This is a genomic window from Sneathiella sp., assembly GCF_041689005.1.
Classification (GTDB): domain Bacteria; phylum Pseudomonadota; class Alphaproteobacteria; order Sneathiellales; family Sneathiellaceae; genus Sneathiella.
This window is the reverse complement of sequence record NZ_JBDNHC010000078.1, coordinates 1-57460: the sequence shown is the minus strand read 5'-3', so window position 1 is coordinate 57460 and position 57460 is coordinate 1. Positions and strand designations below refer to the sequence as shown.

General features: G+C 56.1%; 53 protein-coding genes and 2 tRNA genes (1 of these 55 cut by a window edge). 31 read left to right on the top strand and 24 right to left on the bottom strand.

Translation table 11 applies throughout. From position 1 onward, the window contains the following. The 4 genes from cimA to rpsD all read left to right on the top strand — a co-directional run. A protein-coding gene (cimA, locus tag ACESNI_RS09960) for a citramalate synthase (protein ID WP_373086448.1) crosses the window boundary here: on the top strand, positions 1 to 106 show its 3' portion. 1502 nt of this gene lie to the left of the window's left edge; only the last 106 of its 1608 coding nucleotides appear in the window; its start codon lies off the left edge, out of view; the stop codon is at positions 104 to 106. A gap of 8 nt (positions 107 to 114) precedes the next feature. After that, positions 115 to 882 (top strand): RNA methyltransferase, encoded by a 768-nt coding sequence (locus ACESNI_RS09955; protein ID WP_373086446.1) that lies wholly within the window; start codon positions 115 to 117, stop codon positions 880 to 882. After that, positions 863 to 1780: an alpha/beta fold hydrolase gene (locus tag ACESNI_RS09950; protein ID WP_373086445.1), complete on the top strand. Its 918-nt coding sequence runs from the start codon at positions 863 to 865 to the stop codon at positions 1778 to 1780. The genes ACESNI_RS09955 and ACESNI_RS09950 overlap by 20 nt, the downstream gene beginning before the upstream one ends. Before the next feature lie 88 nt (positions 1781 to 1868). Continuing rightward, entirely contained in the window at positions 1869 to 2486 is a 618-nt protein-coding gene (gene rpsD, locus ACESNI_RS09945) for a 30S ribosomal protein S4 (RefSeq protein ID WP_373086444.1), read from the top strand. 70 nt (positions 2487 to 2556) lie between these two features. Here the strand turns inward: rpsD and ACESNI_RS09940 are convergent, their stop codons facing one another. The 3 genes from ACESNI_RS09940 to purM all read right to left on the bottom strand — a co-directional run bounded on the left by ACESNI_RS09940 (position 2557) and on the right by purM (position 4617). Then, positions 2557 to 2751, bottom strand: coding sequence for a DUF202 domain-containing protein (locus ACESNI_RS09940; protein WP_373086442.1), 195 nt, complete (start codon positions 2749 to 2751; stop codon positions 2557 to 2559). A gap of 136 nt (positions 2752 to 2887) precedes the next feature. After that, entirely contained in the window at positions 2888 to 3547 is a 660-nt protein-coding gene (purN, locus tag ACESNI_RS09935) for a phosphoribosylglycinamide formyltransferase (RefSeq protein WP_373086440.1), read from the bottom strand. Then, on the bottom strand, positions 3535 to 4617 hold the full coding sequence (gene purM, locus ACESNI_RS09930) for a phosphoribosylformylglycinamidine cyclo-ligase (protein WP_373086439.1): 1083 nt from the start codon (positions 4615 to 4617) through the stop codon (positions 3535 to 3537). Before purM ends, purN begins: the two co-directional genes overlap by 13 nt. Positions 4618 to 4695: 78 nt before the next feature. Here purM and ACESNI_RS09925 point away from each other — a divergent pair, with 78 nt between their 5' ends. From ACESNI_RS09925 to ACESNI_RS09890, 8 genes are all read left to right on the top strand, one after another. Further along, positions 4696 to 5853, top strand: coding sequence for a DUF2066 domain-containing protein (locus ACESNI_RS09925; RefSeq protein WP_373086438.1), 1158 nt, complete (start codon positions 4696 to 4698; stop codon positions 5851 to 5853). Between the two features lie 41 nt (positions 5854 to 5894). Then, complete coding sequence (locus ACESNI_RS09920) at positions 5895 to 6425, top strand: CDP-alcohol phosphatidyltransferase family protein (protein ID WP_373086436.1); 531 nt, start codon at positions 5895 to 5897, stop codon at positions 6423 to 6425. 42 nt (positions 6426 to 6467) lie between these two features. Further along, positions 6468 to 7565, top strand: coding sequence for an AI-2E family transporter (locus ACESNI_RS09915; protein WP_373086434.1), 1098 nt, complete (start codon positions 6468 to 6470; stop codon positions 7563 to 7565). An 8-nt stretch (positions 7566 to 7573) separates the two neighbouring features. Then, complete coding sequence (locus ACESNI_RS09910) at positions 7574 to 8248, top strand: AAA family ATPase (protein WP_373086433.1); 675 nt, start codon at positions 7574 to 7576, stop codon at positions 8246 to 8248. 3 nt (positions 8249 to 8251) lie between these two features. After that, a complete protein-coding gene (locus ACESNI_RS09905; protein ID WP_373086432.1) occupies positions 8252 to 9031 on the top strand; it encodes an SDR family oxidoreductase in 780 nt (259 codons plus the stop codon). Positions 9032 to 9066: 35 nt separating this feature from the next. Then, complete coding sequence (locus tag ACESNI_RS09900; protein ID WP_373086431.1) at positions 9067 to 9501, top strand: DUF2147 domain-containing protein; 435 nt, start codon at positions 9067 to 9069, stop codon at positions 9499 to 9501. A gap of 171 nt (positions 9502 to 9672) precedes the next feature. Then, positions 9673 to 11775, top strand: a complete 2103-nt coding sequence (locus ACESNI_RS09895) for an RNA degradosome polyphosphate kinase (protein WP_373086482.1) — start codon at positions 9673 to 9675, stop codon at positions 11773 to 11775. A gap of 35 nt (positions 11776 to 11810) precedes the next feature. Continuing rightward, positions 11811 to 13325: a hypothetical protein gene (locus ACESNI_RS09890; protein ID WP_373086430.1), complete on the top strand. Its 1515-nt coding sequence runs from the start codon at positions 11811 to 11813 to the stop codon at positions 13323 to 13325. Here ACESNI_RS09890 and rnd read toward each other — a convergent pair. Continuing rightward, positions 13312 to 14460: a ribonuclease D gene (gene rnd / locus ACESNI_RS09885; protein ID WP_373086429.1), complete on the bottom strand. Its 1149-nt coding sequence runs from the start codon at positions 14458 to 14460 to the stop codon at positions 13312 to 13314. The two genes, ACESNI_RS09890 and rnd, sit on opposite strands and share 14 nt — an antisense overlap. Before the next feature lie 204 nt (positions 14461 to 14664). Here rnd and aspS point away from each other — a divergent pair, with 204 nt between their 5' ends. After that, entirely contained in the window at positions 14665 to 16449 is a 1785-nt protein-coding gene (aspS, locus tag ACESNI_RS09880; RefSeq protein WP_373086428.1) for an aspartate--tRNA ligase, read from the top strand. Positions 16450 to 16582: 133 nt separating this feature from the next. Next, positions 16583 to 18265 (top strand): EAL domain-containing protein, encoded by a 1683-nt coding sequence (locus ACESNI_RS09875; protein ID WP_373086427.1) that lies wholly within the window; start codon positions 16583 to 16585, stop codon positions 18263 to 18265. A gap of 278 nt (positions 18266 to 18543) precedes the next feature. Here the strand turns inward: ACESNI_RS09875 and ACESNI_RS09870 are convergent, their stop codons facing one another. Continuing rightward, complete coding sequence (locus ACESNI_RS09870; protein WP_373086426.1) at positions 18544 to 22206, bottom strand: vitamin B12-dependent ribonucleotide reductase; 3663 nt, start codon at positions 22204 to 22206, stop codon at positions 18544 to 18546. A 468-nt stretch (positions 22207 to 22674) separates the two neighbouring features. Here ACESNI_RS09870 and ACESNI_RS09865 point away from each other — a divergent pair, with 468 nt between their 5' ends. The 3 genes from ACESNI_RS09865 to ACESNI_RS09855 are packed head-to-tail and all read left to right on the top strand — an operon-like array spanning position 22675 to position 24024. After that, positions 22675 to 23037: an NADH:ubiquinone oxidoreductase subunit NDUFA12 gene (locus ACESNI_RS09865; RefSeq protein WP_373086425.1), complete on the top strand. Its 363-nt coding sequence runs from the start codon at positions 22675 to 22677 to the stop codon at positions 23035 to 23037. A 49-nt stretch (positions 23038 to 23086) separates the two neighbouring features. Continuing rightward, positions 23087 to 23542: an outer membrane lipid asymmetry maintenance protein MlaD gene (gene mlaD / locus ACESNI_RS09860; protein WP_373086424.1), complete on the top strand. Its 456-nt coding sequence runs from the start codon at positions 23087 to 23089 to the stop codon at positions 23540 to 23542. Positions 23543 to 23559: 17 nt separating this feature from the next. Beyond that, positions 23560 to 24024, top strand: coding sequence for a DUF2155 domain-containing protein (locus ACESNI_RS09855; protein WP_373086423.1), 465 nt, complete (start codon positions 23560 to 23562; stop codon positions 24022 to 24024). Here ACESNI_RS09855 and aat read toward each other — a convergent pair. From aat to aroQ, 4 genes are read right to left on the bottom strand one after another with little or no spacing between them, the layout of a single operon-like run. After that, positions 23961 to 24611, bottom strand: coding sequence for a leucyl/phenylalanyl-tRNA--protein transferase (gene aat, locus ACESNI_RS09850; RefSeq protein ID WP_373086422.1), 651 nt, complete (start codon positions 24609 to 24611; stop codon positions 23961 to 23963). The two genes, ACESNI_RS09855 and aat, sit on opposite strands and share 64 nt — an antisense overlap. A gap of 12 nt (positions 24612 to 24623) precedes the next feature. Next, positions 24624 to 25964, bottom strand: a complete 1341-nt coding sequence (gene accC, locus ACESNI_RS09845; RefSeq protein ID WP_373086421.1) for an acetyl-CoA carboxylase biotin carboxylase subunit — start codon at positions 25962 to 25964, stop codon at positions 24624 to 24626. A gap of 15 nt (positions 25965 to 25979) precedes the next feature. Next, positions 25980 to 26441: an acetyl-CoA carboxylase biotin carboxyl carrier protein gene (gene accB / locus ACESNI_RS09840; RefSeq protein ID WP_373086419.1), complete on the bottom strand. Its 462-nt coding sequence runs from the start codon at positions 26439 to 26441 to the stop codon at positions 25980 to 25982. Between the two features lie 19 nt (positions 26442 to 26460). Then, positions 26461 to 26901 (bottom strand): type II 3-dehydroquinate dehydratase, encoded by a 441-nt coding sequence (gene aroQ / locus ACESNI_RS09835; protein WP_373086418.1) that lies wholly within the window; start codon positions 26899 to 26901, stop codon positions 26461 to 26463. Positions 26902 to 27122: 221 nt separating this feature from the next. Between aroQ and ACESNI_RS09830 the strand changes: the two genes are divergently transcribed. Next, the gene (locus ACESNI_RS09830; protein ID WP_373086417.1) at positions 27123 to 27881 is read left to right on the top strand and encodes a DUF3750 domain-containing protein; all 759 of its coding nucleotides are present in this window, start codon (positions 27123 to 27125) and stop codon (positions 27879 to 27881) included. 137 nt (positions 27882 to 28018) lie between these two features. Beyond that, a complete protein-coding gene (hppD, locus tag ACESNI_RS09825) occupies positions 28019 to 29077 on the top strand; it encodes a 4-hydroxyphenylpyruvate dioxygenase (protein ID WP_373086416.1) in 1059 nt (352 codons plus the stop codon). 35 nt (positions 29078 to 29112) lie between these two features. Here the strand turns inward: hppD and ACESNI_RS09820 are convergent, their stop codons facing one another. Continuing rightward, complete coding sequence (locus ACESNI_RS09820; protein WP_373086415.1) at positions 29113 to 29913, bottom strand: DsbA family protein; 801 nt, start codon at positions 29911 to 29913, stop codon at positions 29113 to 29115. A 228-nt stretch (positions 29914 to 30141) separates the two neighbouring features. Between ACESNI_RS09820 and mscL the strand changes: the two genes are divergently transcribed. Beyond that, entirely contained in the window at positions 30142 to 30564 is a 423-nt protein-coding gene (mscL, locus tag ACESNI_RS09815; protein WP_373086414.1) for a large-conductance mechanosensitive channel protein MscL, read from the top strand. An 8-nt stretch (positions 30565 to 30572) separates the two neighbouring features. Here mscL and ACESNI_RS09810 read toward each other — a convergent pair whose 3' ends face one another. After that, positions 30573 to 31922, bottom strand: coding sequence for a M48 family metalloprotease (locus tag ACESNI_RS09810; RefSeq protein ID WP_373086413.1), 1350 nt, complete (start codon positions 31920 to 31922; stop codon positions 30573 to 30575). Between the two features lie 61 nt (positions 31923 to 31983). Here ACESNI_RS09810 and ACESNI_RS09805 point away from each other — a divergent pair, with 61 nt between their 5' ends. Further along, the gene (locus ACESNI_RS09805) at positions 31984 to 33429 is read left to right on the top strand and encodes a gamma-glutamyltransferase (protein ID WP_373086412.1); all 1446 of its coding nucleotides are present in this window, start codon (positions 31984 to 31986) and stop codon (positions 33427 to 33429) included. 25 nt (positions 33430 to 33454) lie between these two features. After that, on the top strand, positions 33455 to 34615 hold the full coding sequence (locus ACESNI_RS09800) for a pyridoxal phosphate-dependent aminotransferase (protein ID WP_373086410.1): 1161 nt from the start codon (positions 33455 to 33457) through the stop codon (positions 34613 to 34615). A gap of 33 nt (positions 34616 to 34648) precedes the next feature. On the opposite strand, the gene ACESNI_RS09795 is transcribed toward ACESNI_RS09800, so the two are convergent. After that, complete coding sequence (locus ACESNI_RS09795; protein ID WP_373086409.1) at positions 34649 to 37318, bottom strand: Rne/Rng family ribonuclease; 2670 nt, start codon at positions 37316 to 37318, stop codon at positions 34649 to 34651. Between the two features lie 511 nt (positions 37319 to 37829). Between ACESNI_RS09795 and ACESNI_RS09790 the strand changes: the two genes are divergently transcribed. The 3 genes from ACESNI_RS09790 (at position 37830) to prfB (ending at position 42748) form a co-directional block, all read left to right on the top strand. Beyond that, entirely contained in the window at positions 37830 to 39032 is a 1203-nt protein-coding gene (locus tag ACESNI_RS09790) for an N-acetylmuramoyl-L-alanine amidase (protein WP_373086407.1), read from the top strand. Between the two features lie 112 nt (positions 39033 to 39144). After that, positions 39145 to 41580 carry a penicillin-binding protein 1A gene (locus tag ACESNI_RS09785; RefSeq protein WP_373086406.1) on the top strand — a complete coding sequence of 812 codons (2436 nt, stop codon included), beginning with the start codon at positions 39145 to 39147 and terminating at the stop codon, positions 41578 to 41580. 54 nt (positions 41581 to 41634) lie between these two features. Beyond that, a protein-coding gene (gene prfB / locus ACESNI_RS09780) for a peptide chain release factor 2 (protein WP_373086405.1) occupies positions 41635 to 42748 on the top strand; the annotation gives its coding sequence in 2 pieces (ribosomal slippage) (positions 41635 to 41703 and positions 41705 to 42748; 1113 coding nt in all). Between the two features lie 36 nt (positions 42749 to 42784). Here the strand turns inward: prfB and grxD are convergent. The 6 genes from grxD to purC are packed head-to-tail and all read right to left on the bottom strand — an operon-like array spanning position 42785 to position 47369. Continuing rightward, on the bottom strand, positions 42785 to 43123 hold the full coding sequence (gene grxD / locus ACESNI_RS09775) for a Grx4 family monothiol glutaredoxin (protein WP_373086404.1): 339 nt from the start codon (positions 43121 to 43123) through the stop codon (positions 42785 to 42787). A gap of 31 nt (positions 43124 to 43154) precedes the next feature. Further along, a complete protein-coding gene (locus ACESNI_RS09770; RefSeq protein WP_373086403.1) occupies positions 43155 to 43391 on the bottom strand; it encodes a BolA/IbaG family iron-sulfur metabolism protein in 237 nt (78 codons plus the stop codon). Between the two features lie 11 nt (positions 43392 to 43402). Then, positions 43403 to 45604: a phosphoribosylformylglycinamidine synthase subunit PurL gene (gene purL / locus ACESNI_RS09765; protein ID WP_373086402.1), complete on the bottom strand. Its 2202-nt coding sequence runs from the start codon at positions 45602 to 45604 to the stop codon at positions 43403 to 43405. A gap of 8 nt (positions 45605 to 45612) precedes the next feature. Further along, the gene (purQ, locus tag ACESNI_RS09760) at positions 45613 to 46302 is read right to left on the bottom strand and encodes a phosphoribosylformylglycinamidine synthase subunit PurQ (RefSeq protein WP_373086401.1); all 690 of its coding nucleotides are present in this window, start codon (positions 46300 to 46302) and stop codon (positions 45613 to 45615) included. A 17-nt stretch (positions 46303 to 46319) separates the two neighbouring features. Continuing rightward, positions 46320 to 46562, bottom strand: a complete 243-nt coding sequence (gene purS, locus ACESNI_RS09755) for a phosphoribosylformylglycinamidine synthase subunit PurS (protein WP_373086399.1) — start codon at positions 46560 to 46562, stop codon at positions 46320 to 46322. Positions 46563 to 46604: 42 nt separating this feature from the next. Further along, the gene (gene purC / locus ACESNI_RS09750) at positions 46605 to 47369 is read right to left on the bottom strand and encodes a phosphoribosylaminoimidazolesuccinocarboxamide synthase (protein WP_373086398.1); all 765 of its coding nucleotides are present in this window, start codon (positions 47367 to 47369) and stop codon (positions 46605 to 46607) included. Between the two features lie 300 nt (positions 47370 to 47669). On the opposite strand from purC, the gene ACESNI_RS09745 reads away from it, so the two are divergent. After that, positions 47670 to 47993 carry a DUF1476 domain-containing protein gene (locus tag ACESNI_RS09745; protein ID WP_373086397.1) on the top strand — a complete coding sequence of 108 codons (324 nt, stop codon included), beginning with the start codon at positions 47670 to 47672 and terminating at the stop codon, positions 47991 to 47993. Positions 47994 to 48038: 45 nt separating this feature from the next. Then, positions 48039 to 49574, top strand: a complete 1536-nt coding sequence (asnB, locus tag ACESNI_RS09740; RefSeq protein WP_373086396.1) for an asparagine synthase (glutamine-hydrolyzing) — start codon at positions 48039 to 48041, stop codon at positions 49572 to 49574. Between the two features lie 21 nt (positions 49575 to 49595). Here asnB and purB read toward each other — a convergent pair whose 3' ends face one another. From purB to sfsA, 4 genes are all read right to left on the bottom strand, one after another. Then, a complete protein-coding gene (gene purB / locus ACESNI_RS09735) occupies positions 49596 to 50891 on the bottom strand; it encodes an adenylosuccinate lyase (protein WP_373086395.1) in 1296 nt (431 codons plus the stop codon). Positions 50892 to 51018: 127 nt separating this feature from the next. Continuing rightward, positions 51019 to 51600 (bottom strand): DNA repair protein RadC, encoded by a 582-nt coding sequence (radC, locus tag ACESNI_RS09730; protein WP_373086394.1) that lies wholly within the window; start codon positions 51598 to 51600, stop codon positions 51019 to 51021. 183 nt (positions 51601 to 51783) lie between these two features. Then, positions 51784 to 52608 carry a type I methionyl aminopeptidase gene (gene map / locus ACESNI_RS09725; protein WP_373086393.1) on the bottom strand — a complete coding sequence of 275 codons (825 nt, stop codon included), beginning with the start codon at positions 52606 to 52608 and terminating at the stop codon, positions 51784 to 51786. Positions 52609 to 52658: 50 nt separating this feature from the next. Beyond that, on the bottom strand, positions 52659 to 53360 hold the full coding sequence (gene sfsA / locus ACESNI_RS09720; protein ID WP_373086391.1) for a DNA/RNA nuclease SfsA: 702 nt from the start codon (positions 53358 to 53360) through the stop codon (positions 52659 to 52661). 119 nt (positions 53361 to 53479) lie between these two features. Here sfsA and ACESNI_RS09715 point away from each other — a divergent pair, with 119 nt between their 5' ends. Together ACESNI_RS09715 and ACESNI_RS09710 are read left to right on the top strand one after the other, a co-directional pair. Next, positions 53480 to 54253 (top strand): competence/damage-inducible protein A, encoded by a 774-nt coding sequence (locus tag ACESNI_RS09715; protein ID WP_373086390.1) that lies wholly within the window; start codon positions 53480 to 53482, stop codon positions 54251 to 54253. Positions 54254 to 54382: 129 nt separating this feature from the next. After that, positions 54383 to 54469: transfer RNA gene (locus ACESNI_RS09710), tRNA-Leu, on the top strand. Positions 54470 to 54509: 40 nt separating this feature from the next. Here the strand turns inward: ACESNI_RS09710 and ACESNI_RS09705 are convergent. Then, a complete protein-coding gene (locus ACESNI_RS09705; protein WP_373086388.1) occupies positions 54510 to 54782 on the bottom strand; it encodes a YrhK family protein in 273 nt (90 codons plus the stop codon). 559 nt (positions 54783 to 55341) lie between these two features. Here ACESNI_RS09705 and ACESNI_RS09700 point away from each other — a divergent pair. Continuing rightward, positions 55342 to 56673: an ABC transporter substrate-binding protein gene (locus ACESNI_RS09700; protein WP_373086386.1), complete on the top strand. Its 1332-nt coding sequence runs from the start codon at positions 55342 to 55344 to the stop codon at positions 56671 to 56673. 127 nt (positions 56674 to 56800) lie between these two features. Here the strand turns inward: ACESNI_RS09700 and ACESNI_RS09695 are convergent. Next, positions 56801 to 56876: transfer RNA gene (locus ACESNI_RS09695), tRNA-Lys, on the bottom strand. Between the two features lie 95 nt (positions 56877 to 56971). On the opposite strand from ACESNI_RS09695, the gene dapF reads away from it, so the two are divergent. Beyond that, positions 56972 to 57460 (top strand): diaminopimelate epimerase (gene dapF / locus ACESNI_RS09690; RefSeq protein WP_373086384.1); only part of this gene is annotated, 489 nt, incomplete at its 3' end.

Below are 57460 nucleotides of genomic sequence, written 5' to 3'. Positions count from 1 at the left end.
CACTGTCGGGGTGTCGCCAAATATCGTCGATGCCTCTTTTGCTGCGCTGATCGACAGCATTACCTACAAGCTCCTCCGCGAAAACGCGCCGGCCAGCGGAAAATAGGCGGCGCTATGAGCAAGTCCAGCGACGTGATGCCCGCGATTATTCTGGTCGAGCCGCAGATGGGCGAGAATATCGGCGCCGCGGCGCGGGCGATGCTGAATTTCGGCCTCACCGACCTCCGTCTTGTCAAGCCGCGCGACGGCTGGCCCAATGATCGCGCCGTTGCCATGGCCTCGCGCGCCGATGTGGTGCTGGAAAATACCCGCGTTTACCCTACAACGGCGGCGGCGATTGCCGATCTGCACCATGTCTTCGCCACCACGGCACGGACCCGCGATGTCATCAAGAAAATCGCGACGCCCCGCGCCGCGGCGGGCGAACTCCGCGCGTTTGCCGGAGAGGGGGCCGCCACCGGCATCCTGTTTGGCAAGGAAAGCGTTGGCCTGTCGCGTGATGACGTGACGCTCGCCGATGCCATTATCTCGGTGCCGCTCAACCCGGATTTTTCTTCCATTAATCTCGCGCAGGCCGTCTTGCTGGTCGGCTATGAGTGGTTCCAGTCGGGCGATAATACACCCGGAACCCAGGTCCTGAACGAGGAACGCCCGGCCAACAAGGACGAGCTTTCCCACCTGTTTGCCCGGATCGAGACAGAGCTGGACGCGCGCGGCTATTTTGACCCGATTATGTCCCGAAAACATGTTATTCTTCGCAATATGCGCAACATGTTCCAGCGGCTCGGGCTGATGGAATCGGATGTACGGGCCTTTCAGGGGATCGTCAAGGGCCTTTCCATGAAGCTGAAGGAAAAGAACAATGACGGAGATCGTTCATAATACCGCCAAAGTCGGCGACCTTACCCTTCACTACGCCGAGACCGGCGCTAAAAATGAGACGCTGGTGCTGATGCTGCACGGCTTTCCGGAATTCTGGTATTGCTGGAAGGACCAGCTTCCGGTTATCGGCGAAAGCTACCATGCGGTGGCGCCGGACATGCGTGGCTATAACCTCTCCGACAAGCCGGAGGGGGTGAAGGCCTACACGATCGGGAAACTGATCGGCGATGTCATCGGCCTTGCCGATCATTTCGGGCAGGAACAATTCTATCTCGTCGCCCATGACTGGGGTGCGGCCATTGCCTGGGCGGTGGCCATCGGCTATCCCGACCGGGTCAAGGGGCTGGTCATCCTCAACGGTCCACATCCCTATATCTTTTCCGAACTGCTGGCCAAGAACGAGACGCAGATTGCCCATAGCCAGTATATCGCCAAGTTTCAGGAGATCGGCGTTGAGGAGGAGATGCTGAAAAATGATGCCGCCTGGCTCTGGAACTGGACCTTTCGGCGCTTGCGGAAAAGCGGCCAGATGTCAATGGCGGATGAGGCCGCCTATCGCGAGGCCTGGTGCCGTCCGGGCGCGCTCACGGCCATGCTCAACTACTACCGCGCCTCGCCGTTGCAACCGGCGACCGAGGAGACGAAGGGGCAGGGGTTTGGCCTGGATCCGGAGAAGTTCCGGGTGCGGGTGCCGACACTGGTGATCTGGGGCGAGGCGGACCATGCGCTGATCGCCGAAAACCTCGTGGGACTTGATGCGTTGGTCGAGGATTTGACAATCATCCGCCTGCCGGGTGTCAGCCATTGGGTAACCCATGAAGCCCCGGAAACGGCCTCGACAGAGATTACCCTATTCCTGAACGCGCTCGATCGCAGAAACAGGCCGGAAAAGCATTGACAAGCGGAACTTACTTCCTATGATGCGCTGCTTGTGCAGGCCTCGTCGGTGTGCCTTTTTCCTGACTTTGAAAAACTGGAACTAGTGAATGACCAAGCGTATTCAAGCAAAATATAAAATTGACCGCCGGATGGGTGAAAACATCTGGGGTCGCCCGAAAAGCCCCGTAAACCGCCGTGAATATGGACCGGGCCAGCATGGCCAGGGTCGCCGCAGCAAGATCTCCGACTTCGGGATCCATCTGCGCGCCAAGCAGAAGCTGAAAGGCTATTACGGCAGCATCACGGAAAAAAGCTTCCGCCGTTTGTATGCAGAAGCAGTCCGGCTTAAAGGCGATACATCCGAAAATCTTATCGGCCTGCTGGAACGGCGTCTTGATGCGGTTGTCTACCGCATGAAGTTCGTGCCGACCGTTTTCGCCGCCCGCCAGTTCGTCAACCATGGCCATGTCACCGTCAATGGTAACAAGGTCAATATCGCCTCTTATCAGGTGAAGCCGGGTGACGTTATCGAAGTGCGCCAGAAATCTAAGCAGATGGCCCTTGTTCTGGAGGCCGCTGATAGCCCCGAACGCGAAGTTCCGGAATATCTCGACGTGGACCATAAGGCCATGAAGGGTACCTTCAACACGATCCCCGGTTTGTCCGACGTGCCTTATCCGGTCGTCATGGAACCTAACCTGATCGTCGAATTCTACTCCCGCTAAACAGCGCGTAGACACAAAACAGCCGGAGTGCGTTACTGCCTCCGGCTTTTTTTATGCGTAAATAGGGCCGTTACAGGCCGCCGTCGCGCTTTTCCCCATCGATGGATTTCTTCACGCGCTGATAGTCGTATATCCCGATAAGCAGGCAAATCACCGCAAACGGCAGAAGAACCCAGCCGGCATGGCTAAGCCACGGATCGTCAACGAATTTTATCAGTCCAATAGCGGCCGCAATAAGGGTGATCGTTACTTTGATATAGGCCATCAGGGTGCGCCGATTAGCAAGTTCCGTACGATGCACCGCAAGCTTGAAGGTATCTATATTTCGCCGCTCTTCCGGTATTATCTTCTTGTCCTCCGAAAACCGTCCTTAACATTCCAGAAAAAGGATAGGTTTTCTGTCAAAAACCTTCAACCTTTGGATTGAGCAGGGCATGGTGCTGCTCGTCTGCCGCCTCGATCAGGACAACGGCGCCATGTATCTTCACGCGGTTTTCCGCTACCAGTTTCAGCGCCAGCGGATAGATCAGATGTTCCTGCTCAAGGATGCGGGCGGCGAGAGCTTCCGGTGTATCCGTCTGATGGATCGGCACCACCGCCTGAGTGATGATTGGTCCTTCGTCCATTTCCGGACGGACGAAATGCACGGTACAGCCAGTAAAGCGGGCGCCGGACTCAATTGCCCGCTCATGGACATGCAGTCCCTTGAAGGCGGGCAGGAGGGACGGGTGAATATTGAGAATCTTGTCCTGCCAGCGATTAACAAACTCAGGCGTTAGCAGACGCATAAATCCGGCAAGACAGATAAGATCGACATCAATGCTGGCGAGAAATTCGGTGAGTTTAGCGTCAAACGCCTCGCGGTTTTCAAAGTCGCGATGATCGATCACCCGTGTCGGGATGGCATTCTCGGCAGCGAACTTAAGGCCGGCCGCCTCAAGGTTATTCGACAGAACGCAGACGATCTCCGCCGGAAAGCCCGGGGCCGAACAGGCATGGACGAGCGATTGCATATTGCTTCCACGCGCCGAGATCAGTACGGCGACTTTCAGTTTTGCCACGTCGTTTCCAGTTCCCTGATAATGACCTGCGGTGCATCCATCTCGCGCGGGACAAGGCGGCCGACCGTGAACACTGTTTCCCCTGCCTTTTCAAGCAGGGTGATCGCCGCCTCGACATTTTCCGGCGCTACCGCAACCACCATGCCAAGGCCGCAGTTAAAGGTGGTCGCAAGCTCGCGCGGGGCGATATTACCAAGCTCGGCGAGCCAGCGGAACAGCGGCGGTAACGGCCAGCCGTTGGCGTCAAGATCCGCCGCCAGCGTCGATGGCAGGATGCGCGGAATATTCTCAAACAGGCCGCCGCCGGTGATATGCGAGAGCGCCTTGATATGCCCCGCGCGAATGCCTTGCAGGCAACTGTTCACGTAGATTCGCGTGGGCTCGATCAGAACATCGCCCAGCATTTTTTGCGAATCGAACGGGGCCGGGGCATTATAATCGCACTTGAAATCCGCCATCAACCGGCGCACCAGCGAGAAACCGTTGGAATGCAGCCCGGAAGACGCGAGGCCGAGCAGGATATCCCCCGCGCCAAGGTTGTCCGCTTTCAGCAGCTGGTCGCGCTCGACCGCGCCGACGGTGAAGCCCGCCAGATCATAGTCTCCGCTCGCGTACATTCCCGGCATTTCCGCCGTTTCACCGCCGATTAGCGCGCAGCCCGCCTGCCGGCAGCCCTCGGCAATCCCGGCGATAATGTCACGGGCGGCGGCGATATCAAGGCCGCCAGTGGCGAAATAATCGAGGAAAAAGAGCGGTTCCGCCCCCTGAACCACGAGGTCATTGACGCACATGGCAACGAGATCGATGCCAACAGTATCGTGGCGGTTCATGTCGATGGCAATTTTCAGCTTGGTGCCAACGCCGTCGGTTGCCGAGACCAGCAGCGGATCTTTAAAACCGGCCGCTTTCGGGTCGAAAATTGCGCCAAAACCGCCAAGATCCGCGTCTGCGCCTGCCCGCCGGGTAGAGGCGGCCAGCGGCTTGATTGCCTCAACCAGCGAGTTTCCCGCCGCGATATCAACACCCGCGTCCTTATAGCGGTAACTTTTTTTGGAGCTATCGGTCTTCATGAGTTATGCTGCACTCGATTTTAGGACTATGATCGGGCCAACATACTTTTTTTCCACTGGTTTGCAATGACGGAAACGATGCAACATTCAATCTTCTCGCAGTTTTCTGGCTTCTCGCGCTTTTTTGGCCCGGCGGTCATGATCCTGGTTTTGGCCAGTGTCCTTAATACGGCCTCGGCGGCGACGGCGAATCTTTATGTCATTCGCGGAATTTCCGTTGATGAAACCGCCTCGACGGCGGCGACGGCGCGTGCGAAGGCCATACAGGCGGGGCAGCGGCGGGCGTTCGATACGCTGTTGCGGCGCCTCGTCCTCGCGCCCTATCATCAGGAACTGCCGAAACTTGACAGTGATACGATTACCCCGCTGGTCGCCTCCTTTCAGGTCGCCAATGAACGCTCTTCGGCGCAGCGGTATCTCGCAGACTTCACATTTGAATTCAAGCGCGACGATGTCCGGCGGATCTTGCGGGCGCAATCGCTGCCGTTTTCCGAATCTGTCGCCAAGCCGCTGCTGGTGCTGCCGGTCTTCAGCGCCGATGGCAGCCAGAACCTGTGGGATGAACCCAATCCGTGGCTGAGCGCCTGGACCGATATCATCGGCTACGGCGTCCGCCCGCAAGCGCCGCCCGCGTTGCGGGACGACTGGGCGCAGAACCTGTTGCAGCCGGTCATTGTTCCCTCCGGCGATCTTGCCGATATCAAGGCGATCACGGCGGAACAGGCTGTCAGCCTCGATAAGGCCGCACTTGACGCCATCCGCGATATCTACGGAACCTCCGGTGTTCTGGTTATCACTGCCCGGCTTCGCATTGCGGATGACGGCACATCGCGGCTGGAGGTAACCCGTCAGAGGAGCGGCCAATTGTCCCAGCCAGTTGTTGAGACCTATCGGGGCGACAGCGACGGCGAACAGCTGATGCACAGCGCCATATTCGATCTGCTGGGAAATATTCAGGAAAACTGGAAGCGGCAGAATGTGCTTGATTTCAGCTCCGAGAGCACGCTCGCTGTAACAACGAAAGTGACCAGCCTCCCGGACTGGTTAACCATCGAGGAGCGTGTAAAAACCCTCGCCGCCGTCAGTGCCACGAAAGTTAAGGAACTTTCTGTCGGCCAAGCCTTTTGGTATATAACCTTTCTGGGAACAATCGACCAGCTTACCTCATCGCTCGCACAGAACGACCTCGTTCTTGCCGAGCAGGATGGCTATTGGACACTCGATCCGGCACGATAGCCGACAACCCCCGGATTTTATGGAAAGCAGGTTTGGTTTAGGTGTTGAATATTCCAAATAGCATTACGTTGGTGCGGATGATCCTGGTTCCGGTCATTGTCTGGCTGATTCTTGCGGAGCAGATGTATGCCGCCTTTATTGTATTTGCTATTGCCGGGGTATCCGATGCACTGGATGGCATGATCGCCAAGCAGTTTAATCTTGTCACTCCGCTCGGGACTTATCTTGACCCGCTCGCCGACAAGCTGTTGCTGGTATCGATCTATGTCACGCTCGGCATTCAGACGGATCTGCCAAGCTGGCTGGTTATTCTTGTCGTCAGCCGGGATATCCTGATTGTCGGCGGTATCCTGCTGACTTTTCTGATGGAATTGACGGTTAATATCGCGCCATCGAAAGTCAGTAAACTGAATACATTCTGTCAGATCAGCCTCGCGGCTATCGTGCTCGGCGACAAGGGTTTTGGTTACGGCAATACGGGGTTTATCACCCTTTGCGTCCTTATCGTCGCGTTGACGACGGTATTATCGGGGCTAAGCTATATTCTGCAATGGTCACAGCAGAATAGCTAATGGGGGACCGGCATTTATTTATGCCCTTTAGGAAATGAGAACATGACGCTAAAGCAACATATGAAATTCTGGACGTGGGTGTTGGTGATCTTCGTCATCGGTCTTTTGCTGCTGAGCAACATCCTGCTGCCGTTTGTCCTCGGCATGGGGGTTGCCTATTTTCTCGATCCGGTCGCCGACAGACTGGAGGAGGCGGGGCTGAACCGGACCGCCGCCACCTCGTTGATCATCGGTCTGTTTCTACTGATTTCGATTATCGGACTGATCGTACTGGTTCCGATCATCATTGAACAGACGATGAACCTGTTGAACGGACTGCCCGATTACCTGTCCAACCTCCATGACCTCTTCATGCCGTTCATCGACCGCTTCATTGATGTTCCGGCGTTGCAAGATAGCGAGGAATTCAAGAAAACGGTCGGTGATTTTGCAACCAAGGCGATGACAAACCTTGGAACCGTGTCGGGAAATATCATCGGCGGCGGCCTCGCGGTGGTGAATATGGTCACGCTTCTGGTGATCACACCGATCGTCGCCTTTTACCTGCTGCGCGACTGGGACGACATGGTTGAAAAGATCGATGCCTGGCTACCGCGCAAAAATGCGCACCGGATCCGGCATATCGCCCGCGAGATTGACGAGGTTTTGGCAGGGTTTGTGCGCGGTCAGGCAACGGTCTGCCTCATCCTTGCAACCTATTACGGTTTGACGTTGATGATCTCCGGGCTCGAATTCGGACTGGTGATCGGCATTGTTACAGGCCTGATCTCTTTTATTCCGTTCGTTGGTGCCATTATTGGCTTTATTGCCTCAGTCGGCGTCGCGCTCTTGCAGTTCTGGCCCGATTTTCCGATGATCGGTGTCGTCGCCGGTATTTTTGTTGTTGGCCAGATCCTCGAAGGCTATGTGCTTGTTCCCAACCTGGTTGGGGAGCGGGTCGGGCTTCATCCCGTCTGGGTAATGTTCGGCCTGTTAGCAGGTGGCAGTCTGTTCGGCTTTCTTGGGGTCCTGCTGGCGGTACCGCTGGCGGCGGTCGTGGGCGTCCTGAGTCGTTTCGCGATTATGCAATATCTACAAAGCCCGCTTTACGATTCGAATGTCGAGACTGAAGAAGAAGTTCCCGGCGAAGGTGAGATATGAGGCTTTAGATGCAAGCTATTCAAATACCAATGACTTTATCCTTCCGGCCCGCATCGAACCGGGAGGATTTCCTGGTGACGGAGGCCAATGAGGAGGCTGTTGCCTGGATCGACAAATGGCCGGACTGGCGCGGCAGATCCCTGCTTGTTGTCGGCCCGCCCGGCTCTGGCAAAACTCATCTCGCCAATGTCTGGCAGGCGCAGACGAACGCACAGTTGGTATCCTCGGACGAGATTGCGGCACTGGCGATTGATAAGCTCGAACAGCTTTCAGAGGGGCCACTGATCCTTGAAAATGCCGGGCACGGCATGGACGAAACGGCACTATTCCATTTGTTTAACCTGATGGCAGAAAAGCAGTCGGGCCTGTTGATAACTGCACGGAAAACACCCCGGCACTGGAACTTGCAGCTGGCGGATCTTATTTCCCGCCTTGGCACCATCCCGGTCGCCACCATACATGAGCCGGACGATGCCCTGTTTGCGGCGTTGGTTATCAAGCTTTTTTCCGACAGGCAGCTTGCTGTGACGCCGGATGTCGTTCAGTATATTGTCGATCGGCTTGAGCGTTCCTTCGAGGCCGCGCGGCGGTTCGTTGCGCATCTTGATCACAGGGCGCTTGCTGGCAAACGAAAAATAACCCTTCCCCTTATACGGGATGTTTTCAAGGAAGAGCAGGGATAGAAAATGGATCTCGGGATTTCAGGTAAACGGGCAATTGTCTGCGCCTCCAGCAAGGGGCTCGGTCGCGGCTGTGCCGAGGCGCTTGCCGCCGAGGGCGTCAATCTGGTGATTACGGCGAGAACCGCTGCCACCCTGAACGAGACCGCCGCGTATATCCGCGATAAATGGCCGGTCGAGGTGACGGCGATTGCCGGGGACATCACGACGGTTGGAGGGCGGAAAGAGGTTTTGGCAGCTTGTCCCGATCCGGATATCCTGATCAATAATGCCGGCGGACCGCCGACGGGCGATTTTCATGACTGGTCAATCGAGGACTGGATGAAGGCCCTTAACGCCAATATGCTGACCCCGATCGAGCTGATCAAGGCGACAGTGGATGGGATGCGGGCGCGTAAATTCGGGCGCATCATCAATATTACATCGAGCGCCGTCAAGGCGCCCATCGATATCCTCGGCCTGTCCAACGGCGCCCGGGCGGGGCTGACCGGTTTTGTTGCCGGTATTGCCCGCAAAACCGTCATTGATAATGTCACCATCAACTCCCTGCTGCCGGGGCCGTTCGATACCGACCGCCTGCGCGGGAATTTCGAGGCGGTATCCAAGGCATCGGGCGCGTCAGTGGAAGACATTCGCAAACAACGCGCCGCCTCCAATCCGGCGGGCCGGTTTGGCACGCCCGAGGAATTTGGTGCGGCCTGCGCCTTCCTCTGCAGCGACAAGTCCGGCTTCATCACCGGGCAGAATATCCTGCTGGACGGCGGTGCCTTTCCGGGCACATTGTAAGGATGCTGCATAAAGACATCTGAAAAGGGGGTAAAATGCGAACCTGTTTTTTGGGCATAGTTGGTGTAACCACCGCCATGTTGCTGTCAGGCAGCCCGGCGAGGGCGAGCGATATCACCGGCACCTGGTCGACGGTGGACAATAAAAGCCACGTGAAAATAGAGCCTTGCGGTGAAAAGCTCTGTGGAAAGGTGATCTGGCTGAAAACGCCGACCGGTGCGGACGGCAAGCCGGTCATCGACAAGAACAACAGCGATGATGCGCTTAAAAGCCGCCCTATCCTGGGCATGGAACTGCTGACTGCCTTTGTGCCGTCCGGTAGTAATGAATGGGACGGCGGAAAAATCTACAACCCTGAAGACGGAAAAACCTATGACGCCAGCCTGTCTCTTGAAAAGCCGGATCAACTGAACGTCAAGGGATGCATTGCGATTTTCTGTAAAACGAAGGTCTGGTCAAAAATACAGTGAATATTTACCTTTTCCCTGTAGGTGTAATAGCGAGCCGTTAAAATTGGTCAGGGTTGTCATATTCCGGTGACAAAAGCGCGCTATTATTCTCGGGGAATTATTTTCTGACGAAGGAACGCTGTGACAAAACCGACAAAAATATCCGTGGAGGAAATACCGGAACCGAGCCTAATGGAAAGTCCGGCGCGCTTTATAAACCGTGAACTTTCCTGGTTGTCCTTTAACTGGCGGGTTCTGGAAGAATCAGCAAATTCCGGACATCCGTTGCTGGAAAGACTCCGTTTTCTCTCGATCTCTGCGGCTAACCTTGATGAATTCTACATGGTGCGCGTCGCCGGCCTGTGGGGCCAAATCAAGGCGCAGATCAAGGCGGTCAGCGAGGACGGCATGACGCCCGCCCAGCAGCTTGAGCAGGTCGATCACAAGGCAAAATTGCTCATTGACGAGCAGCAGCGGCAGTGGAAAAAGCTGCTGATTGAACTCCGTGAAACCGGCATTGAGGTCCTGACGCCCGACGAGATCACCATTGACGAAGGCTTGTGGCTCAAGGAGCATTTCGAGGAACAGATCTATCCGATCCTGACGCCAATGGCGCTGGATCCCGCCCATCCATTCCCGTTTATCCAGAATCTCGGGTTCGGTATGCTGATGGAGCTGGTGCGCAAGAATAATGAACGCAAATTGAAGGCCTTGCTGTTGCTGCCGCAGACACTCAACCGTTTTATCCGTCTGCCCGGCCCGAACATCCGCTATATCGCTCTTGAGAATGTGGTGACGATGTTTCTCGATCATCTTTTCCCCGGCTACACCGTGGCCCAGCAGGGGCTGTTCCGGATTGTCCGGGACAGCGATATCGAGGTTGAGGAGGAGGCAGAGGATCTTGTCCGGCTGTTCGAGACGGCCCTGAAACGCCGCCGCCGCGGCAGTGTCATCCGCCTGAAGGTCAACCAGGACATGCCGCAGGCCTTTGTCGATTATCTGGTTGCCGAACTGGAACTGGACCGGCGCGCGATCATGACTGTTGACGGTCTGTTGGGCCTGTCCAATACCGATGAACTCATCACGCTTGAGCGACCTGATCTTTGCTTCCTGCCACATACGCCGCGCTATCCGGAGCGGGTGCGCGATACCGCCGGGGATATCTTCACCGCCATCAGCAACAAGGACTTCATTGTCCATCATCCCTATGAGAGTTTTGACGTTGTTGTTCATTTTCTGCGGCAGGCGGCGGCGGACCCGAATGTCGTCGCCATCAAGCATACCTTGTACCGAACCTCAACGAACTCACCGGTAATCAATGCTCTGATAGAGGCGGCAGAAGCGGGGAAATCTGTCACCGCCCTGATCGAGCTGAAAGCCCGATTTGACGAGGCGGCAAACATCAAATGGGCACGCGATCTGGAGAGGGCAGGGGCCCAGGTGATCTACGGATTTATCGATCTCAAGACCCACGCAAAGGTCTCGGTCGTGGTCCGCCGCGAGGGCGAGACGCTTAAAACCTACATGCATTTCGGCACCGGCAATTATCATCCGGTCAACGCCCTTGTCTATTCCGACCTGTCGATGTTCACGACCGATCCGCAGCTAGCCAAGGATGTGTCGCTGATGTTCAATTACATCACCGGGTATGCCAAGCCGAAGGGATTGCAAAAGCTGATTTTATCGCCCTACAGCCTCCGCAGCTCCCTGATTGAGATGATCGATGCGGAAAGTGAATTTGCCAGGAACGGCAAGCCGGCGGCGATCTGGGCAAAGATGAACGCCCTGGTCGATCCGGCAATGATCGATGCCCTGTACCGGGCCAGCAACGCCGGTGTCGATATTCGGCTGGTTGTTCGCGGAATTTGCTGCCTGAGGCCGGGGATCAAAGGCATGTCGGAGAATATTCAGGTGACCAGCATCGTCGGCCGCTTTCTGGAACATTCACGCATCATTTGCTTCGGTGCGGGCGAAAAAATGCCATCCCCGAAGGCCAAGGTCTTCATCTCATCTGCCGACTGGATGCAGCGGAATTTCGACCGCCGGATTGAGACATTGGTACCGGTGACCAACGAGACAATTCAACGCCAGGTCCTTGACCAGATCATGGTGGTCTGCCTGAAGGACACAGCGCAGAGTTGGCGTTTGACGGAAAATGGCGAGTATGAGAAAATCACCGGCACCGGCGAACTCTTCTCCGCCCATAATTATTTCATGACAAATCCGTCTTTGTCTGGACGCGGGAAAGCTTTGCTTGTAAAGGACCCTGTGCCAAAACTTGTACCGCCGAACTAAATCCGTCCAGTATACGTGTCAGGTATTGAGAAATAATGGAAGAACGGGATAGAGAGCTTGATCCAGCCGTTAAAGTTTCGGATCGATCTACCGCCGTCATAGATATAGGGTCCAACTCCGTCCGGCTGGTCGTCTTTGACGGGCCGCAGCGTGTGCCCCTCCCAAAATTCAACGAAAAAGTCCTCTGCGGCCTGGGCCAGGATCTCGGCACCACCGGTCTGCTCGGCGAAAAGCCGATGGCGGAGGCACTGAACGCCCTTCGGCGCTATGCGGCTCTTGTCAACCACATGGGAATTGAGCGGGTGATGGTCGCCGCCACGGCGGCGGTACGCGAAGCCGACAACGGATCGGAATTCGTGTCGGAAATCGAGCAGGAATGCGATCTCAACGTTCAGGTTCTGAGCGGCAAGCAGGAGGCACGCTATTCCGGCCTCGGAGTCATTTCCAGCATTCCAGAGGCCGATGGCCTCGTAGGCGACCTTGGCGGCGGCAGTCTGGAACTTGTCGAGGTGGCGGCTGGGCGGATTGACCAGACGGCGACACTGCCGCTCGGCGCCCTGCGGCTCTCGCATATGAATATGGCGGAACCCAAGCTTCGCAAGCTCATCAACCAGAAATTTGAAAAGGCCGACTGGCTGCCCGATGTGGCGGGTCGGAATTTCTATGCTGTTGGCGGCGCCTGGCGCGTTCTCGCCCGCTACCATATCGTCAAAACCGGGCATCCGCTGACGATCATCCATAACTACCGTCTCACCCCGGAGGAGATCGGCACGCTGATCGACGAAATTCTCGCCATGACGCCGGAGCAGTTGCTGGCGGCGAACGGTATCCCCAAATCCCGGGTCGATATCATTCGGACCGCCGCCATCACCTTGCAGGAATTGCTGAACAAGGCGACCCCGAAGAAGATCGTGTTTTCAGGAAACGGCCTGCGCGAGGGCATGCTGTTTTCTGAGCTCAAGAAATCCGTGCGGCGGCGCGATCCGCTGCTTGAGGCCTGCCGCGACATGGCGGCAAGTGAAGGCCGCTTCGCCGAGCATGGAGAGGAAATTTACGGCTGGCTGAAGGGACTGGTTCTAGCCGCCGATGAACGGGGGCGGCGGTTAACCCTCGCCGCGGCCACGTTGAGCGATATCGCCTGGTGGGCAAATTCCGATTACCGCGCGGCGCAGGCTTTTCGGCGGATTTTCCGTGCGCCCTTCAGCGGTATCGGTCATCGCGGCCGGGCCATGGTGGCGCTCGCGGTCTATGCGCGCTACAAAGGCGATTTTTCCGGCCCCGCCACGGACGACAGTTTGCGCCTGCTCACGGAGCAGGAAGCAAAGGACGCCCTCAGTGTCGGCCTCGCCCTTCGCCTGTCTCATACATTAAGCGGCGGCACTATCGGCATTCTAAGCCGGACACAGCTTAAATTGAGCGCCAACACCGTGACCTTGCGGGTGCCGCAGTCATTGTCCGCCCTGATCGGCGTGCATGTGGTCAATCAGTTTGAAACGCTCGCCGGCAGCCTTGGAAAAACAGCGGAAATCAGCATTATCAAAGGGAAATAATCCGGATTTTCCCGTCCGCGGACGAGAGGGCGATTTCCCCGTTTTTGAGCCTCAGGGCATCGTCGCCGAAGACTTTTCGCCGCCAGCCTTTAAGCGCCAGGACATCGGCATTGTCGGCAACAGCGATTTTTTCAAGATCAGAGGTGTTGCAGATGAGTTTCTGCGCGACCTCGTTTTCCTCACAGCGCAATTTCAACAGCACTTTCAGCAGGTCCATTAACGGACCGGCACCTTTTTGCAACTGTTCTTTACGTGCCACCTTTGGGCATTCATCGGTTGGCAGCGCGACGCCTTTCTGGATTGCCTCCAGCAGGCCAGCGCCCATTTTCCCGCCCGCGAAATTCTTGCCAAGGCCGCGGACATGGGACAAGCCCTCCGCGTTCTTCGGCGGGTTCGAGGCGATCTCAAGCAGCGCCTCGTCGCGCAGCACGCGGTTGCGCGGCAAGTCCTGTTTATGTGCCTGCTCCTCGCGCCAGGCGGCGATGGCCTGAAGAATGCCGAGGAAGCGGGGGTGGTTATTGCGCGACTTGATACGTTGCCAGGCGTTTTCCGGCGGCACGAAATAGGTCTCGGCGGAGCGCAGGATTTCCATCTCGGACGTGACCCAGTCCCCACGACCGCGTGCTTTCAGCATTTGTGATAAATGCTTGTAGACATCGCGAAGATGGGTGACATCGGCCTCGGCATAGGTGAGCTGGCGATCGGAAAGTGGCCGACGCGACCAGTCGGTAAAACGTGAGGATTTATCAATTGACTTGCCGGTGATCTTTGCCGCCAGCGTATCATACCCGACCGACTCGCCGAAGCCGCAGACCATGGCCGCGACTTGCGTGTCGAAAATCGGGATTGGCACCTCGCCGTTTAGATGATGGAAAATTTCCAGATCCTGTCGTCCGGCATGAAAAACCTTCAGCACCGCCTCATTCTGCATTAGCTTAAACAGCGGGGCGAGATCGATACCGTCGGCCATCGGGTCGATGATGGCGGATTCATCGTCGGAGGCGACCTGAACCAGACACAGGATCGGCCAGAAAGTGCTTTCCCGCAGGAACTCGGTATCGATGGTGATATAGTCATGGGTTTCAAGCCTCGAAACCAGATCGTCGAGGGCTGCAGTCGTCGTGATAATTTGCATGAATTCTATGGGCCGTTTCTCAACAAAGTCCGCGTCTCGGGGCACCTAAACGCAACTTGTTACATATTTTGTTAATCAGAGCGCTAGAATAGCCGAGTTTTCCGGAGAAAGGAAGGTTGGCGCGCAGCAAAAAACCATGTAATACAGGCGCTTCAATATCCACTGGCTCCGAATGCGGGTCGAGACGAATATAAGAGAGTATCAATGCATAGCTACCGAACCCATACTTGCGCCCAGTTGCGCGACAGCGATGTTGGAAAAACCGTCCGCCTCTCCGGCTGGGTTCATCGCAAGCGGGATCACGGCAACCTGTTGTTTGTCGATTTGCGCGACCATTACGGCATCACCCAATGCGTGATAGAGCATGACGTCGCCAATTTCAGCGCCGTCGAGAGCCTGCGCGCGGAGAGCGTCATCACCATCACGGGCAAGGTTGTGGCACGGAGCGCCGAGACGACCAACCCGAATTTACCGACCGGTGCCGTTGAGATCGATATCGAGGAATTCACCCTGCAATCCGCCGCCGACGAGTTGCCAATGCCGGTCTTTGGCGATCAGGAATATCCCGAGGATATCCGTCTCCGCCATCGCTATCTTGACCTCCGCCGGGAACGGCTGCATCAGAATATTGTCCTTCGCTCCGAGATTATCGGCTCCCTCCGCGAGCAGATGCGCGGGCAGGGCTTCATGGAGTTCCAAACGCCAATCCTGACAGCCTCCTCGCCGGAAGGCGCGCGCGACTTTCTGGTGCCGAGCCGCCTGCATCCGGGCAAGTTCTACGCCCTGCCACAGGCCCCGCAGCAGTTCAAGCAGCTGATCATGATGTCGGGCTTCGACCGCTATTTCCAGATCGCGCCCTGTTTCCGCGATGAGGATGCCCGCGCCGACCGTAGTCCGGGTGAGTTTTACCAGCTTGATATCGAAATGGCATTTGTCACCCAGGACGACGTTTTCACCGCCGTCGAGCCGGTGTTGACGAAGGTCTTTCAGCAGTTCGCCGGGGATCGCAAGGTTGTGACCCCGTTCGAACGCATTCCCTTCGACGAGGCGATGTTGAAATACGGGACCGACAAACCGGACCTGCGCAATCCGATTATTCTGGTTGATACGACGGAACCCTTCACCGGCTCTGGCTTTGGCCTGTTTGCCAAGGCGATTGAGGCTGGCTCGATTGTTCGTGCCATTCCGGCGCCGGGGGCTGGTGACCGGCCGCGCAGCTTCTTCGACAAGATGAACGACTGGGCGCGCAAGGAAGGCGCGGGCGGTCTCGGCTATATTATCTTCAAGGACGGGGAGGCCAAGGGGCCGATTGCCAAGAACCTTGATGAAGCACGCATTGCCAAAATTCAGAAGCTGACCGGCGTTGGCGATGGCGATGCGGTGTTCTTTGCCTGTGACAAGCAGGCTGGAGCCGCGGAACTCGCTGGAAAGGCCCGCACGCGGATCGGCGAAGAACTGGACATCATCGAGAAGAATGTCTTCCGCTTCTGCTGGGTCATCGATTTCCCGATGTTCGAATATGACGAGAAGGAAAAGAAACTCGATTTCAGCCATAACCCGTTCTCCATGCCGCAAGGCGGCCTTGAGGCATTGGAGACCATGGACCCGCTCGACATCAAGGGCTATCAGTATGATATCGTCTGCAACGGGATCGAGCTTTCGTCCGGGGCCATCCGGAACCATCGCCCGGATATCATGATCAAGGCCTTCGAGATTGCCGGTTATGACGCCGCTGTCGTCGAGGATCGGTTTGGCGGCATGTTGAACGCCTTCCGCTTCGGCGCCCCGCCCCATGGCGGCATTGCCCCGGGGGTAGATCGCATTGTCATGCTGCTCGCGGACGAGCCGAATATCCGCGAGGTTATCCTGTTTCCCATGAACCAGCAGGCACAGGACCTGATGATGCAGGCGCCCGCCGAAGTCCCGCTCAAGAATTTGCGCGAATTGCATGTTCGAACTGTGATGCCGACGCCGAAATCTGGGGATTAGGCGACCCCGGATGGCGCACGGGCGGTATAGGAGCGCACCAGAGGCGGAATTTCATCTTTTTTTTACCAGCTTTCTGATTTGTTAATAAATCAATGGTTAATCTCTGATCGAATGATGCAGAGGTTTAAGATTTGTGACACAGGATGTAAAAGTGGAAGCGGTACGGTCGGAAAAGGAACGGTTTGTCGCCTTTTCCTTTGCCGCCGCGGATTTATTGATCGAACTGGATGGTAAAGGGAATATCTGCTTTATCTCCGGTGCGGCCAAGGGGCTCACCGGTTTTGACGCGGCGGAGCTGAAAGGCAAGTCGTTTGTCGAGGTAGTCGCGGCCCAGGACCAGGGTCTCATTCGGTACGTCCTCGATGACATGAAGGAGGGCGACCGCATTACACCGGTGGCCGCCAAAATGGGCAAAACCAAGGTGACCGCGGTTATTGGTGCCTGTAAATTGCCACGAAACCACGGTCATATCTTTCTTTCCATGAATGTGTCGGGATTGCCCGCCGCGCGCAACGTGGTCGATCATCGCGATTCCAATACCGGTCTGCTGGATCGCAAGGATTTCCTGAAACTCGCCGATGACCAGATGGCCTACGGGGCGGAGACAGGACAGCAGACGGAACTCACACTATTGCACCTTGCCGGTACGGAGGGTATGGGAGAGCGGATCGGCGAGACGGAACTTGAATCCTTTTTGCAGAATATCGGCAATACCCTGCGCCGTTTCTCGCTTGGCGGCGATTCTGCCGGACGGCTGGATGACGACAAATTTGGTATCGTCCATAGCGCTTCCGTTGATGGTGCGATTCTGGAGGAAAAAATTTCGGCAATCGCCAAAGAGGCCGATCCGAAAGGCAATATCACGATTCAGCATAATTCGGTCCCGCTTAAAAAAGACGATCTTTCGGCGGGCAATGCCACGCAGGCCCTTATGTATGTTATCAATCGCTTCGTCGATAGTGAGGATAACAGCCTTAAAATCACGTCGTTGGCGGATGGCATGAATAACCGGCTAGAAACCACCATGAACCGCATGCTGGCGCTGAAATCGGTGTTTCAGAACTACAAATTCAAGTTAGTGTACCAGCCGATTGTCCATATCGTTGACAAGGATGTGCATCATTATGAGGTGCTGTCCCGTTTTAAGGACGGCGAATCCCCCTATGAAACAGTTACATTTGCCGAGGAAACCGACATCATCCATGACCTTGATCTTGGGGTCGCCAAGAAGGTGAAGGAAAAGCTGCTTGAATTTCAGGCGCGCGGCGATGTTTTGCCGAAACTGGCCATCAATATTTCTGGCCTTTCTATTGAGTCCGACAGGTTTGTCGACAGCCTTATGGCGCTTTACAGCGATAACGAGGAGGTCCGCGAGAGTGTCAGCCTCGAGATCACCGAGACATCCTGCATCAAGGATCTTGAGCGGGCTGAAAGGATACTTCAGACCATCCGATCCAACGGCATGGAGATCAGTCTTGACGACATGGGATCGGGATCGGCGTCCTTTCAGTATATTCGCGCACTGACTGTCGACTATATCAAGATTGACGGGCTCTACATGAAGGATGTCCTGACCAACAAAAAGGATGCGGCCATCATGAAGGCGATGTCCCGGCTCTGTCATGAATTGAACATCGGCACGATCGCCGAAATGGTCGAAACCAAGGACCAGCTTCATGTCCTCACGGTTATGGGGGTGACATACGGGCAGGGATGGTATTTCGGCAAACCGCAGCCAGACATCCAGACACGTCGCAAAAACCGGGCGATATCCATGAACATGAAACGTAAGGGGTTTGCAAAAACCTGGGGATAAAAAGAGCATGTCTCCGGAAACATGCTCTTTTCTATGGGAGTATCAACAGGTTACAGTACTTGGATAAGACTCTACTGATCCCGCCGCCTATAGCTACATGAACTGAAAATACAGGCTACGTTACTCGGATACAAACTTAGGTAAGCTACTGGGTACACAACTGTTACTTTTTACGCAAAGCTACTGAAAACGCTACTCTTTTACTCTACTGGGTACGCTACTAAAACTTCCTTAATACGGCCGATTAAATTTACGCGACAAGCGACTAACTGAACTGGTTATGAGCACCCGCTCGTCGATCCGCAGGTGTCGCATTTCATGCAGGTGCCATTGCGGACGAGGGTGAAATTGCCGCATTCGCCGCAGCTATCTCCCTCATATCCCTTCATGCGCGCTTCAAGCACCCGGTTCAGCTTTTCTGATCCTGCCGCTGTTTTTCCGCCGCCGCCGGTGGGCGCGCTGGGGCTGACAGTCGCCGAAGAGGCACCACGGGTGCCGCCTGCTGCCACGGCTTGGGCCTGCCCGAGATTCATCGCCATCGCCGATAGTCCGCCCTGCAGCACTTCAAAATTATTGGAGCGGACATAGCCGGTTGAGGCGAGATTAATGACATTGTTAAGCTGGTTTTCCGAATATTCATCCTCGGTGATCTTTGCCTGGGCATCGCCAGTCCCGAGCCCGTCGGTGCGCAGGTCATCGACGACGACATGGGCCAAATCGTTGCGGCCAAGGTAGGAGATCGCCAACTCGCGGAACAGGTAGTCGAGGATCGAGGTTGACATCTTGATGGCATCATTGCCCTCGACAATGCCGGATGGCTCGAACCGGGTGAAGGTATAGGCCTCGACGAACTCCTCAAGCGGCACGCCATATTGCAGGCCGATGGAAATGGCGATAGCAAAATTGTTCATTAGGCTGCGGAAGGCGGCGCCTTCCTTGTGCATATCGATGAAAATCTCGCCGATGCCGCCATCGTCATACTCACCAGTGCGCAAATACACCTTGTGACCGCCGACGACTGCCTTCTGGGTGTAGCCTTTACGGCGGGTCGGGAGCTTCTTGCGTTCCGAGACAATGCGCTGGACGATACGTTCAGCCACGACATTGCTCGCCGCCGCCGGGGAGGTCTGGATTTCGTCGTTCATTTCGTCAAGATCATCTTCGTCAAAGGCAAGAGCACTAAGCGGCTGGCTGAGTTTCGAGCCGTCGCGATAGAGCGCATTAGCCTTGAGCCCCAGCTTCCAGGACAGCAGATAGGCTTCCTTGCAATCCTCCACCGTTGCGCTGTTGGCCATGTTAATGGTTTTCGAGATGGCGCCGGAGATAAAGGGCTGCGAGGCGGCCATCATCTTGATATGGCTTTCCACGGACAGCAGGCGCTTGCCGATACGACCGCAAGGATTGGCGCAATCAAAGACCGGCAAATGCTCATCTTTCAGGTTAGGAGCACCCTCCATCGTCATGGCACCGCAGCAATATGTGTTAGCCGCCTCGATATCCTTCTTGGAGAAGCCAAGGGCCGCCAGCATGTCAAAATTATAGTCGTTGAAGTCATCCGCCTTCAGCCCGAGGGCTTCAATACAGAACTCCTCGCCAATCGTGAACTTGTTAAAGGCGAACTTGATGTCGAAACTGGTGGCAAGACCCTCCTCGATCTTCATCAGGATCTCATCGGTGAAGCCTTTGGCGCGTAAGGTCTCATGATTGACCCCCGGGGCATCCTCTAACGTCCCGTGGCCGACCGCATAATCGATGATGCCCTTGACCTCAGCCTTGCTGTAGCCAAGATAGGTGAGGGCCTCCGGCACTGTGCGGTTGATAATCTTGAAATAGCCGCCGCCCGCCAGCTTCTTGAATTTGACGATGGCAAAATCGGGTTCAATTCCTGTGGTATCGCAATCCATAACCAGCCCGATGGTGCCGGTCGGGGCGACAACCGAGACTTGCGCATTGCGATAGCCATGCTTCTTGCCAAGATCAAGCGCCGCATCCCAGGCCGTCTTCGCGGCCTCGGCAAGGTCAGTTTCGCGGCAGTTGATGGCATCGAGCGGGACCGGCGTCACCGCCAGACCCTCATAACCGTCAGAAAGCCCGTAGGCAGCGTTACGATGATTGCGGATCACCCGCAGCATCGGGTCAGCATTTTTCTTGTACCCCGGGAAGGCGCCAAGCTCGCCCGCCATTTCGGCGCTGGTCTTGTAGGCAACACCGGTCATCACGGCCGAGATCGCCCCGCAAAGGGCACGCCCTTCGTCACTGTCATAGGACAGGCCCTGCGCCATTAGCAGGCCGCCAATATTGGCGAAACCGAGACCGAGGGTGCGGAACTTGTAGCTGAGGCGGGCAATTTCATCAGAGGGGAACTGCGCCATCAGCACGGAAATTTCCAGCGTCACCGTCCAGAGCCGCACCGCATGCTCGAACGCGGCGACATCGAAATGGCGGTCGGACCGGCGGAAAGTCATCAGGTTCAGGGAGGCGAGGTTACAGGCCGTATTGTCCAGGAACATATATTCCGAGCAGGGGTTGGAGGCGTTGATACGGCCATCTTCGGGACAGGTATGCCAATCGTTGATAGTGGTATCATATTGCAGGCCCGGATCGGCAGATTGCCAGGCGCTTTCGCCGATCTGTTCCCACAAATCGCGGGCTTTGACAGTTTTCGCAATTTTGCCATCGGTGCGCCGGATCAGGTTCCAGTCGCCGTCTTTGAGAACCGACTCGATAAAATCATCGGTGATGCGGACGGAATTATTGGAATTCTGGCCCGAAACCGTCAGGTAGGCATCTGAATCCCAGTCTGTATCATAGGTCGGAAACTCAACCTCGCGATAGCCCTGCCGTGCAAACTGGATTACACGCTGCACGTAATTTTCGGGGACCATGGCCTTGCGTGCACCGATAATAGCCTTGCGGAGCGCCGGATTCTCGGCGGGCAAAAAGGCTTCATCCCCCTCGATCTCGAAGCAGGCCTTGATGACATTGTTAAGATGGATATTGCATAGCTTCGAACCTGAGACGAGGGCGGCAACCTTTTGTTCCTCAACAGCTTTCCAGCCGATATATTCCTCGATATCCGGATGGTCGATATCCAGTGTTACCATCTTGGCGGCGCGACGCGTGGTGCCGCCTGACTTGATGGCGCCCGCGGCCCGGTCACCGATTTTGAGGAAGCTCATCAATCCCGAAGACCTGCCGCCGCCGGACAGGCTCTCACCGGCGCTGCGCAGGTTCGAGAAATTGGTGCCGGTGCCAGAGCCATATTTGAACAGTCGCGCTTCACGTACCCAGAGATCCATGATCCCGCCCTCATTGACCAGGTCGTCATCGACGGACTGAATGAAGCAGGCATGGGGCTGTGGATGCTCATAAGAGTTAACCGACTGTTTGAGCTTGCCGGTCTTGAAATCGACGTAGGAATGGCCTTGCGCCGGCCCTTCAATGCCATAGGCCCAGTGCAGACCGGTGTTAAACCATTGCGGGGAGTTCGGCGCGCCCATCTGGCAGGCCAGCATGTAGCGCATTTCATCGAAATAGGCGCGGGCATCTTCCTCGCCGTCAAAATAACCGCCTTTCCAGCCCCAGTAGGTCCAGGTCCCGGCGAGCCGGTCGAACACCTCGGTTGAGGATGTCTCGCCGATGATCCGCTCGTTTTCAGGCAGCGTTGTAAGGGCGGCTGTATCCGCTGTCTGGCGCCACAGCCATTCCGGCACGTCTTTTTCTGCAACGGGTTTCAGGCGGGCCGGGACACCGGCTTTGCGAAAATATTTCTGGGCGATGATATCACAGGCAACCTGGGACCAGCCGGCCGGCACATCGATATCCGCGAGCCTGAACACCACCGATCCATCCGGATTACGGATCTCGCTGGTTGTTTGCCGGAATTTAATCGTTGCGTAAGGGGAAGATTTCTCATCTGTAAAACGCCGTTCAATACGCATCTTGTGCCTTCCAATCGCCTTGTGTGTCATTACTGTCAATCTGTTCGGAAAAGCGACCTTTGCGACGCCGGAACGCAGGGTCAGCCCCGCTTTCCCCGCTCCCGACGCCTACTACATGTAGTAGGAAAGTCCCCCTGAACGCCCGGATGATGTCCGCCGATAATTTTGAAGTCAAGGTCTTATATGCACAAGATATAGTGCTAATTTTATGCATATCTCCATATCTGGCAGAATGTGGAGGATTTGTGACAAAGGCATAAGATAATATGGTTAATAAAAATCTGTTTTGGTTGCACAAACGCAACACTGGATATAGTGGAGAGAGGCGTGACAACGGATCCATCAGAATCAGAAGGCTTTCCATACGGCGAGCTGGAGGATCGCCTTTGGAAAAGTTAGACTGGACGAAACCCTGCCGGAATGCCATATTCCGGGCATTAATAGTGATATTCCGTGAGATGAGTGATAATGGCAACGATTGGCACACGATTGTTTACGTGGTGGCGGGGCGAACCGGTCGGAGAAGACCAGTTCGGTAACCGCTACTACCGGGAAAAAGGCAAACCAACCGGCCCTGTCGGACGCGAACGGCGTTGGGTTCTGTACAAGGGTGAGCCTGAGGCCTCGAAAGTTCCTTCCGCCTGGCATATCTGGCTTCACTATACCACCGACAAGCTGCCTGATCAGCAGGATGTTGACCGTAAAAGTTGGGAGGAAGAGCATCTTCCCAATCTGACAGGAACCGAATTTGCCTATCGTCCGGGTGGCGCTATCAACAGTGACGCCACGCGTCAAAAAGGCACCGGGGATTATCAAGCGTGGAAGCCGTAACGACACAATTCAATCCTGCGCCGACAGCGCGCGGATGGGGGAACATGAGATGAGCAGTAATATTGTGGAAACGGTCATTGGCGCTGTTGTGCTTGCCTTTGCCGCCATTTTTCTGGTTTTCGCATACCGTACGGCCGATGTGAATACGTCAAGCGGTGGCATCGTGCTAACAGCGGCCTTTGACAATGTCGATGGCCTTAGTGTGGGCGGCGACGTCCGCATGAGCGGCATCAAGGTTGGGGCCATCACGGCCCAGCGGCTCGACCCGAAAACCTTCCGCGCGATTGTCAGCATCAACCTTAATGAAGATATCCAGTTGCCCGAGGACAGTTCCGCCAAGATCACCTCCAGCAGCCTGTTGGGCGACAATTATCTCGCACTGTCTGCGGGCGGGTCTGATGACATGCTGAAAGACGGAGACAAGATTACCTACACGCAGGGCGCGGTGAATATTCAGGACCTGATCGGTCAGGCCATTTTCAGCAGCGGTAATTCGAAGAAATAAACAGGAATATTTGCCCCTTGTCCGCTTTTTCCGTCGTGCGTAAAGAGAAACTACAATTGATAGCTGTCTGGAAAGGCGTCTGGCTCGCTGGTTTTTTACTTATGGCCGTGATCGGAATATTAATGCCCTCGCCGGTAACGGCGTCGGAGGCAATCGACGGCGATATCGTGGTGCTGCGCGCCCTCGACAAGGTGACCGCGCGGACTAAAGACCTGTTCGTGCCAATCGATGAGACCGCGCGTTTCGGCAGCCTCGTGATCCGGCCGCGGAAATGTCTGAAACAGCCGCCTGAGGAAACGCCGGAAACGGCGACCTTCCTTGAAATCACTGAGGAACATGAGGGGAAGGAGCCAGTCCGCCTATTTACGGGCTGGATGTTCGCCTCAAGCCCGGCGATCAATGCCCTTGAGCACCCGGTTTATGATGTGTGGGTGATTGACTGCAAAATTTCCAAACCTCCCAAGTCCGGCGGCAAGGAATAAAAATCCCCCTGTACCGTCAAGGCCAGTTTCAGGCGGGCATGATAGTCCGCGCGGGCGATCTCCAAGGCCCCGAACCGCGCCAGATGGTCGGTGATGAACTGCGCATCCAGCAGAGTGAAGCCGCCGTGAATCAGCCGGGCAACAAGATAGACCAGCGCGACCTTGCTTGCGTCTGTGACCCGGGTGAACATGCTCTCGCCGCAAAAGACGCTGGCGAAGGAAACCCCGTAAAGCCCGCCTGCCAGCTCGCCGTCCTGCCAGCATTCAACGGAATGGGCGAACCCCCTGTCATGCAACTCGCCGTATAGATCCAGGATCGGCTGGTTGATCCAGGTGGTGTGACGGTTTTCCTGATCCGCGGCGCATTCGCGCATGACCCGCCTGAATGCGGTGTCAATGGTCACCTCAAACGGCATTTTCCGAATAGTTTTCGCCAGCCGCTTCGGCACATGGAAATCATCAAGCGGGAAAATACCGCGCAGTTCCGGATCGACCCAGAATAAATCCGGGTCGTCGCGCGCCTCCGACATGGGAAAAACGCCCCGCATATAGGCGTTGAGGATCATTTCAGCGGTAAGCCCGGTCATCTCAGCAGGAATTTATCGTTCGGCGAGGTATTTTTCCAGCCAGTGGATATTATAGGAACCGGCGCGGAATTCCGCATTATGCACTATCTCCTGATGCAGGGGCAGGGTGGTCTTGATCCCGCTGACGACAAACTCCTCAAGCGCCCGGTTCAGGCGCAGAAGGCATTCCTCGCGGCTGTTGCTATGGACGATCAGTTTGGCAATCAAACTGTCATAATAGGGCGGTATATTATAGCCGGTATAGAGCGCGGAATCGACACGCACCCCAAGTCCGCCCGGCACATGAAACTCGGTCACCGGTCCCGGGCTCGCGGCGAAGGTCACTGCATCTTCCGCCGTTACCCGGCATTCGATGGCGTGGCCGGAAAACTTGATATCCTCCTGACGGAGTGTGAGCGGGTAGCCCGCCGCCACGTTGATCTGCGCCTGCACCAGATCGATGCCGGTAACCATTTCCGTGACCGGATGTTCAACCTGAAGCCGGGTGTTCATCTCAATGAAATAGAATTCGTCATTCTCGAACAGGAACTCGATCGTGCCGACACCATCATAATTCATGTCGCGAATGGCATCGGCGACGGTTTTGCCGATACGGGTGCGAAGCTGATCGGTCATTGCAGGCGACGGTGATTCCTCGAGCACCTTCTGGTGGCGCCGTTGCAGCGAACAGTCACGCTCGCCCAGATGCACCACATTGCCCTGTCCGTCCGCGAGGATCTGAATTTCGATATGGCGCGGGGTGCTGAGGTACTCCTCCATATAGACAGCATCATTACCTACAGCGAGCTTGGATTCAGAACGGGCGGAGGAAAAGGCTTCCGATAGGTCGTCCGCCGTCGCCGCCACCTTCATGCCGCGGCCGCCACCGCCGGCAGAGGCCTTGATGATGACCGGATAGCCGATTTCCGCGGCCGACTGGGCCGCCTCGGCAAGGGTCATGACTTCGCCTGCCGATCCCGGCACACAAGGAACGCCCAGCTTGCGCATGGTCTCCTTGGCGGTGATCTTGTCGCCCATCAGGCGGATATGATCCGCCGACGGCCCGATGAACTTGATGCCATGAGCGGTGACGATATCGACAAATTTCGCATTTTCCGACAGAAAGCCGTAGCCCGGATGAATGGCATCGGCGTTGGTGATCTCGGCCGCTGCGATAATCGAGGGGATATTGAGATAGCTGTCCGTCGAACTGGGCGGCCCGATACAGACGCTTTCATCGGCAAGGCGGACATGCATGGCATCGGCATCGGCGGACGAATGAACCGCTACCGTCTTGATGCCCATTTCACGGCAGGCGCGATGAATGCGGAGCGCAATTTCGCCGCGATTCGCAATCAGGATTTTTTCAAACATTTATGTGCCTGCCGCTCATTCTACTATTACAAGGGGCTGGCCGTATTCTATCGGCTCCTGATTGGAGACGAGAACGCTCACGACCTTGCCGGCCCGTGGTGCGGCAATCGGATTCATTGTTTTCATCGCCTCAACAATCAGCAGGGTCTGACCTTCTGTTACATTGTCGCCGACATTGATGAACGGCGGGGCGGTGGGTTCGGGCGACAGGTAAACCGTTCCAACCATCGGCGACTTGACAGCGCCGGGATGGGCATGCGCCTCGGCCGCCGCCGACGCGACGGTTGCAGCTGCGGTCGGGGCTGGTGCCTCGATAACCGACTGCATCATGCCGCCGGCCATTGCATTCTGCGCCACGCCGCGCGAGACCCGAAGGCGATGCTCGCCGGTTTCAATTTCAATTTCCCCAAGCCCGGTCTCGTTCATGATCTCGGCCAGGTCCCGGATCGCCTTCTTGTCTATGCTCAATTTATTCATAATGTCTCGGTTCTCTTGTTTACTTTTCAAAAATGTCGGCAAGGGCGTCAATGGCCAGCACATATCCTTTTGCGCCAAATCCACATATAACACCTGCCGCGGCAGGAGAGATATAGCTATGATGGCGGAACGGTTCCCGCGCAAACACGTTTGATAAATGCACCTCGATCGTCGGTAGCCCGCTCGCCTTGATGGCGTCCATCAGTGCAATGGAGGTATGGGTATAGGCGGCCGCATTGAGAATGATCCCGTCATGGCTCCCGGCGGCGTTCTGGATGGCGTCCACCAGGTCGCCTTCCTGGTTGCTCTGGGAAAATGCAATCTCGATGCCGAGTTTGTTACCGTGGCCAGCGCAAAGCGCTTCGATATCGGCAAGGGTCACGGCGCCATAAATCTCCGGCTCACGTGTCCCCAGAAGGTTCAGGTTCGGACCATTAATAACAATGACAGACTTACCCATACTCAATCCCGCTTTTTCCGGGCCACCGGCCCAAACTGCGTTTCTTATACTGAAGTTTGCCGGGAGTTTAAAGCAGTACTGGCATTAAGTCGATTAAACTATGCAGTGCCCGGTAAATCCCGCGTGAACCGGACTCGTCATCCCGCCGCATCGGCGCTAGATTAAGATGAGCATCTCGTCCCTAAGCCATATTCGTCGTTTACCTTTGAAATCCGGAGGCCATGTTAAAGTCCGTTCGTAATATTCTGATCCTGATCCTTTGCGTCCTGACACCTTTCGTTGTGCCGCAAATGCTCTCCTACGCTGCCGGACCCGGCACGGGCGCGGCCGACTGGTCCTCCGCGCGGCGGGATACGGCAAAATTATCGCCAGCTCCCGAAGACTATCCCGGTGCGGTCATTCAGGTGTTCGGCGCCCGGACCTGGAGTTGGCGCGGCAATTTTGCCATTCATACCTGGATTTCGATGAAGAAATCCGGGGCCTATGACTATCACCGGTACGAGGTCATTGGCTGGCGGGCGTACCGGGGCGGGGAAGCGCTTACTCATCGCCGCGGATCGCCGGATAATTACTGGTTTGGAAACCTCCCCGAGCTGCTGGCGGAGGTGAAAGGCGAAGCTGCGGAGCACCTAATCACCAAAATCGAAGGCGTCATCGAGGCCTATCCGCATAAATATGACTATCGCCTGTGGCCCGGCCCCAACTCCAACAGTTTCATCGCCCATATCGGTCGCGAGGTGCCGGAGCTGGCCCTCGATCTGCCGCCGACAGCGATCGGCAAGGATTATATCGGCAGCGGTATCGTCACCGCCCACGCAGTTAGCGGACGAGGGTTCCAGCTCTCCCTCGGCGGTTACGGCGGCTTCACACTCAGCCCGGTCGAGGGGGCAGAGCTGCATTTGCTCGGGCTAACCATCGGCTTTGATTTTGATGACGTGGCGCTGAAGTTGCCGGGTTTCGGCCGGATACCGATCTTCTGAAACCGGGAATGTGAAGGCGGCGAAAGTAAAGCGGTTGTACAAAAATATGCCTTTTTCCACTCGCTTGACTTTCGCTGGATCCGGGCCCATTTTAATCAGATAAGTTACAGATGTAACCAATTTTCGGGAGAGTGGAAATGGCTGATATATGGGAAAACCCGATGGCAACCGACGGCTTTGAATTTGTCGAATATGCCGCTCCCGATCCGGAGGCTCTCGGTAAGCTTTTCATTTCCATGGGGTTTCGCCCCGTCGCCCGCCACCGCGCCAAGGACGTGACACTGTACCGGCAGGGCGATGTCAATTTTATCGTCAATGCCGAGCCGGACAGCTTCGCCCAGTCTTTTGCGCGCATTCATGGCCCTTGCGCCTGCGCCATGGCCTTTCGGGTCAAGGACGCCGCCGCCGCTATTCGTCTGGCCGAGAAGAATGGCGCCTGGGTAGTACCATCCCAGGCCGGGCCAATGGAACTGAACATTCCGGCCATCAAGGGCATCGGTGATTCGCTGATTTACTTCGTCGACCGCTACGGCGAAAAGGGATCGATCTATGACGTTGATTTTCAGCCGATCGAGGGGGAAGAGCGCGACCCTGTGGGCACCGGCCTCACCTATATTGATCATCTGACCCATAACGTCCATCGCGGCCGCATGGGCGAATGGGCCGATTTTTACGAGCGCCTGTTCAACTTCCGGGAAATTCGCTATTTCGACATCGAAGGCAAGCTGACCGGCCTGAAAAGTAAGGCAATGACCAGCCCCTGCGGCAAAATCCGAATCCCCATCAATGAAAGCTCTGACGACAAGTCGCAGATCCAGGAATATCTCAATGCCTATCACGGTGAAGGCATTCAGCATATCGCCCTTGGAACCAGTGATATTTATACGACGGTCGCGGCCATGCGCGCGGTCGGCACACTCTTTCAGGAAACGCCCGATACCTATTATGAAGCGGTCGATGCGCGGGTCAGGGACCATGGGGAGGATGTTGCCCGGCTAAAGGATCTGCAAATCCTTGTCGACGGCGCCCCGACCGAGGGGCAGGGCCTGCTGCTTCAGATTTTCACGCAGAACGTCATCGGCCCAATCTTCTTCGAGATTATCCAGCGTAAGGGCAATGAAGGCTTTGGCGAGGGTAATTTCCAGGCCCTGTTTGAATCGATCGAGCAGGACCAGATACGCCGCGGCGTCCTCTAAACCGGCATCGCCTCCCCATAGTCGGTGATCTAGACTCAGGATTTACTGTCGTTGTCGGCGTTGCTGTCAGCGGCGGCGGCACTTTCCCGGGCCGAGGCAATCAGCTGCTTCATCTGCTCGATGGAAAGGACACCGGGCACAAAATGTTCGCCGATAATAAAGGCGGGGGTGCCATTGATGCCGAGTTGCTTGGCAAGGGCATAATTATCCTCGACAATCTTTCGCACGCTGTCTTTCTGCATGTCTTCCTGTAATTTATCGATATCCAGGCCGACGTCGCTGGCAATGCCGAGAATGACCTCTTTCGAGAAACTCCCGCGCGCCGCCATCAGGGCATCATGAAATTCGATATATTTTCCCTGCTCAATAGAGGCAATGGCCGCCTGTGTCGCAAGGATGGATTGCTCTCCCAGAATAGGGAACTCTTTCAATACCAGGCGGATATTGCCATCGTCGGCGACGGTTTTCATTACATCGGGATAGCTCTTCTTGCAATAGCCGCAGCGGTAATCAAAGAACTCGACAATAGTGATATCGCCGTCAGGGTTGCCAGCGACGTAGCTTGCCGGGTCGTGCTTCAGCGCCTTGGCGTGCACGGTGAGTAGGGACTTCTGATCCGCCGCAGCTGCCATTTTCTCCTGCGCGCTAAGTTCATTGATCACCTCGCGCAGGACTTGCGGGTTAGACATCAGATAGGCCCGCACCCGGCTGCCGAATTCATCATCGCCGATTTGCTGCTTTGCAGTGACGACCTGATAGCCGCCAAAGAGCAGGAGGCCAACAAGGACACAAAGCGAGATAATGCTCAAACGGCTGAGTTTTCGGGATTCGGACATACATTAAGGCTTTCGTTGAAATTTCAGTCAGTGATTATGGCCAAAGACGGTGCAGAATCCAAGGAACAATCGTGTGAACTTGCGCTTAACTCCCCTTTTCTGGTGGGCAATAATGGTGATTGCCGGATTTACGGAAGCCACCTATACTGGCGTACCTAGCGCTCAACTGCTAAAAATACCGGGCAAGTATTTCAGTTTTACAAATAGAGTTGGTAAAAGGGGGAGTAGATGTTTAAGGAATTCAAAGAATTTGCAATGCGCGGCAATGTTGTCGACATGGCGGTCGGTATCATCATCGGCGCGGCATTCGGGACCATCGTCAAATCACTTGTCTCAGATATCATCATGCCGCCCATCGGTATGCTATTAGGTGGCGTCGATTTTTCGGACTTTTTCCTGACCCTGTCCGCCGGCAGTTATGAGACGCTGGAGGCGGCCAAGGCGGCAGGCGCCGTGACACTGAACTATGGTGTCTTTATCAACACGGTGTTCAGCTTTATCATCGTTGCCTTTGCAGTCTTCCTGCTGATCAAGCAGATCAACCGGCTCAGCCAGAAAAAGGAGGAGGAAGTTGTTCCGGCGGAACCCGTTCCGCTGCCTTACAACGAAGTTCTGCTTGAGGAAATCCGGGACTTGCTGAAGACCAAATAACATAAACCCTAGTTTTTCCGGGACTCCTGTCCGGCGAGGGTGATGATATCCTCCGCCCGCAGATTGGCAGGGGTCCCGGGCTTAAAGAAATCCTGTGCGCGCTTGGCGTGAAAAATCGCCTTTTGCATATTCCCCTCCAGTAAGGAGCGTTCCGCGCTGGCAAGGGATAACATACCCGTATCCCCCTTGCGGCCATAGGCCGTAGCCAGTTGATCCCAGGTGCTGCCATTATCGGGATCATAGGAAAGGCTGTCATTGAGGACGGCAATCGCCATTTCCGTATCCGCCGGTTGTCCGGTGGCATTGAGGACCGTTCCATAAAGCGTCAGGATAAGCGGTTCATCCGGCGCGAGCTTGACCGCCGTTTCAAGTGGTTTCACGGCATCTGAGATATTGCCGTTCTCATACAGCGCCTGACCTTTCAGCTCATAGAAATACGGGTCCGTCGGTTCTTCGGCGATCAGGCTGTTGATCTCGGCAAGCGCCTTGTCAAGATCAGGAAAGCGGAAATACCCGATGGCCCGGGCATAGCGCGCGTAGAGGCTCTTGTCGGTGAGCGGGTATTCGCGCAACGTTTTCGCCAGTGGGTTGGTAAAGCCATAGAGCTTCGCCTGCATACGTTTCAGCTCATCCATATCCTTGGGCGAGGGGGGGGTATCCTTATAGGGAGAGGCATCGACCCGCTGCTGCAGGGCCGCAACCCGGTCACTGGAGACGGGATGACTGCGGTAATACGAGGAAATCGTGCTATAGGGCGTATACTCCCCGGCGCCGACGATATTAAGGAATTCAACCATGCCCCGGCCCGACTGGTGGGTCCGGTCGAGATAGGTTATTGCCGCCTGATCCGCCGAGGATTCCTGCGTCCGGCTATACTCCAGATAGGATTTGGTCGCCGCATCGCCTGAACCCATCATAACCGCCGCCCCGGCGTTGCCGCCGCCGGCCGCCGCAGCCGCCGCCCCGAGAAGCAGACCAAGGATTGATTTGATATTGGCATTTTTCAGCGCATCCTGTGCCCGCGCCAGATGGCCACCGGCAATATGACCGGTTTCATGGGCGATCACGCCTTTCAACTGACCGGGTGTCTCAACCCGTTCCAGCAGGCCGGTAAACAGGAACAATCGTTGCCCGCCGGCGACAAAAGCATTCAAATCACGGCTATTGATGATATAAATGGTGACAGCGTCGCCGTTCAGTCCGGCCGCATTGAACAGAGGACTTGCGTATGAACGAAGGGTGTGTTCAATTTCGGCGTCACGTATGAAGGACGGGCCCGTCTGTTTTGCATAGGCTCCGTACGTGGAAAAAAATAGGACAAGGAATATGGAAACCGGCGTTACTATGCGTTTTATCAAAAAAAACATCCTTTCATCACCCTCCCCCCAAAGTAGGAACAGTTCTATCGCGCGTCAATGGGTGGTTCGACTGGTCACGCTTTTAGTTATTCCATCATTCTTACTGTCGGCCTGTGGTGGACCCTCAATTCCGCTCGGCAAGGTTGGCAATATCGAGGGGGCCCTTGGTGGTGTCGCCTCGGATGAGCCGCGGGCCACCCTGGTCGCGGAGGATATCCTGTCCGCTGGCGGAACGGCGGCCGACGCGGCTGTTGCCCTTTATTTCACGCTCGCTGCGACCTACCCGGTGGCAGCATCGCTGGGCGGCGGCGGGGAATGCGTTGTCTACGACAACAAGACCAACAAGCTCGAGAACCTCCAGTTCCCCAATATGGCACCGGAGGGCGGCGGTGATATCGCCATTCCGGGCAATATTCGTGGTATGGCGGCACTCCAGGCCCGCTACGGCCTGCTGGACTGGTCGTCCGTTCTCGCCCCGGCAGAAAACATCGCCCGCTTCGGCGAGCCGCTGTCGCGTGCGCAATATATGGCAATGGCGCTCAACGAGGACAAGCTCTCGCTCGACTATGCCTTGAACAACATGTTCAAGGATAATGACGGTAATTTTGTGGCGGAAGGGACAAAAATCCGCCAGGTGCGCCTTGCCAGCCTGCTCACCTCGCTGCGCTCTGAAGGCGGCGCCTCCTTCTATAGCGGCAACTGGGCCCGCACCTTCATTGAGGATAGCGGCAATGCGGGCGGTAACATCTCGCTGCTTGACCTGATCAACTATAAGCCAGTCTGGCACGAGGCCCAGACCTTCCGGGTCGACACCAATATGGTGGGTGTGTCTGTGGATGCCGACGGCGATACCTACGCAAAGCTCTGGAAAAGCCTGTTTGAAGGCAAGGGATTTTTAGGCAGGGATGTCACCATCCCACAGATTGACATTGCCAACGCAACGGCGGATGTGTTTAAAAATTTCAGTACCATTTCCCCGTTTATCAGCCGCGGTACGACCTCCTTTGTGACCGCAGACAGCCGCGGCAATGCCGTGGCCTGTGTCGTCGGGCTTAAGAAGGCTTTTGGCGCGGGAAAGATCGGGAATATCACGGGTATCATCATGGCCCCGAACATCCCCCAACAGCAGGGTGAGTTCCTGACGTCGCCGATGCTGGTCGTCAACCTGCCTAACAAGAACTTCTATTACGGCAGCGCCGCCACCGGCGGGGCGGCGGCAACGCCCGCCTCGATCACCACCGCCCTGAATGTCTTCGCCCGCGACGCCCCCCTTGACACCGCGATCGAGGCGCCGCGGCTGTTCACCATGGGCCGGTTTTTGCCGCTCCTGTATGAATCGGCCATGCCGGGGGACGATGTCGCCAGGCTCAGCGAGAGCTACCCGATCCTGGTAGAAGTCGATCGCCTCGCGGTGGTCAACGCCATTCATTGTCGCAACGGAAAGTCGGAAAATTGCATTTCCCGCCATGACCCGCGCGGCTATGGCCTGTCGATGATTGAGAACTAACGCCTACAAAAGCAGGAATTCACCTATGAGCAGGTCGCCCGGGCGCGAAATAAGCCCCTTTATCGCCATGGAAGTGCTAAAGGCCGCCAATCTTCGGGAGCAGGCGGGCGGGGCCGTTTATCATATGGAAGTCGGGCAACCGGCAACCTCGGCGCCGCCAAAAGTGATCGCGGCGGCGATGCAGGCACTGAAGGATCAGCAGATCGGCTACACGGACGCTCTTGGGATAGCGCCGCTCCGGGTTGCCATTGCCGCTCATTACGCCCGGTTTTATGGTGTTGATATCTCGCCCGCGCGCGTGATCGTGACCACCGGGTCCTCTGGCGGGTTCCTGCTCTCCTTCCTCAGCGCCTTCGAAAAGGGTGACCGGGTCGTCCTCGCCGAGCCCGGCTATCCGGCCTATCGTAATATCCTGACCTCGCTTGATCTTGAACCGGTTGGGCTGCCTTGTCATGATGAGACAAATTTTCAGCCGACACCAGCGCTGTTAGACGCCCTTGACGGGCCGCTGCACGGCTTGCTGGTTGCCAGCCCGTCCAATCCGACAGGAACCATGCTTACCCGAACGGAACTCGCCGCTCTTGTCGAGTATTGCCGCGTGAGAAAGATGACGTTCATCTCTGACGAGATCTATCACGGTATCTGCTACGGCGAGCCTGCGACATCGGCGCTTGAGCTGACCGACGATGCGATCATCATCAATTCCTTCTCAAAATTCTTTTCAATGACCGGCTGGCGGCTTGGCTGGATGATCGTGCCTGAGCGTCAGGTCGCCGTGATCGAGAAACTTGCCCAGAATCTGTTTATCTCGCCGCCCGCACTCAGCCAGTATGCGGCCGTCGCCGCCTTCGATGGCATGGCGGAACTTGAGGGCTATGTCGAGGATTACGCGCGCAATCGCGATATCCTGCTGCGGGAATTTCCAAAGCTCGGGCTGACAAAGCTCGCCGCCGCTGACGGGGCCTTCTATATCTATGCGGATGTCCACGAATTCACTAATGATTCAGTGGCATTTTGCAAAAAAATGCTTGCCGAAACAGGCGTGGCGGCAACGCCGGGCGTGGATTTCGATCCCCATCGGGGCCATGGCTATGTCCGGTTTTCCTTCGCCGGATCGACGACCAGCATCACACAAGCGATTACCGCCCTGAAGACATGGCCGGGATTAAAAAAGGGAGCTGAATAGCTCCCTTTTTCGGTGTCATCTTATAGAGCCTGATCAGCCGCGTCGCCACCAGCCGCTACGCTTCGGTTTGGGCTTTTCGTCTGCGGCTGGCGCCGGATCTTCTTTTTCATCCGTCGTTGAGGCCTGTACTGGCATTTCAACCTGTTGCTCCGCAACGATTGCCGTCGGCTCAGTTGTTATAGGTGCCGGGGGCGTATCAGTCCCGTCAGAATCCGTGTCAGTTTTCTTAGGCGCGGCTCTACGACGTCGGGGACGCACCTTTTTGGTATCGTCTGCATCGGTCCGGTCGGCCGCAACCGCGGCCTCCGGTGCGGCAGGTGCATCCTCTGCCGTTTCAGTTGCTGCTGTTTCCGGGACCGCCGCCTCGGATGTATCTGTCGCAACCGCCTTTTTCCGCCGTGGGCGACGAGCCGGTTTCTTTTCGGCCTCTTCTTCTGGTGCTGTCGGGGCCTCCGCGTCCACGGCTACTTCTGCCGATGTGGTGATCGGAATCTCTACCGTCTCAGAAGGCTCCGATACTGCGGGAGCGGGGGTATCTGCAGAGTCTGTCGCAGTTTCTGTTGCACTATCTGTGCCCGTCTCCTCTGAGGAGGCCGGACGAGACCGCCGCCGTCCGCCGCGTTTACCGCGCCGTCGCCGCCGGGGCTCACCATTTTCATCCTCGTCGTCGCTGCTGGAGGAGGAGGTCGCTTCCGCCACCTGTTCTTCGCCACCGGTTTGCGCCGCCGCAACTGCATTTTCATCACGTGGCTTGCGCCGCCGCCGCCGCCGCCGCCGTTTCGGGGCACCGCTATCGTCCTCGTTGCTGTCGTTGGTTGTGGTCTCTTCTTCGTCGTCGTCCGTGTCGACGTCTATGGCCTCATCGGCGTCATTCATCTCGTAGGGTGTCGATGTTGTATCGCGCACCACCGGGGTGAGGTCGCCGGGTTTACCTTTTTCACGCTCGATCTCGTGATCATTGAGATTGGTTGTTGGATCGGCAAGGATCAGGATCGTCATGCCGTAGAGATTTTCCAGTTCCTGGATAACCGCGCGTTTCTGGTTGAGCAGATAGATCGCCACGTCCGTATGCACGGTTGCGGTAATCTTGGCGCTACGTTCGCGGACGCCTTCCTCTTCCAGGGTGCGGATGATGAGAAGGGCGGTCGATTCAATCGAACGAACAAAACCGGAGCCGCCGCAGGTATGGCAGACATTGGTGCTGGTCTCAAGGAAGCTCGGCCGCAGACGCTGCCGCGACATCTCCATCAGGCCGAAGGGGCTGATGCGGCCCACCTGGATACGGGCGCGATCGGATTTAAGGCAATCCTTCACCCGCCGCTCAACCGCCTTATTATTGCGGTTGTCGTCCATGTCGATAAAGTCGATGACGATCAGGCCGGCAAGATCCCGCAGGCGCAATTGCCGGGCGATTTCCTCCGCTGCCTCAAGATTGGTCTTGGTCGCCGTATCCTCGATGTTGCGCTCGCGCGTTGCCTTGCCCGAGTTCACGTCGATGGAAACAAGCGCCTCCGTCGGGTTGATAACTATATAGCCGCCGGATTTCAAATGCACTTCCGGATGATACATGGAGGCGAACTGCTGCTCGACCTGGAACCGGTGGAAAAGCGGGATCTTGTCCTTATAGGGCTGTACCTTCTTGGCATGGCTCGGCATCAGCTTGCGCATGAATTCCTTGGCCACGCGATAGCCCTCATCGCCCTCGATCAAAATCTCGCTGACATCCTTGGTATAGAGATCGCGGATACAGCGTTTGATCAGGTTCGCCTCTTCATATACGCAGAAGGGGGCGATAGATTTCAGGGTGAGTTCGCGGATGTCGTCCCAGACCCGCATCAGGAATTCATAATCGCGCTTGATCTCGACCTTGGTCCGGCTGAGACCGGCGGTGCGAATGATGACGCCAATTCCGTCCGGCACATCCAACTCGGTTGCGATTTTCTTGAGTCGCTTGCGGTCAGCCGGGTTGCTGATCTTGCGGCTGATCCCGCCGCCACGACCGGTGTTCGGCATCAGAACGCTATAACGTCCTGGAAGCGAAATATAGGTTGTCAGCGCGGCGCCCTTGTTGCCGCGTTCTTCCTTCACCACCTGGATCAGAAGGATCTGGCGGCGATTGATGACTTCCTGAATTTTATAGTTGCGGCGGGTAGGGGCCTGACGGCGGGGCTCGACATCATCCTCACCGCCGAGATTCTCGACATAATCGTTATCGTCGTCTTGGCCGACCACTTCGAGACCGCCGGGGACGTCGTCCTCATCGTCAATGAGGCGGTCATCATCGTCATGAGCGTCTTCCGGGGACCTGTCCGACATGGCCTCGGCTGTGTCTGGTTGTTCCGCTTCCTTGCCATTTGTGCCTTGTGCGGATTTGGCGTCATCCTCGGCTTCTTCCTCGGCATGGGCGGCGCGCTCGGCGGCCGCCTCCTGCTCAAGCAGGACTTCGCGGTCGGAAACCGGAACCTGATAATAGTCGGGATGGATTTCGCTAAAGGGCAGAAAGCCGTGCCGGTTACCGCCATATTCGACGAAAGCCGCCTGTAAGGACGGCTCAACCCGGGTAACTTTCGCTAAATAGATATTGCCCTTAAGCTGTTTTCTTGAGGCCGTCTCGTAATCAAACTCTTCGAGACGGGTACCTTTCACTATTACGACGCGTGTCTCTTCATCATGAGACGCGTCGATCAGCATACGCGTAGCCATATATTAGCTCCGTGACTGGATACTCTCCCTTATGAGTAAGAAAATATCAGCCTGTTTCTATGGAAACCGTCGGCGCCTCACAATCTTTAAAAAAAAGACATACCATGACCAAATTTTATCGGTATGGTTTTCTAGCTGCCGGAACCCGTCATCAACATTGACGATAGGAACGGTCTCTGTTTCAAATTCTTTCCCTGCATTGTCTTAAGCGCTGCTGCCTGACGCTCCGGGGATTGAATTTTGGTTCAATGCCTGCAAAAGCTGTCGGAAACGGCGCCGCCCGGTCTCCATACTGGAAATTTAGGGGCTGACCACAGAAACTCACACCATAATAATAGCTTCTTTAAGGGGCACATACCAAACGAATAATGACGGCAGAGTAAAAAATATTGGCAACAAGCCCGGTCGCGGATTGATTACGCGGCCCTAAACCGTTAGTTTGGGCCGGATAAGCTCCCGGTAGCCGAGCAGGGAAGTACGACTTTAAATTTTCGTAAAGCCGGATATGGATATGTTTAATCGCTTTTTCCGATGTGTTTTATTGACAACGCTGTTGTGCATGGTTTCCATTGCCCCCGGTTTCGCGGCAAAATCGCCGGTCATTGATGTTACGTCTGTCCGCCTTGGCCTGCATAAGGACAAAACGCGCTTCGTGCTGGAAATGAGCGAGAAGCCGGACGTCAGTGTTTTTCTGCTGGCGGAGCCGTACCGGATTGTCATCGACCTGCCGGAACTGAACTGGCAGGCGGACGACAGCGCCCCGCGGCAAAAAGGAGTTATCCAGAATTACCGGTATGGGCTGTTTAAGAAGCATACCTCGCGGGTGGTGCTGGACGTTGACGGTCCTGTTCGGATCCTGCGCAGCGTTATTCTACCACCGGCGGCGGGCAAGCCGTATCGCTTCTTCATCGACATTCAGCGAACCGACCAGGCGAGCTTCATGACGGCGGTGCGGGAACGGCGCAAGGAAGCCCTCGCCAAAGAAGTCGCGATGGCCCCGCAGCCCCCGGTACAGACCCCTTCCGGTAAAAAGCATATCGTTATTATCGACGCCGGGCACGGGGGCATTGATCCCGGGGCGATTGGCCAGAGCGGCGTGTTTGAAAAAATCATAACGCTCGGCGTTGCGCAGAAGCTGAACGGTATTCTCGCCAAAAATCCCGCCTATCACCCGATCATGACCCGCAATGACGACACCTTTCTCAGCCTGCGTGAGCGGGTTGCCGTTGCGCGCGGGGCCGGAGCGGACTTGTTTATCTCCATCCATGCCGATTCGATCAGTCGTCCGGATTTCAGGGGGGCGACCGTCTATACCCTATCCGAAACCGCGTCCGACGATGAGGCCGCCGAAATTGCCCATACCGCCAACCGTTCGGACCTGATCGGTGGCGTCGATTTGAGTGCTCAGGATGATACGGTCCAGGGCATCCTCATTGACCTTGCCCAGCGCGAGACGATGAATTTCTCGGTCAAGGTTGCCGAGATGATCATTCCCGAAATTGCAAAGTCGGGCATGAAAACACGCGGTCGATCCCATCGCTTTGCCGGTTTCCGGGTTCTGAAGGCGCCCGATGTTCCCTCGGTCCTCGTCGAGCTTGGATATCTGTCCAACCGGGAGGACGAGAAAATCCTGAAATCACAGAACGGCCAGACCCGGCTTGCCCAAGCCATAGCCAACGCCATTGCCGGCTATTTCGATGCCGTCGATCCGTGAAGACGGTATAAAATTTTCGTTTTCGCTGGGTGCCATCGTATTTTCGGCAGAAAAGTTGTATTGTCGCGCTATATTCTGTAACTGATAATTTTTTCCTGAGAATTTTGCCTGTATGAGTCGCTTTTTGAAATTTCTGCTGTTCTCCGTCGCCCTGTTGGCGTTTTTTGGCCTTCTTGCCGCCGGCGCAATCGGATACGGCTTTTATCATTTCGGCAAGGGCTTGCCGAAATACGAGCAGCTTGCCAGCTATGAGCCGCCGGTGATGACGCGTGTTCACGCGGCGGATGGCAGTCTGATTGCCGAATATGCGCGGCAGCGGCGCCTGTTCGTGCCGATCGACGCCATCCCGCCGATTGTTCGTGAGGCCTTTATTGCCGCAGAGGACCAGAATTACTACAGTCATCCAGGGATCGATTTCCAGGGCATTATCCGTGCGGCGGCGACCAACCTGAAAAATCTCGGGCAGGGACGACGGCTTGTCGGCGCCTCGACAATCACCCAGCAGGTCGCGAAAAACATGCTGCTGACCAATGAGGTATCCTACGAACGCAAAGCGAAGGAGGCCTTGCTCGCGCTTCGGATCAACCGGGCGCTCACAAAGGACCAGGTGCTGGAGCTGTATCTTAATGAAATCTACCTCGGTCACCGGGCTTACGGGGTCGCTGCCGCGGCGCTGTATTATTTCGATAAGCCGCTCAACCGCCTGACGATTGCCGAGGCGGCCTATCTCGGTGCGCTACCCAAGGCTCCCAACAACTATAATCCCTTTACCCATCCTGACCGGGCCGTCGGCCGTCGGAACTGGGTGATTGGTCGCATGCTGGAAGAGGGGTATATTACGCCGGAGCAGGCGGAACAGGCGACCTTGTCGCCGCTGCTGGCCGAAGAAGGCGGGGATGCCCAGGTGATCAACGCGGAATGGTTCGTCGAACAGGTCCGCCGCGAGCTCTACGACCTGTATGGGGAAACCGCGCTCTATGATGGTGGCCTCTCGGTCCGGATGACGATGCAGACCTCGCTGCAAAAACTTGGTGAGAAAATGCTGCGGGCCGGATTGCGCGACTATGATCGCCGGCATGGCTGGCGCGGCGCGTTCTCAAACATCGAGGTCGGCGAAGACTGGACCGTCAAGCTCGCCCAGTTCCCACGGCCCAAAGGCCTTGGCGACTGGAGACTTGCCATCGTGCTCAAGCTGGATAAGAACACAGCCGACGTCGGGTTTTCCGACACCACGACCGGGGAGATCCCCCTTGCAGAACTTAGCTGGGCGCGCAAACTGATAGATGTCGATGATAAGGGGCCAAAGATCGAAAAGCCTGCCGATGTGCTGACCGTGGGAGATATTGTCGCCGTTGCGCCGCGTGATAAGGATGATGCCCCCAAGAACAGCTACAGTCTGGAACAGATTCCGGAAATATCCGGCGGGCTTGTCGCCATGGACCCGCATACCGGGCGGATTTTGGCTCTCGTCGGCGGCTGGAGCGCCGAAGCCTCGGAATTCAACCGTGCGGTTCAGGCCTACCGACAGCCCGGATCGGCCTTCAAGCCCTTCGTTTATGCCGCCGCACTTGATCACGGTTTCACCCCGGCGGACAAGATCATGGACGGCCCATTCGTGCTAACCCAGGCCAACGGTGATCGCTGGAAACCATCAAACTATTCGAACCGCTTTTACGGGCCGAGCACCTTGCGTCTCGGGATCGAGAAATCCCGCAACCTGATGACGGTTCGGCTTGCCCGTGCCATCGGCATGGCGGCGGTTGCTGATTACGCCAAGCGCTTCGGTATCAATAACAACCTGATGCAGACATTGTCCATGGCTCTCGGTGCCGGGGAGACGACATTGCTTAAGCTGACCACCGCCTATGCGGAACTGGTCAATGGCGGTAAGCAAGTAACGCCGACGTTGATCGATCGTGTTCAGGATAGGCGTGGGAAAACCATCTACCGCCATGATGAACGATCCTGCCCGGACTGTAACGTGGCGGAGTGGGAGGAACAGGCGGAGCCCGAGCTTCCCGATACGCGCAAGCAGATCCTGCCGGCCACGACCGCCTACCAGGTGGTCTCGATGCTGGAAGGCGTGGTTGAGCGCGGCACCGGCCGCTCGGTCAGTGTCATCAATAAGCCGCTTGGCGGGAAGACCGGTACGACAAATGACAGCCAGGATACTTGGTTTCTTGGCTTCTCGCCTGATCTTGCCGTCGGGGTCTATGTCGGCTTTGACACTCCGCGCAGCATGGGAAAGCATGAGCAAGGCGCCTCCGCCGCGGCGCCGATCTTCCGCGATTTCATGGCCGTGGCCCTGAAGGACAAGCCAGCAACCCCGTTCCGTGTACCCGAAGGCATTCGACTGGTGCGAATCAACGGCCAGACCGGCGAGCCTGCCCAGCGCGGCGACAGGAACGTCATACTGGAGGCCTTCAAAACCTCCACTGACCGATTATCTCAAAGAGATGTGCTTGACGGGTCCGACGAGGGTTTTTCCACCATACCCACGGACAGCCCGCAAAAGGCGATCCGATCCGGCACTGGCGGTCTTTACTGATCCGCAAAACCAGACTATTTTCCGCCAGTAATTTTATGATGAGTGGAGTGTTACATGCGTGCAGAACAACAGTCGATGGTCGATGAAATCCAGCAGGGTATGGCCTTGCTGAGGAGGTATCTTTGACTGGGAAAATGCAACCCGGCGGCTTGAGGAATTAAACGCCCTCGTCGAGGATCCGGATCTGTGGAATGACGCAGCCAAGGCGCAGAATTTAATGCGCGAGCGGACAACGCTTGAAAATGCCCTCAACGGCTATAACCGGATCGATCAAGAGCTCAAAGATAATATCGAGCTGATCGGCATGGCCGAGGACGAAGACGATGAGGAGACGATGCAGGAGGCCGAAAAAGCGCTTGGTATCCTGCTTGCCGATGTTAACCGGCGGCGGCTTGAAAGCATGCTTTCCGGTGAGGTTGATGCCAATGACTGTTATCTGGAAATCCATTCCGGTGCCGGCGGCACGGAATCACAGGACTGGACCCAGATGCTGCTGCGCATGTATATGCGCTGGGCCGACCAGCATGGCCATAAAGTTAAGGTGCTGGAGGAAAGCGCCGGGGAAGAGGCGGGGATCAAGTCCGTCACTATCGAGATTTCCGGCACGAACGCCTATGGCTGGCTGAAAACCGAAAGCGGCGTGCACCGGCTGGTGCGGATATCGCCGTTCGATTCCAATGCCCGCCGTCATACCAGCTTTTCCTCTGTCGGCGTCTATCCGGTGATCGATGATGATATCGAGGTGGAAATAGAGGAGAAGGACCTGCGCATTGACACCTATCGTGCCTCAGGCGCGGGCGGACAGCATGTCAACCGCACGGAATCCGCGATCCGGATCACCCATATCCCGACTAATGTCGTTGTTCAGTGCCAGAATGACCGCTCCCAGCATAAAAACCGGGCTGAGGCAATGAAGATGCTGAAATCACGGCTGTATGAGCGGGAATTGAAAATCCGTGAGGCCGAGGCGCAGGAAACCCGTGATGGTCAAACGGATATCGGCTGGGGCCACCAGATCCGCTCCTATGTCCTGCATCCCTACCAGATGGTCAAGGATACCCGAACCGGGGTGGAAAAAGGCAACGCTCAAGGCGTTCTCGATGGGGATCTAGACGATTATCTCGCCGCTGCTCTGGCGCAGAAAATCGGTGGGGAGGAAGCTGCCTGATCGGCGCTTCCCGCAGCCACCGGATGCCAGAACCGGTCAGGCAGTAGCGCGGGCGACCTGTTTGTCGTCGAACACTTCTTGCAACTCGCCAGTTTCGAACATCTCGCGGATGATATCACAGCCGCCGACAAATTCGCCCTTCACATAAAGCTGCGGAATAGTCGGCCATTGGCTATATTCCTTGATGCCTTCGCGAATGCCGGGATCGCTCAACACGTCAACGCTTTTGAACTTGATCCCCATATGCGAGAGAATCTGGACCACCGTTGCCGAAAATCCGCATTGCGGAAAAACGGCGGAGCCCTTCATAAACAGTACCACGTCACTCCCGGAAACTTCTTGGGAAATACGGTCTTTTGTTACCTGATCAAGCATTTATCGATCCTTCTTCATGTAAAAAATAAAATCAGCTTTCGGGCACCGAGGTTTGCAGGGCGAGGGCATGGAGGGCATCGCCCATATTCCCTTTCAGCGCCTCATACACCATCTGATGCTGGCGGACCCGTGGCAACCCGGCAAAGCTTTTTGATTCCACCATCGCCGCATAATGATCGCCATCCCCGCGCAAATCGGTGATTTCCACCTTCGCATCCGGAATACCTTCCCGGATCAGACGTTCAATTTCACTTGCATCCATTGCCATGGATAAAACTCCTATTCGTTACCGGGGCGCGTCATTAACCGGGGCAACCAGCCCGCATGTACCTGTCGCAGGCTGTCTACTGATATGGTGAGGGCACCCGTAATTTTCAATTCAGTATGACCGATCGTTCCAATAATGTGTAGGGGAATATCATCGGCGAGCGCAAATCCCCTGACCATCTCAATATTCTCCGGTCGGATGGTGGCAAGATAACAGCCCTGGTCCTCGGCAAACAAGGCTGCGTGAAGCGGCAGTTCTGTTTCCAGCTTGATATCCGCGCCGATATTCCCGGCAATCGCCATTTCGGCAAGCGCGACCCCAAGCCCGCCATCGGAGAGGTCATGGGCGGCCGTAATCAGGCCCTTGCCGATCATTTCGCGTAAATAATCGCCATGCAAGCGTTCCGCCGCGAGGTCAACGCGTGGCGGTGCCCCCTCTTCGCGGCCCTCGATCTCACGCAGGTAAATTGACTGGCCCATCTCACCGGTGAGCGTGCCGATCAGCAGGACAATGTCGCCCGCCTCTTTAAAGGCGAGGGTCGTCATCCGGTCAAGGTTCGACAGCAGCCCGACGCCGCCGATGGCCGGGGTCGGATGAATGCCGGTGCCGTTGGTCTCGTTATAGAGCGAAACATTCCCGGAAACGACTGGAAAATCAAGAACAGTGCAGGCATCGCGCATACCGTCGATACAGCCAACGAATTGGCCCATGATCTCCGGCCGCTCGGGGTTGCCAAAATTCATGCAGTCGGTGATGGCGAGTGGCTGGGCGCCGGTTGCCGTGATATTCCGCCAGGCTTCGGCCACGGCCTGTGCGCCCCCGGTTTCCGGGTCGGCATAGCAGTAGCGCGGTGTGCAATCGGTGGTGATGGCCAGCGCCTTGCCGGTGCCGTGGATACGGACAACCGCCGCATCGCCGCCCGGCCGCTGGATCGTATCGCCCATGACCATATGGTCATATTGTTCCCAGATCCACTTGCGGCTGGCAATCTCCGACGAGCCCATCAGCTTTAACAGCACCTCACCAAGATCGGCGGGCGCCGCAACGTCCTCTGCCCGGATGACCGGTGACAGCCGTGTTTTCTGCCACGGCCGGTCATATTCAGGCGCCGCGTCGGCCAGCGGGGCGACGGGCAGGTCAGCGACGGTCTTGCCATGCATCGTCAGCACCATACGGCCGCTGTCGGTGACCTTGCCGATAACCGAAAAATCGAGCTCCCATTTCGTGAAAATCCGGCGCGCTTCTTCCTCGCGGCCCGGTTTCAGGACCATCAGCATTCGCTCCTGGCTCTCGGACAACATAATTTCATAAGGTGTCATGCCTTCTTCGCGCATCGGCACCAGATCGAGGTTAAGCTCAATCCCGACGCCGCCCTTGTCCGCCATCTCGAACGATGACGAGGTCAGGCCAGCCGCGCCCATATCCTGAATAGCGACAATGGCATCGGTCGCCATCAGCTCAAGACAAGCCTCCAGCAGAAGCTTCTCCGTGAACGGATCACCAACCTGTACAGTTGGGCGCTTTTCTTCGCTGTCATCGTCAAACTGGGCGGAGGCCATGGTGGCGCCATGAATACCGTCGCGCCCAGTCTTGGAGCCGACATAGACAACCGGATTACCGATCCCGGCAGCGGCGGAATAGAAGATGTTATCCGCCTCGGCAAGGCCGACCGTCATCGCATTGACAAGGATATTGCCATCATAGGAGGCGTGGAAATTTGTCTCCCCGCCGACCGTCGGGACGCCCATGCAGTTGCCGTAGCCACCAATCCCGGAGACCACACCGGCAAGCAAATGCCCGGTTTTAGGATGATCGGGGCGGCCGAAGCGGAGTGCGTTCATGTTGGCAATCGGGCGCGCGCCCATGGTGAACACATCGCGCATGATGCCGCCGACGCCGGTCGCGGCGCCCTGATAGGGCTCAATGAAGGACGGATGGTTATGGCTTTCCATCTTGAAGATGGCCGCCTGACCGTCGCCGATATCGATGACCCCGGCATTCTCGCCAGGACCGCAGATCACCCAGGGGGCCTCGGTCGGTAGGGTCTTGAGCCATTTTTTTGATGATTTATAGGAACAATGCTCGCTCCACATCACCGAGAAGATGCCGAGCTCGGTCAGGTTAGGCGCTCGCCCGAGGATTGTCAGAACCTCGCCATACTCACCCTCGGTCAGGCCATGCTCGGCAACGATTTCTTTGCTAATTTCAGACATATGAATACTCAGACAATCGAATGGACGAGATGGTCGAAAAAAGTCTTGCCGTCGGTGCCAGTCAACATCTCGCTGATCATGCGCTCCGGATGCGGCATCAGGCCGAGGACATTTCCCGCCTTGTTATAGATCCCGGCAATATTATTCATGGACCCGTTGGGATTGGCCTCCGCCGTCACCTCGCCGGAGGCGGTAGCATATTTAAAGGCAACCTGGCCTTCGCCTTCCAGTTCCTTGAGGGTTTCTGCGTCGGCGTAGAAATTCCCGTCATGATGGGCGACGGCAAAGCGGACTACCTGACTCTGCTCATAGCCGCCGACAAAGCGTTCATTTTCGGCCGTGACCAGCAGATCGACATCATGGCAGACAAATTTCTGGTTGGCATTGCGCAATAGGGCGCCCGGGAGGATCCCGGCCTCCATAGCGATTTGGAACCCGTTGCAGATGGCAACCACGGGCGTTCCGGCCTCGGCCTTGCGTACCACTTCGCGCATGATCGGTGAGTTTGCCGCCATCGCCCCGCAGCGAAGATAGTCGCCATAGGAAAAGCCGCCGGGAATGGCGATCAGGTCGGTATCCGGCAACTCGCTATCACCGTGCCAGACCATGTCCGGGTCACGGCCCATGGACTGGGCAAGAGCGACTTTCAGGTCGCGGTCACAGTTCGATCCTGGAAATACGATAACAGCAGCCTTCATGATGCTCTCCTTCGGACTCAATCAAGCAGTTCGATGGTATAGTTCTCGATAACCGTATTGGCGAGAAGCTGCTGGCACATCCGCTCGACTTCCTCCTCGGCCTTATCCTTCGCCATATCGGCTAAGTCCAGCTCAATGGTTTTCCCCTGGCGAACCTCGCCCACGGCGGTGAACCCGAGCCCATGAAGAGAATTGGAAATGGCTTTTCCCTGCGGATCAAGAACCCCGTTTTTCAGGGAAATATAGACACGTGCTTTCATCTCGTCCTCATCTGGATAGAAAAAGGCGCATTTACTGCGCCTCTACTGAATTGACGTCGTGCCCTGCAGGTCACCGGGACCGCCTTCGGGCAGAATTCCGAGCCGCCGAGCGACTTCCTGATAGGCATCCTCGACACCGCCAAGATCCCGGCGGAAGCGATCCTTGTCCAGCTTCTTGCTGGTCACGGCATCCCACAGGCGGCAGTTGTCGGGGCTGATTTCATCTGCGAGAATGATCTGCATCTCGTCGCCATCGAATAACCGGCCGAATTCAAGCTTGAAGTCGATCAACCGGATGCCGATAGCTGCGAACAAGCCGAGCAGGAAATCATTCACGCGGAGCGACTGGCTCATGATGTCATCAAGTTCCAGCGGGTTGGCCCAGCCAAACGCGGTGATATGCTCCTCTGACACGATCGGATCGTTCAGTTCGTCGGATTTGAAGCAATATTCAATGATCGTCCGGGGCAGGGGCGTGCCTTCAGCAATCCCGAGCCGCTTGCAAATGGAGCCGGCGGCGACATTCCGGACGATGACCTCGATCGGGATAATCTCGACTTCCTTGATCAACTGCTCGCGCATATTGAGACGGCGGATAAAATGGTTATGGATACCGATTTCCGAGAGCTTGATCATCAAATGCTCGGAAATGCGGTTATTCAACACGCCCTTTCCGGTTACAGTTGATTTTTTCTCGCCGTTGAAAGCGGTGGCGTCATCCTTGAAATACTGAACGAGGGTGCCCGGTTCCGGCCCTTCAAAAAGAACTTTTGCCTTGCCTTCGTAGACGCGTCTACGTCGGGTCATGGATGATAACTCCAGCTAGTCGAAAAGGCGATAAACCGCCAAGGGTGAATATTATAAACAGGGGTTGCGTATAAGGGACACAGCCCTGTCTGTGATGTCGCCATCGGCGTCCGGCCGAGGCAAGCCGGAACATAATGCAGAAATCCGGCAAACACAACATTTCCTGTCACGCAAACGTCGTATAATTTATACAAAATTACTTGCAGGACTAGGCGACACTCTCCATCTCAGGTATAAGATGAGATAACAAGTTGAATTAATTACTTTACTTTGTATCAACGAGACCGGGAACCTAGAAAAATGGCATCATTCGACGATCGTAAAAAGGGTCAAGAGAGCAAATTCGTTCATGATCAGGGCCAAGAATTTAAAATCGCGGTTCGGCGGAATAAACTGCTTGGGATCTGGGCGGCGGAATTGCTGGGAAAATCGGGCCCCGACGCCGAGGCCTATGCGAAGGAAGTCATCGTGGCGGATATGGAGGAAAAAGGCGATGAAGATGTTTTTCGGAAAATCCGAAAAGACCTTGATGCCGGGAATGTTGAAATGTCCGACCACCGGATTCGCCGCGAAATGGAAGAACTGTTGGGCAAGGCCCGCGAACAGATCACGAGCGGGCAATAATCGTCAGATATTCCCGGACTGACTGATACAACTGGGAGGTCTGTGATGTGTGGTTTTGTCTGTCTTTGGAATGTCGGGGACGAAACCTTGGCGAGCCGGATGATCTCGAAGATCGCCCATCGCGGACCCGATGCGGTGAATGTCACCCGCCTTTCTGGCGCCCCGGTCATTATGGCCCATTGCCGCCTTTCCATCATCGGAACCGAGGACGGGGACCAGCCCATTCACCAGATCGATGACCTGCTGGTCGTCAATGGCGAGATCTATAACCACGCCGAACTTCGCGCCATTCTCGGCCCGAGCATCTTCAAGTCCGCCTCAGACAGTGAAACGATCCTGCATCTGTTCCGAACCGGACAAAGCCGCTGGATCAGCAAGCTTGACGGTATGTTCGTCTTTGTGCTGGCGACCCGCGACCGTATTATTGCTGCGCGCGACCCGCTCGGCATCAAGCCGCTTTATATCGCCCAGATCGGTGACGGACATGCCTTTGCCTCCGAACTGAAAGCCTTTGACGGGATCGAGGTTGACAAAATCGACGCCATTCCGCCGGGAATGCTGTATGACAGCGTCGACGGCTGGCGGCAATGGTATCGCACGCCCCATGGCGCCGGAGCAGCAGAGCCGACATTGAATATCGATCACACCGCCCGCGAACTGCGTCTCGTTCTTGAAGAGGCTGTCGCCAAATGGATGGTCGCCGATGTCGAGGTTGGATGTTTTCTCTCCGGCGGGCTCGACAGTTCCATCATCTCGGCCATCGCCCAGAAAATCTGTCTTGAGACCGGAAAGCCGCCGCTTAAAACCTTCTCCGTCGGCGTGGCCGGCTCTCCCGACCTTTTGGCGGCGCGCAAAGTCGCAGATCATATCGGCTCTGACCATCATGAATATGCCTTCACCGCCGACGATCTCGCGGCCAATCTCGCCCATGTCATCTATCACCTTGAAAGCGCCGATGTTGACCTCGTCCGGAGCGCCATTCCGACGTTATTCGCGGCCCGCCTTGCGCGCGCGCATGTCAAGGCGGTGCTGACCGGGGAGGGGGCGGACGAGCTGTTCGCTGGCTATACTTATCATCACGACTATGTTGATGACCCACGTGCTCTCGCCGATGAACTGACCCGTTCCCTCGGCACCATGCATAATATCAACCTGCAGCGGGTGGACCGGGTGACAATGGCGGAAAGCCTTGAGGCGCGGACGCCTTTTCTCGACCGCGACCTGATCAATTATGCGCAGTCAGTGCCAGCAGCGCTGAAACTGCGTCGCACGGACCCTGCCATCATTGAGGCGACGGGAAGCACCACGGAAAAATGGATCCTGCGCAAGGCCTGCGCCGACCTGCTCCCCGCCGAACTGGTCTGGCGCAAGAAAGCCCAGTTCGATGAAGGCTCCGGCACCGTCGATGCCCTTGGCGGGGCGCTGCAAAAGCTGACCGGCAAGTCCGGTTACATAGACCGGGCCGCGGAAGGGGCGCTCTATGAAAAAATCCTGCGCGAACAGTTCATCAACCCGGACCGCATACTGGAAATGGCTGGAAAATGGGACTCCACCGACCGTGTGCAGGCGGCAATGGCCTGAGGCGACCCGTGGTGTAACCTCCTAGTCACCAAACACCCGGCGGAAGATCGTATCAACATGTTTTGTATGATACTCAAGATCAAATACACTCTCTATCTGTTTGTCTGACAAAGCCTTTGTTACTTCATCATCTGCCTTAAGAAGCGCCATGAAGTCGGCACCCTCGCGCCAGACCCGCATGGCGTTACGCTGGACAAGACGATAGGAATCCTCCCGGCTGACACCCGCCTGCGTCAGCGCGAGCAGCACCCGCTGTGAATGGATCAGGCCACCCAGCTTGTTCATGTTGGCCATCATATTATCGGGATAGACTACCAGCTTGTCGATGACCGTGGTCAGGCGGGCGAGGGCAAAATCGAGGGTGATGGTCGCATCCGGGCCAATGCCGCGTTCAACGGAGGAATGGGAGATATCGCGTTCATGCCAGAGCGCGACATTTTCCATCGCTGGGATCGTCGCCATGCGCACCAGCCGGGCGAGACCAGTCAGATTTTCCGTCAGCACCGGATTACGCTTATGCGGCATGGCGGAGGAGCCTTTCTGGCCAGGCGCGAAATACTCCTCGACTTCGAGCACCTCGGTGCGCTGTAAATGCCGGATTTCAGTCGCCAGTCGCTCAATCGAGCTGGCAATCACGCCAAGGGTCGCAAAGAACATCGCGTGACGGTCGCGCGGGATGACCTGCGTTGAGACAGGCTCCGGCGTGAGGCCAAGGGCTTTCGCCACATGCTCTTCGACGTAAGGGTCGATATTGGCAAAGGTGCCGACGGCGCCGGAAATGGCGCAGGTGGCAATGTCTTTGCGGGCATTGACCAGCCGTTCGCGATTGCGGGCGAATTCCGCGTAGGCCTGAGCCATTTTAAGACCGAAAGTCACCGGCTCCGCATGGATGCCGTGGGACCGGCCGACGCAGACATCATCCTTATGGGCCAACGCCTTAGCCTTCAGGGCAGTAAGCAGGGCATCCATATCGTCCAGCAGAATGTCGCTGGCCTTGGTCAGTTGCACCGAAAAGCAGGTATCCAATACGTCAGAGGAGGTCATCCCCTGATGAACGAAGCGCGCCTCATCGCCGACATATTCCGCAAGATTGGTCAGAAAGGCGATCACGTCATGCTTGGTTTCGCGCTCAATCTCATCAATCCGGTCGATATCGAACTGGCCGCGTTCCCAGACTGCCTTGGCTGCAGCTTCAGGGATGACACCCAGCTTGGCCTGCGCATCGCAGGCATGGGCTTCGATTTCAAACCAGATACGGAATTTGCTTTCTGGTTCCCAAAGGGCGGTCATTCCCGGGCGAGCATAACGGGGGATCATGTTGGATCTTGCTTTCTGGATTGGGGAAGGCGGAAAGCACCTTTCCGGTTATCAAGGGTCATGAAGTCGGCTGACTAGCATAGATTAAGGGAAAGCTCAAATAATTCTGAACAGGCCCGGACGGCCGTTACAGCAACCCAAGCGACTTGAAACTGGTACTCTCGGTGCCGCCGACAATCAGGTGGTCATGGATCGTTATATTCAGCGCCGCGGCGGCGCTCGCGATTTCGGCGGTCATGTCGATATCGGCCTTGGACGGGGTGGTATCGCCGGAAGGGTGGTTATGCACCAGAATGAGTGCCGTCGCCCCCAGTTCCAACGCCCGTTTCACCACCTCGCGGGGGTAAACCGCCGTATGGTTGACAGTTCCGGACTGCTGGACCTCATCGGAAATCAGGTGGTTCTTGTGATTGAGAAACAGGATACGGAAATGCTCGATCGATCGCTCACCCATGGTGCCCTGACAATATTCAAGCAGAGCCTGCCAGGACCCGAGAACGTTGCGTTTCTCGATTTCGCTGCGCAGTAATTTCTCGCCCAGAGTTTCGGCAACCTTCAGGGTTGCGATTACGGCGTCGCCAACATTATCAATCTTTTTAAGGGCTTCGGGCTCGGCCTTCAGAACCCGTGACAGGCTACCGAATGTCTTGAGCAACAATTTCGCCAGCGGTTTTGTATCCCGACGTGGTGAGGCCGCGAACAGCAGCATTTCGAGAATCTCGTAATCTGCAAGGCTCCGGGCCCGGCGATCAGGACCCGTTCGCGCATCCGCTCCCGGTGGCCGAGCTTGTCCGCGCCCGACGGGACATCCTGCGGCCTTTCCTCAAATCCGGGCATGAAGCTTGGCGCGTCCAACTCGCGGAACGCCAAACTGGTCTTTCCCTTTTGCCGGTCAGACGGCATAGGGCGGAAAATCGAAGCCGCGGGGGGATTTGGTGAAAATTTCGTAGCCGGTGTCAGTGACGCCGAGGGAATGCTCGAACTGGGCGGTGAGGGAGCGGTCCTTGGTCACCGCCGTCCAGCCATCCTCCAGCACCTTGACCTGCCAAGTGCCGAGATTAATCATCGGCTCAATGGTGAAGATCATGCCGGCGCGAAGCTCAATGCCTTCCCCGGGCGTGCCGTAATGCACGATATTCGGAACATCGTGAAAAACCTGGCCGACCCCATGGCCGCAGAAATCCCGGACCACTGAGCAGCGCTTGCCTTCAGCGTAATTCTGGATGGCATAACCGATATCGCCGGTGGTTGCGCCCGGCTTGACCACATCGATCCCGCGCATCATGGCTTCATAGGTGATGTCGATCAGGCGGGCGGCCTTGACACTCGGCTTGCCGGCGATGAACATGCGGCTGGTGTCGCCGTGCCAGCCATCCACAATCGGCGTGACATCGATATTGACAATATCGCCCTTTTGCAGCTTTTTCGGCCCCGGAATGCCGTGACAAACCACATGATTGATCGAGGTGCAAATCGATTTCGGGAATCCCCGGTAATTGAGCGGCGCAGAGATGCCGCCGCGCTCGGCCACGAAATCATGGCAGAGCGTATTCAATTCATCCGTCGTGACGCCCGGCACCACATGTTCGGCAATCATGTCAAGGGTTTCGGCGGCGAGACGGCCTGCGGTGCGCATGCCCTCAAACCCTTCCGGACCATGAAGTTTTATGACCCCCGTGTTGCGATCGGCGGCGTTAATGGTGTTTTCGTATTTCATAATGGCTCTTCAGTTTTGTAAATTATACCCCATTTTATGGCGAAAACAAGTTAAGGAATAACTGTTCGGGGCATTCCAATGTTAATTTCACTGGTCGTTATGTGGCAGTCGTAGCATAAAATTTCAACTTCAGCATCGATGGCGGCGCGGAACGCGTCTGCATAGGCCGGATCGATATCCGCGGCAACCGAAAAACTGTCACAATCGCCCCGCTGGATGAGGAAAAACATGACGGCACGGTGTCCACCCCGCACCATATTCGCCAGTTCTTCCAGATGCTTGGTCCCCCGCAGAGTGACCGAATCAGGAAATTCGGCCAACGTTCCACCACGTTTCAAAGTCACATTTTTAACCTCGACATAGCAATCGGGGCGACCGTCTTCCCCAAGTAAAATATCGATGCGCGAATTGGCGCCGTATTTCACCTCGCGACGAAGGGTGTCATACCCATCAAGCTCGGGAATTTTACCGGTTTCAATGGCCTCGGTGACAATAGCATTGGGGAGCGCGGTATTGATGCCGACGAGATCACCACAAACATCCACCAGTTCCCAGCTATATTGCAGCTTGCGCTTGGGGTTATTGGCCGGAGAGAGCCAGACCGTCATTCCCGGATCCTTCAGCCCCAGCATCGAGCCCGGATTGGCGACATGCGCCGTCACGGTCTCGCCGGTTGCCAGTTCAATATCACACAGGAACCGTTTGTAGCGGCGTATCAGCCGACCCTTGATCAGGGGAAAGGGGAATTGCATATTGAACCCGTTGAAAAAAATCGACCCATCGCCGAAAATGTCTTAATACTAGCTGTAATCTGTTTATCGTGAAGACAACGGCAGAGGCAACCATTAGTCCAGAAAAACGGAAATTCCTGATGTCTGATACCCAAAATCCGCACCCCAAGATCGTTACCGCCGCCATTCTTGTTATCGGCGACGAGATTTTATCAGGCCGCACCCAGGATAAAAATATGGCCCATCTGGCGGAACGATTGACGGAAATTGGCGTGCAGCTTCGCGAGGCGCGGATCATTCCGGATATCGAGGCGGAAATCGTCGCCGCCGTTAACCAGCTCCGGTCAAAGTTTGATTATGTCTTCACGACCGGCGGCATCGGCCCGACCCATGATGATATCACCGCCGATTCAATCGCCGCGGCCTTCGGCGTCCACATCGATTATCACCCCGAGGCAATGAAGCTGCTGACCCGTCATTACCAGACCAGCGGGATCGAGTTTAATACCGCCCGCAAGCGCATGGCGCGCATCCCGGACGGTGCGAGCCTCATTAACAACCCGGTCAGCAAGGCGCCCGGTTTCCAGATCGAGAATGTTTTCGTCATGGCCGGGGTGCCGGTCATCATGCAGGCCATGTTCGAGGAGATCATCCCGCGACTGATTGGCGGCGCGAAGATGCTGAGCCGGACGATTGGCGCGGGCCTGCCAGAGGGACGCGTCGCCGAAAAACTCGGAATCCTGCAGAAAATCTATCCGACCGTCGCCATGGGCTCCTATCCCTATTTCAGGCAAGGAGAAGTCGGGACCAACCTCGTCCTGCGCTCTGTTGAGGCCGACCAACTCAACGCCGCCTTTGATCACCTGATGACGGAATTAACAAAGATGGGTGCCTCCGCTGTCGAGACCAGCTGAGATCGATGAAGCTATACCGTAGCCTGTCGCCACTCCCGGCCCATGCCGTCTTGTGCCGCGCAAAAAAGACAGGCAAGTGGCATTATCTCCTTGTTTCAAAACTGATGTTTGAGTAGGTTGCCCGAGGCCGCCCGCATGGTGAAATTGGTAAACACAGTAGACTTAAAATCTGCCGCTCGTAAGGGCTTCCCGGTTCAATTCCGGGTGCGGGCACCAATTTTTTATGTAATATACTGATTTTATTATGTTTTTACGTTCAACTTGTTTGAACATCTTTATAATCGCCTGCGCGAATGTAGGCTAGCTCGCGCAACAAGGTTGTGGTCGGGCGTAGCCCAAAGAAAATCGATCCAATCAGGAACAGCCACGTAGCGATATATGTCGTACTCCCATGGAAAAAGAGGAGGCTTCCCACAATGAAAAAAAGTGCGGCCGAGAAGTCAACGACTGTGTAGGCAAGCGTGTAGAACGCATAGATTTTTTTGTGCCTGTCGCTTTTTGTATGATTGTCTGCATTAAAAAGCTTCATGATTGATCTCCCTGTGCCAATCTAGGTAAAAGGGTCCTTGTACCCGCCACGGTCGTCATCCAGAGGGCAAGAAGTGTTACGCCCTTTAATCTCATAATGATGACCCGTACTGTTTGGCTCATTTACAGAAACCTTTTGACCTGTTCTCAACCATAAGCCTTGCCTATTGATATAATTTGATTCAACATTTTACAGATCATCAGTTCGACCTTGCAGCCTCTCTTGAATCATACGAAGCAGATGACATATTATCCTTCATAGTGATTTTAGCGTATTCTACGTTACTTATATAAAACAAATATTTAGTTCAGCTACGAGTAGCCATGTATATTACAATCGGTGCCGAATACAGGCCCTCTTTTTCGAATTGCCGGCTTACGGTCAGTTGGGCCGGTAATCTTGGGGTTATTTGCCCGAAAGTCACCTGCCAGCACCGCGCCTAATGCGCACTTAAATATCAGCCTTTCATAGCCTGATGATATGCCAAAATCATAATAAATGTTGCTTTTTGCTATTTTTTGTCAATGTTTAGATAGGACTAGTCTTTAAGGATTGGGAATTGTTGTTTTATCGAATGGTCGGGGCGAGCCTCGGTCTTGTCCTTATCTGTCTCACCATCCCGCCCGGAATTGCGGCGGATCAGGTCACGCGTGCCCGTTCCCTGATTAATGCCGTCGCCGACCATGCCGATAGCATTTTGTCCGAAGAGACCACGCCGCTGGAAGTACGGGAAAGAAAACTATATTCCCTGATCGCCAACAATTTCCACTTTGGCTATATCACTGAGTTCGTCGTTGGCCCGACGTGGGGCACAGTGCCGGATAAGCAGCGGACTGAATTTACCGGCCTGTTTAAGGATTTTTTCATCCGCTCCTACGGCGCCGAATTCGGCGGCTATCCCGGCGACACCTTTATCATCGTCTCCGTCTCGGAAAAAGGCGGTCTGGATAGCTTCGTCCACAGTCGGCTGCTCCGGCGCGGCCGCCCAGCGGACTCCATTCTTTGGCGTGTCCGCGAGTTCGAGCACAGGCCATTTATCATTGACCTGATCATCAACGGGACGAGTGTCGCCCTGACGCATCATCAGGATTTCCGCGAGATATTACAGAATGAGGGCATTGACCGGCTCATCACCCTGTTCAAGATCCGGCAGGAGCGCTTGTCGGCCGAGGCAGGCGGAACCGGAGACGGGGCAAGCCGTTACCGGCAGGGCGAATTCACCGAAGCTTTCGCGATATGGGAGAGATTGGCGCAGGACGGAAATGTCCAGGCGGCGTTCAATCTTTCCGTGATGTATACAGATGGACGTGGTGTGACGCCGGACGCAACGCGGGCAAAATACTGGAACGACCGCGCGCTCAATTCCGGCTATCCGCCGGCCCTGCATAATCAGGCGCTACGTCTGCTGGAGAATGGAGACGGGGCAAAGGCGCGCCAGCTTCTGCAACAAGTGGGCGCAAAAAACTTCCCCGCGTCCTGGCACACACTCGGAAAAATATATGAATATGGGATCGGTGTGCCCGAAGATCCCGGGAAGGCCTTTCATTGCATCGAGATGGCCGCAACTGCAGGCTTCGCCCGCGCACAGTACAGTCTTGGCAAATATTACCGGGACGGTTACGGCGTGAAGCGGGATGAAATGGCAGCGACAAAATGGTTTAAATCCTCTGCCATGCTCGGCTATGGCGAGGCGCAGGATAAAATGGCCATTCGCTATGCCACAGGGCAGGGGGTTCCGAAAGATAATATTGAGGGGCTGAAATGGGCGATCCTCGCCAAGCGCGAAGGCGTCGAGGCCTCTTCCGAAAAAGAACTGTTTCTGCGCAGCCAGATGTCTGTTGCGGATGCCGAGAAAGCGGAAAATCTCGCCCGGGATTTCGAACTACAGTAGGTCAGCGGCAATTTATTATATCGGGCGAGATAATGCTGACTTTACGTCAGCCGTCAGCGCGCCTCCTCACCAAAGCATGCAGATTTCCGAGAAAATATAGAAAATAATCCAGTACTCTGGATGCAAATGGTGAGCCCGACAGGATTCGAACCTGTGACCCGCTGATTAAAAGTCAGCTGCTCTACCAACTGAGCTACCGGCCCCACGAGCCGCGTGATTAGGCAAGCCCGCCCGTAGGGTCAAGGGCAAAAACGTGCGGCTCTGGCAAAACCGGGCCGCTGGGCGTATACGCCGGGGAATGAAGGATAACGCAGATGCATCCGGCCTGCCGTTCATGAAAATGCATGGCGCGGGCAACGACTTTGTGGTGATCGACCGGCGTGGGCGCGGGGCGATGATCACGGCCTGGCTCGCGCGGGCGCTGGGCGACCGGAACCGTGGCGTCGGCTTTGACCAGTTGGCCGAGATTACGGATAGCTTGGATACCGACTTTGGTCTGGTGTTCTGGAACAGCGACGGCAGTCAGGCCGAAGCCTGCGGCAATGCCACCCGTTGCGTGGCTGACCATATGATGCGTGACTTGGGGCTGGATCAGGTCAGCCTGACCACCGCCCGGGGCATTCTTTTGGCCAGACGGCTGGATGATGGCAAAGTCTGGGTCAACATGGGCCCGCCGCAACTGGACTGGCGCGAGGTTCCCTTGGCGCGGGAAGTGGAAACCCTGCACTTGCCCTTGACGGGCGATCCAGTGGCCGTTGGCATGGGCAATCCGCATTGCGTCCGCTTT

Excerpts from the sequence above, each read along its gene's own strand:
- ACESNI_RS09790 (WP_373086407.1), top strand. The coding sequence starts at position 37,830 with ATGTTTAATCGCTTTTTCCGATGTGTTTTATTGACAACGCTGTTGTGC.
- purC (WP_373086398.1), bottom strand. The coding sequence starts at position 47,369 with ATGACCCGACGTAGACGCGTCTACGAAGGCAAGGCAAAAGTTCTTTTT.
- accC (WP_373086421.1), bottom strand. The coding sequence starts at position 25,964 with ATGTTTGAAAAAATCCTGATTGCGAATCGCGGCGAAATTGCGCTCCGC.
- ACESNI_RS09895 (WP_373086482.1), top strand. The coding sequence starts at position 9,673 with ATGGAAAGTCCGGCGCGCTTTATAAACCGTGAACTTTCCTGGTTGTCC.
- ACESNI_RS09715 (WP_373086390.1), top strand. The coding sequence starts at position 53,480 with ATGTCTGATACCCAAAATCCGCACCCCAAGATCGTTACCGCCGCCATT.
- purQ (WP_373086401.1), bottom strand. The coding sequence starts at position 46,302 with ATGAAGGCTGCTGTTATCGTATTTCCAGGATCGAACTGTGACCGCGAC.
- rnd (WP_373086429.1), bottom strand. The coding sequence starts at position 14,460 with ATGCAAATTATCACGACGACTGCAGCCCTCGACGATCTGGTTTCGAGG.
- ACESNI_RS09950 (WP_373086445.1), top strand. The coding sequence starts at position 863 with ATGACGGAGATCGTTCATAATACCGCCAAAGTCGGCGACCTTACCCTT.
- radC (WP_373086394.1), bottom strand. The coding sequence starts at position 51,600 with ATGCTGCTGTTCGCGGCCTCACCACGTCGGGATACAAAACCGCTGGCG.
- ACESNI_RS09925 (WP_373086438.1), top strand. The coding sequence starts at position 4,696 with ATGCAACATTCAATCTTCTCGCAGTTTTCTGGCTTCTCGCGCTTTTTT.
- ACESNI_RS09955 (WP_373086446.1), top strand. The coding sequence starts at position 115 with ATGAGCAAGTCCAGCGACGTGATGCCCGCGATTATTCTGGTCGAGCCG.
- purM (WP_373086439.1), bottom strand. The coding sequence starts at position 4,617 with ATGAAGACCGATAGCTCCAAAAAAAGTTACCGCTATAAGGACGCGGGT.
- ACESNI_RS09905 (WP_373086432.1), top strand. The coding sequence starts at position 8,252 with ATGGATCTCGGGATTTCAGGTAAACGGGCAATTGTCTGCGCCTCCAGC.
- ACESNI_RS09820 (WP_373086415.1), bottom strand. The coding sequence starts at position 29,913 with ATGTCCGAATCCCGAAAACTCAGCCGTTTGAGCATTATCTCGCTTTGT.
- accB (WP_373086419.1), bottom strand. The coding sequence starts at position 26,441 with ATGAATAAATTGAGCATAGACAAGAAGGCGATCCGGGACCTGGCCGAG.
- ACESNI_RS09705 (WP_373086388.1), bottom strand. The coding sequence starts at position 54,782 with ATGAAGCTTTTTAATGCAGACAATCATACAAAAAGCGACAGGCACAAA.
- hppD (WP_373086416.1), top strand. The coding sequence starts at position 28,019 with ATGGCTGATATATGGGAAAACCCGATGGCAACCGACGGCTTTGAATTT.
- mscL (WP_373086414.1), top strand. The coding sequence starts at position 30,142 with ATGTTTAAGGAATTCAAAGAATTTGCAATGCGCGGCAATGTTGTCGAC.
- ACESNI_RS09910 (WP_373086433.1), top strand. The coding sequence starts at position 7,574 with ATGCAAGCTATTCAAATACCAATGACTTTATCCTTCCGGCCCGCATCG.
- asnB (WP_373086396.1), top strand. The coding sequence starts at position 48,039 with ATGTGTGGTTTTGTCTGTCTTTGGAATGTCGGGGACGAAACCTTGGCG.
- ACESNI_RS09770 (WP_373086403.1), bottom strand. The coding sequence starts at position 43,391 with ATGGCAATGGATGCAAGTGAAATTGAACGTCTGATCCGGGAAGGTATT.
- sfsA (WP_373086391.1), bottom strand. The coding sequence starts at position 53,360 with ATGCAATTCCCCTTTCCCCTGATCAAGGGTCGGCTGATACGCCGCTAC.
- aspS (WP_373086428.1), top strand. The coding sequence starts at position 14,665 with ATGCATAGCTACCGAACCCATACTTGCGCCCAGTTGCGCGACAGCGAT.
- ACESNI_RS09785 (WP_373086406.1), top strand. The coding sequence starts at position 39,145 with ATGAGTCGCTTTTTGAAATTTCTGCTGTTCTCCGTCGCCCTGTTGGCG.
- ACESNI_RS09890 (WP_373086430.1), top strand. The coding sequence starts at position 11,811 with ATGGAAGAACGGGATAGAGAGCTTGATCCAGCCGTTAAAGTTTCGGAT.
- ACESNI_RS09800 (WP_373086410.1), top strand. The coding sequence starts at position 33,455 with ATGAGCAGGTCGCCCGGGCGCGAAATAAGCCCCTTTATCGCCATGGAA.
- ACESNI_RS09830 (WP_373086417.1), top strand. The coding sequence starts at position 27,123 with ATGTTAAAGTCCGTTCGTAATATTCTGATCCTGATCCTTTGCGTCCTG.
- ACESNI_RS09865 (WP_373086425.1), top strand. The coding sequence starts at position 22,675 with ATGGCAACGATTGGCACACGATTGTTTACGTGGTGGCGGGGCGAACCG.
- ACESNI_RS09870 (WP_373086426.1), bottom strand. The coding sequence starts at position 22,206 with ATGCGTATTGAACGGCGTTTTACAGATGAGAAATCTTCCCCTTACGCA.
- ACESNI_RS09900 (WP_373086431.1), top strand. The coding sequence starts at position 9,067 with ATGCGAACCTGTTTTTTGGGCATAGTTGGTGTAACCACCGCCATGTTG.
- ACESNI_RS09940 (WP_373086442.1), bottom strand. The coding sequence starts at position 2,751 with ATGGCCTATATCAAAGTAACGATCACCCTTATTGCGGCCGCTATTGGA.
- ACESNI_RS09915 (WP_373086434.1), top strand. The coding sequence starts at position 6,468 with ATGACGCTAAAGCAACATATGAAATTCTGGACGTGGGTGTTGGTGATC.
- grxD (WP_373086404.1), bottom strand. The coding sequence starts at position 43,123 with ATGCTTGATCAGGTAACAAAAGACCGTATTTCCCAAGAAGTTTCCGGG.
- map (WP_373086393.1), bottom strand. The coding sequence starts at position 52,608 with ATGAAATACGAAAACACCATTAACGCCGCCGATCGCAACACGGGGGTC.
- ACESNI_RS09795 (WP_373086409.1), bottom strand. The coding sequence starts at position 37,318 with ATGGCTACGCGTATGCTGATCGACGCGTCTCATGATGAAGAGACACGC.
- purS (WP_373086399.1), bottom strand. The coding sequence starts at position 46,562 with ATGAAAGCACGTGTCTATATTTCCCTGAAAAACGGGGTTCTTGATCCG.
- purB (WP_373086395.1), bottom strand. The coding sequence starts at position 50,891 with ATGATCCCCCGTTATGCTCGCCCGGGAATGACCGCCCTTTGGGAACCA.
- aroQ (WP_373086418.1), bottom strand. The coding sequence starts at position 26,901 with ATGGGTAAGTCTGTCATTGTTATTAATGGTCCGAACCTGAACCTTCTG.
- ACESNI_RS09745 (WP_373086397.1), top strand. The coding sequence starts at position 47,670 with ATGGCATCATTCGACGATCGTAAAAAGGGTCAAGAGAGCAAATTCGTT.
- aat (WP_373086422.1), bottom strand. The coding sequence starts at position 24,611 with ATGACCGGGCTTACCGCTGAAATGATCCTCAACGCCTATATGCGGGGC.
- rpsD (WP_373086444.1), top strand. The coding sequence starts at position 1,869 with ATGACCAAGCGTATTCAAGCAAAATATAAAATTGACCGCCGGATGGGT.
- mlaD (WP_373086424.1), top strand. The coding sequence starts at position 23,087 with ATGAGCAGTAATATTGTGGAAACGGTCATTGGCGCTGTTGTGCTTGCC.
- purL (WP_373086402.1), bottom strand. The coding sequence starts at position 45,604 with ATGTCTGAAATTAGCAAAGAAATCGTTGCCGAGCATGGCCTGACCGAG.